General features: G+C 68.7%; 46 protein-coding genes and 1 tRNA gene (1 of these 47 cut by a window edge). 24 read left to right on the top strand and 23 right to left on the bottom strand.

The genetic code is table 11. From position 1 onward, the window contains the following. Together ACFVIV_RS23650 and ACFVIV_RS23645 are read right to left on the bottom strand one after the other, a co-directional pair. The coding region (locus ACFVIV_RS23650; protein WP_379199694.1) for an enoyl-CoA hydratase-related protein at positions 1-359 on the bottom strand (359 nt) is incomplete at its 3' end. 597 nt (positions 360-956) lie between these two features. After that, positions 957-2705, bottom strand: coding sequence for an NTP transferase domain-containing protein (locus tag ACFVIV_RS23645; protein ID WP_379199692.1), 1749 nt, complete (start codon positions 2703-2705; stop codon positions 957-959). Positions 2706-3019: 314 nt separating this feature from the next. Between ACFVIV_RS23645 and ACFVIV_RS23640 the strand changes: the two genes are divergently transcribed. After that, positions 3020-3841 carry a helix-turn-helix transcriptional regulator gene (locus ACFVIV_RS23640; RefSeq protein WP_379199691.1) on the top strand — a complete coding sequence of 274 codons (822 nt, stop codon included), beginning with the start codon at positions 3020-3022 and terminating at the stop codon, positions 3839-3841. Positions 3842-3885: 44 nt separating this feature from the next. On the opposite strand, the gene ACFVIV_RS23635 is transcribed toward ACFVIV_RS23640, so the two are convergent. Further along, a complete protein-coding gene (locus ACFVIV_RS23635; protein ID WP_379199689.1) occupies positions 3886-4767 on the bottom strand; it encodes an alpha/beta fold hydrolase in 882 nt (293 codons plus the stop codon). A gap of 220 nt (positions 4768-4987) precedes the next feature. On the opposite strand from ACFVIV_RS23635, the gene ACFVIV_RS23630 reads away from it, so the two are divergent. Then, a complete protein-coding gene (locus ACFVIV_RS23630; protein WP_379199687.1) occupies positions 4988-5431 on the top strand; it encodes a hypothetical protein in 444 nt (147 codons plus the stop codon). A gap of 33 nt (positions 5432-5464) precedes the next feature. Next, the gene (locus ACFVIV_RS23625; protein ID WP_379199685.1) at positions 5465-5749 is read left to right on the top strand and encodes a WhiB family transcriptional regulator; all 285 of its coding nucleotides are present in this window, start codon (positions 5465-5467) and stop codon (positions 5747-5749) included. On the opposite strand, the gene ACFVIV_RS23620 is transcribed toward ACFVIV_RS23625, so the two are convergent. Next, positions 5746-6486 (bottom strand): VOC family protein, encoded by a 741-nt coding sequence (locus ACFVIV_RS23620; protein ID WP_379199683.1) that lies wholly within the window; start codon positions 6484-6486, stop codon positions 5746-5748. The two genes, ACFVIV_RS23625 and ACFVIV_RS23620, sit on opposite strands and share 4 nt — an antisense overlap. A gap of 196 nt (positions 6487-6682) precedes the next feature. Between ACFVIV_RS23620 and ACFVIV_RS23615 the strand changes: the two genes are divergently transcribed. Together ACFVIV_RS23615 and ACFVIV_RS23610 are read left to right on the top strand one after the other, a co-directional pair. Further along, positions 6683-7153: a DUF1269 domain-containing protein gene (locus ACFVIV_RS23615; RefSeq protein WP_379199713.1), complete on the top strand. Its 471-nt coding sequence runs from the start codon at positions 6683-6685 to the stop codon at positions 7151-7153. Continuing rightward, complete coding sequence (locus tag ACFVIV_RS23610) at positions 7154-8755, top strand: MFS transporter (protein ID WP_379199681.1); 1602 nt, start codon at positions 7154-7156, stop codon at positions 8753-8755. It abuts the gene before it with no gap. On the opposite strand, the gene ACFVIV_RS23605 is transcribed toward ACFVIV_RS23610, so the two are convergent. Further along, a complete protein-coding gene (locus ACFVIV_RS23605; protein ID WP_379199679.1) occupies positions 8664-9263 on the bottom strand; it encodes a potassium channel family protein in 600 nt (199 codons plus the stop codon). The two genes, ACFVIV_RS23610 and ACFVIV_RS23605, sit on opposite strands and share 92 nt — an antisense overlap. 116 nt (positions 9264-9379) lie before the next feature. Between ACFVIV_RS23605 and ACFVIV_RS23600 the strand changes: the two genes are divergently transcribed. Further along, positions 9380-11248 (top strand): glycoside hydrolase family 15 protein, encoded by a 1869-nt coding sequence (locus ACFVIV_RS23600; RefSeq protein ID WP_379199677.1) that lies wholly within the window; start codon positions 9380-9382, stop codon positions 11246-11248. 35 nt (positions 11249-11283) lie between these two features. On the opposite strand, the gene ACFVIV_RS23595 is transcribed toward ACFVIV_RS23600, so the two are convergent. After that, the gene (locus tag ACFVIV_RS23595) at positions 11284-13851 is read right to left on the bottom strand and encodes a LuxR C-terminal-related transcriptional regulator (protein ID WP_379199675.1); all 2568 of its coding nucleotides are present in this window, start codon (positions 13849-13851) and stop codon (positions 11284-11286) included. Between the two features lie 135 nt (positions 13852-13986). Here ACFVIV_RS23595 and ACFVIV_RS23590 point away from each other — a divergent pair, with 135 nt between their 5' ends. Beyond that, on the top strand, positions 13987-14391 hold the full coding sequence (locus ACFVIV_RS23590) for a hypothetical protein (protein WP_379199674.1): 405 nt from the start codon (positions 13987-13989) through the stop codon (positions 14389-14391). 225 nt (positions 14392-14616) lie between these two features. Beyond that, complete coding sequence (locus tag ACFVIV_RS23585) at positions 14617-15390, top strand: BTAD domain-containing putative transcriptional regulator (RefSeq protein WP_379199672.1); 774 nt, start codon at positions 14617-14619, stop codon at positions 15388-15390. A 26-nt stretch (positions 15391-15416) separates the two neighbouring features. Here ACFVIV_RS23585 and ACFVIV_RS23580 read toward each other — a convergent pair whose 3' ends face one another. Then, positions 15417-15710, bottom strand: coding sequence for an MGMT family protein (locus tag ACFVIV_RS23580; RefSeq protein WP_379199670.1), 294 nt, complete (start codon positions 15708-15710; stop codon positions 15417-15419). 11 nt (positions 15711-15721) lie between these two features. After that, on the bottom strand, positions 15722-16507 hold the full coding sequence (locus tag ACFVIV_RS23575) for an alpha/beta hydrolase (RefSeq protein WP_379199712.1): 786 nt from the start codon (positions 16505-16507) through the stop codon (positions 15722-15724). A gap of 107 nt (positions 16508-16614) precedes the next feature. Between ACFVIV_RS23575 and ACFVIV_RS23570 the strand changes: the two genes are divergently transcribed. From ACFVIV_RS23570 to ACFVIV_RS23550, 5 genes are all read left to right on the top strand, one after another. Continuing rightward, on the top strand, positions 16615-20208 hold the full coding sequence (locus ACFVIV_RS23570; RefSeq protein ID WP_379199710.1) for an ATP-dependent helicase: 3594 nt from the start codon (positions 16615-16617) through the stop codon (positions 20206-20208). Beyond that, a complete protein-coding gene (locus ACFVIV_RS23565; protein WP_379199668.1) occupies positions 20205-24005 on the top strand; it encodes a UvrD-helicase domain-containing protein in 3801 nt (1266 codons plus the stop codon). The genes ACFVIV_RS23570 and ACFVIV_RS23565 overlap by 4 nt, the downstream gene beginning before the upstream one ends. A 126-nt stretch (positions 24006-24131) precedes the next feature. After that, positions 24132-25163, top strand: coding sequence for a potassium channel family protein (locus ACFVIV_RS23560; protein WP_379199708.1), 1032 nt, complete (start codon positions 24132-24134; stop codon positions 25161-25163). 31 nt (positions 25164-25194) lie between these two features. Then, positions 25195-26100 (top strand): NAD(+) diphosphatase, encoded by a 906-nt coding sequence (gene nudC, locus ACFVIV_RS23555; protein ID WP_379199666.1) that lies wholly within the window; start codon positions 25195-25197, stop codon positions 26098-26100. Between the two features lie 87 nt (positions 26101-26187). Continuing rightward, positions 26188-26628 (top strand): DUF4189 domain-containing protein, encoded by a 441-nt coding sequence (locus ACFVIV_RS23550; RefSeq protein ID WP_379199665.1) that lies wholly within the window; start codon positions 26188-26190, stop codon positions 26626-26628. An 80-nt stretch (positions 26629-26708) separates the two neighbouring features. Here ACFVIV_RS23550 and ACFVIV_RS23545 read toward each other — a convergent pair whose 3' ends face one another. Further along, positions 26709-26960 carry a mycoredoxin gene (locus tag ACFVIV_RS23545; RefSeq protein WP_379199663.1) on the bottom strand — a complete coding sequence of 84 codons (252 nt, stop codon included), beginning with the start codon at positions 26958-26960 and terminating at the stop codon, positions 26709-26711. A gap of 16 nt (positions 26961-26976) precedes the next feature. Further along, positions 26977-28200: a low temperature requirement protein A gene (locus tag ACFVIV_RS23540; RefSeq protein WP_379199661.1), complete on the bottom strand. Its 1224-nt coding sequence runs from the start codon at positions 28198-28200 to the stop codon at positions 26977-26979. 87 nt (positions 28201-28287) lie between these two features. Here ACFVIV_RS23540 and ACFVIV_RS23535 point away from each other — a divergent pair, with 87 nt between their 5' ends. The 3 genes from ACFVIV_RS23535 (at position 28288) to ACFVIV_RS23525 (ending at position 31395) form a co-directional block, all read left to right on the top strand. Next, a complete protein-coding gene (locus ACFVIV_RS23535) occupies positions 28288-30441 on the top strand; it encodes an ATP-dependent DNA helicase UvrD2 (protein WP_379199706.1) in 2154 nt (717 codons plus the stop codon). A 140-nt stretch (positions 30442-30581) separates the two neighbouring features. Continuing rightward, complete coding sequence (locus ACFVIV_RS23530; protein WP_379199660.1) at positions 30582-30944, top strand: hypothetical protein; 363 nt, start codon at positions 30582-30584, stop codon at positions 30942-30944. A gap of 217 nt (positions 30945-31161) precedes the next feature. Then, a complete protein-coding gene (locus tag ACFVIV_RS23525) occupies positions 31162-31395 on the top strand; it encodes a WhiB family transcriptional regulator (RefSeq protein WP_379199704.1) in 234 nt (77 codons plus the stop codon). A 167-nt stretch (positions 31396-31562) separates the two neighbouring features. On the opposite strand, the gene ACFVIV_RS23520 is transcribed toward ACFVIV_RS23525, so the two are convergent. The 3 genes from ACFVIV_RS23520 to ACFVIV_RS23510 form a co-directional block, all read right to left on the bottom strand. Beyond that, complete coding sequence (locus ACFVIV_RS23520; RefSeq protein WP_379199658.1) at positions 31563-32912, bottom strand: ABC1 kinase family protein; 1350 nt, start codon at positions 32910-32912, stop codon at positions 31563-31565. A 100-nt stretch (positions 32913-33012) separates the two neighbouring features. Beyond that, positions 33013-33810 (bottom strand): TOMM precursor leader peptide-binding protein, encoded by a 798-nt coding sequence (locus ACFVIV_RS23515; RefSeq protein ID WP_379199656.1) that lies wholly within the window; start codon positions 33808-33810, stop codon positions 33013-33015. Positions 33811-33943: 133 nt separating this feature from the next. Next, complete coding sequence (locus ACFVIV_RS23510; RefSeq protein WP_379199655.1) at positions 33944-35338, bottom strand: zinc-dependent metalloprotease; 1395 nt, start codon at positions 35336-35338, stop codon at positions 33944-33946. 85 nt (positions 35339-35423) lie between these two features. Between ACFVIV_RS23510 and ACFVIV_RS23505 the strand changes: the two genes are divergently transcribed. After that, positions 35424-36449: a PDZ domain-containing protein gene (locus ACFVIV_RS23505; RefSeq protein ID WP_379199653.1), complete on the top strand. Its 1026-nt coding sequence runs from the start codon at positions 35424-35426 to the stop codon at positions 36447-36449. Between the two features lie 144 nt (positions 36450-36593). Here the strand turns inward: ACFVIV_RS23505 and ACFVIV_RS23500 are convergent, their stop codons facing one another. Beyond that, a complete protein-coding gene (locus ACFVIV_RS23500) occupies positions 36594-37202 on the bottom strand; it encodes a PPA1309 family protein (RefSeq protein WP_379199651.1) in 609 nt (202 codons plus the stop codon). Between the two features lie 169 nt (positions 37203-37371). On the opposite strand from ACFVIV_RS23500, the gene ACFVIV_RS23495 reads away from it, so the two are divergent. Then, positions 37372-40365 (top strand): UPF0182 family protein, encoded by a 2994-nt coding sequence (locus tag ACFVIV_RS23495; RefSeq protein WP_379199649.1) that lies wholly within the window; start codon positions 37372-37374, stop codon positions 40363-40365. Between the two features lie 185 nt (positions 40366-40550). Here ACFVIV_RS23495 and ACFVIV_RS23490 read toward each other — a convergent pair whose 3' ends face one another. Next, positions 40551-41084 carry a transglycosylase family protein gene (locus tag ACFVIV_RS23490; protein WP_379199647.1) on the bottom strand — a complete coding sequence of 178 codons (534 nt, stop codon included), beginning with the start codon at positions 41082-41084 and terminating at the stop codon, positions 40551-40553. A gap of 520 nt (positions 41085-41604) precedes the next feature. Here ACFVIV_RS23490 and ACFVIV_RS23485 point away from each other — a divergent pair. Then, positions 41605-41678: transfer RNA gene (locus tag ACFVIV_RS23485), tRNA-Met, on the top strand. A gap of 72 nt (positions 41679-41750) precedes the next feature. Here ACFVIV_RS23485 and ACFVIV_RS23480 read toward each other — a convergent pair. From ACFVIV_RS23480 to ACFVIV_RS23470, 3 genes are read right to left on the bottom strand one after another with little or no spacing between them, the layout of a single operon-like run. Beyond that, positions 41751-43445: a glycerol-3-phosphate dehydrogenase/oxidase gene (locus ACFVIV_RS23480; RefSeq protein WP_379199645.1), complete on the bottom strand. Its 1695-nt coding sequence runs from the start codon at positions 43443-43445 to the stop codon at positions 41751-41753. 39 nt (positions 43446-43484) lie between these two features. Further along, positions 43485-44999, bottom strand: coding sequence for a glycerol kinase GlpK (gene glpK, locus ACFVIV_RS23475; RefSeq protein WP_379199643.1), 1515 nt, complete (start codon positions 44997-44999; stop codon positions 43485-43487). A 49-nt stretch (positions 45000-45048) separates the two neighbouring features. Further along, positions 45049-45843 (bottom strand): MIP/aquaporin family protein, encoded by a 795-nt coding sequence (locus tag ACFVIV_RS23470; RefSeq protein WP_379199641.1) that lies wholly within the window; start codon positions 45841-45843, stop codon positions 45049-45051. A 275-nt stretch (positions 45844-46118) separates the two neighbouring features. Between ACFVIV_RS23470 and ACFVIV_RS23465 the strand changes: the two genes are divergently transcribed. Both ACFVIV_RS23465 and glpK (ACFVIV_RS23460) read left to right on the top strand, forming a co-directional pair. Further along, on the top strand, positions 46119-46883 hold the full coding sequence (locus ACFVIV_RS23465; protein ID WP_379199639.1) for an IclR family transcriptional regulator: 765 nt from the start codon (positions 46119-46121) through the stop codon (positions 46881-46883). A 52-nt stretch (positions 46884-46935) separates the two neighbouring features. After that, complete coding sequence (glpK, locus tag ACFVIV_RS23460; RefSeq protein WP_379199637.1) at positions 46936-48477, top strand: glycerol kinase GlpK; 1542 nt, start codon at positions 46936-46938, stop codon at positions 48475-48477. On the opposite strand, the gene ACFVIV_RS23455 is transcribed toward glpK (ACFVIV_RS23460), so the two are convergent. Both ACFVIV_RS23455 and ACFVIV_RS23450 read right to left on the bottom strand, forming a co-directional pair. After that, the gene (locus tag ACFVIV_RS23455) at positions 48434-48805 is read right to left on the bottom strand and encodes a DUF742 domain-containing protein (protein WP_379199635.1); all 372 of its coding nucleotides are present in this window, start codon (positions 48803-48805) and stop codon (positions 48434-48436) included. The two genes, glpK (ACFVIV_RS23460) and ACFVIV_RS23455, sit on opposite strands and share 44 nt — an antisense overlap. Next, complete coding sequence (locus ACFVIV_RS23450; protein WP_379199633.1) at positions 48802-50817, bottom strand: nitrate- and nitrite sensing domain-containing protein; 2016 nt, start codon at positions 50815-50817, stop codon at positions 48802-48804. Before ACFVIV_RS23450 ends, ACFVIV_RS23455 begins: the two co-directional genes overlap by 4 nt. Before the next feature lie 185 nt (positions 50818-51002). Between ACFVIV_RS23450 and ACFVIV_RS23445 the strand changes: the two genes are divergently transcribed. Then, complete coding sequence (locus tag ACFVIV_RS23445) at positions 51003-52226, top strand: cytochrome P450 (RefSeq protein ID WP_379199702.1); 1224 nt, start codon at positions 51003-51005, stop codon at positions 52224-52226. Further along, positions 52223-53257, top strand: a complete 1035-nt coding sequence (locus ACFVIV_RS23440) for a TIGR03617 family F420-dependent LLM class oxidoreductase (protein WP_379199631.1) — start codon at positions 52223-52225, stop codon at positions 53255-53257. Before ACFVIV_RS23445 ends, ACFVIV_RS23440 begins: the two co-directional genes overlap by 4 nt. 16 nt (positions 53258-53273) lie before the next feature. On the opposite strand, the gene ACFVIV_RS23435 is transcribed toward ACFVIV_RS23440, so the two are convergent. Both ACFVIV_RS23435 and ACFVIV_RS23430 read right to left on the bottom strand, forming a co-directional pair. Then, on the bottom strand, positions 53274-53864 hold the full coding sequence (locus ACFVIV_RS23435) for a TetR/AcrR family transcriptional regulator (protein ID WP_379199629.1): 591 nt from the start codon (positions 53862-53864) through the stop codon (positions 53274-53276). A gap of 88 nt (positions 53865-53952) precedes the next feature. Then, positions 53953-54807: an enoyl-CoA hydratase/isomerase family protein gene (locus tag ACFVIV_RS23430; RefSeq protein WP_379199627.1), complete on the bottom strand. Its 855-nt coding sequence runs from the start codon at positions 54805-54807 to the stop codon at positions 53953-53955. Positions 54808-55058: 251 nt separating this feature from the next. On the opposite strand from ACFVIV_RS23430, the gene ACFVIV_RS23425 reads away from it, so the two are divergent. Continuing rightward, positions 55059-56351, top strand: a complete 1293-nt coding sequence (locus ACFVIV_RS23425; RefSeq protein ID WP_379199625.1) for a sialidase family protein — start codon at positions 55059-55061, stop codon at positions 56349-56351. 31 nt (positions 56352-56382) lie between these two features. Here ACFVIV_RS23425 and ACFVIV_RS23420 read toward each other — a convergent pair whose 3' ends face one another. After that, a protein-coding gene (locus tag ACFVIV_RS23420; RefSeq protein ID WP_379199623.1) for a hypothetical protein crosses the window boundary here: on the bottom strand, positions 56383-56573 show its 3' portion. The gene runs 199 nt beyond the window's last position; 191 of the gene's 390 nt are visible here — the last part of the coding sequence; its start codon lies off the right edge, out of view — the gene reads right to left on this strand; it ends in the stop codon at positions 56383-56385.

The following is a 56573-nucleotide window of genomic DNA, read 5'->3' as shown; positions in this document are numbered from 1 at the left end:
AGGATGTGCAGGCGGCCGGCGCGGGCGGGGTCGACGGTGTCGGCGGTGTCGCCGGAGGCGTATTGGTAGCCGGAGCGGCCGCGGATGCGTTGGTCACCGCCGGAGCAGAAGGCCCAGCCGCCGTCTTTGGGGGAGGGGCCGTTGCCGGTGAGCAGGACGGCGCCGACGTCGCTGCTCATGCGGGCGTGGTCGAGGGTGCGGTAGAGCTCGTCGACGGTATGGGGGCGGAAGGCGTTGCGTACTTCGGGGCGGTCGAAGGCGATGCGGACGGTGCCCTGGGTGAGGTGGCGGTGGTAGGTGATATCGGTCAGGTCTTCGAAGCCGGGCACGGCTTTCCACAAATCCGGATTGAAAGTCACCGTGCCCACCCTAGTGAGATCGCGCGCTAGTCGTAATCGGGATGTATCCAATGTGGATGTGCCGCAGCGAGATGCGCGTCGATGGCCGTCTCGACGCGCTCGCGCCAATCCGGATTTTCGAGCGTGGTGTTCTCATCGCGAAACCACCCGCAATCGGGGGTCGGGCACCGGAAGCGATAGGTGCCGAAATCGTCGATTCGGCCCCCGAGGCTGACGCGTTCCCGCCGGGTATCTCCGATGTCGCCTTGTCCGGCGAATGCTGAAAGTTCGTCTGCCACGGGAACACTCGATCACAGATAGGCGCTCGCATGACAATTACAAACCGCACGGTACATGATCTTGTGATCGGCGCCACTGCCGTCCGGCGCTGTTCTCCCTTGTGTTTCAGGGGATTTCATTTTTTCCCACCGCGTCAGGAGTTGCGCGATGACCGGGTGCTACCCGTAAGATTCAGCCGGGCCGAACCGTAACCCCCCCACGGCGGCGGCCCGAATATACGGCGGTGAGTTCCGGCCTTGCTGGCCGGCGACCGCCGGTGGTGTCGATGTCGCCGGGCCAACTCCCCCCTTCGCCCGGCGGCATCGCTCTTTTCCCGAATCACCCACGCAGCGGTATGAATTCCACCATTTCGCCGTCGACGGCCGCCGGCGGCACGATGGCCAGGCCATCGCGATCGAGCAGTCCCGCGAGATGCGCCGTGCGCAGATTCGGATCGCCGATCCAGCCGCCGCCGGGCTGCGCCCGGGCGGGCACGATGCGCGGTGCGGGCCCGGAGATTTCGGCGGCATTGCGCAGCGGGCCGGTGAGCGGGCGGGCCGGTGCGCCGCCGGTGAGGCCCTCCAGCAGGGCGTGGACCAGCGCCAGCAGCGTGGCGACGGCCGCGTAGGGATTGCCGGGCAGTCCGAGAACCACCGGGCCGGTTGACAGTTGGGCCGCCACCGTGGAGCCGCCCGGACGCAGCAGCAGGCGGCCGATGAGCAGCCGGGCGTCGGCGCGGTCGAGCGCGCCGCGCAGTTGATCGGCCGCGCCGCCGCCGGTGGCCCCGACGATGACCAGCAGATCGCAGTCGGTGGCCGCGGTGAAGACCTCGTCGAAGGCATTGTCGGTATCGCGCAGGTGCACGCGGTCGACGGTGGTCACGCCGTATCCGGCGAGCAGGCCGGGCAGGATGGGGCCGAGCGAGTCGCGGGTCTGGCCGGTGTGCAGCGGGCCCTCGCTGCGAATCTCGTCGCCGGTCATGACGATTCGCGCCCGCACCGGACCCCGGACCGCGGCCGTGCCCACCTCGGCGCCGGCGGCGACGGAGATGAGGGCGGCGGTCACCGGGGTGCCGGCGGGCGCCAGTTCGCGACCGGGCTGCCAATCCTCGCCGCGGCGGCGGACATCGTCGCGAATCGGGGTGTCCGGCAGCCGATGCAGCAGGCCGTCCGCGCTGACCTCGACGAACTCGTCGCGGACGACGGTGCTGGTGCCGTCGGGTACGTGGGCGCCGGTGGCGATGCGCACCGCCTCCCCGGCCAGCAGGCCCACCGGGCGCTGCCCGCCCGCGAAGCCGATATCGCGGCGCAGCTGCCAGGGGCCGTCGCCGCTGACGGCATAGCCGTCCATGGCGGAGACGTCGAAGCGTGGCAGCGCCTCGGCGGCCACCAGCGGTTCGGCCAGGGCCGCACCCCGCGCCGCGGCGAGCCGGAGCCGGTGCACCGGCAGCCGGGAGATGCTGCGGCGCAGCACTTCCCGGGCCTCATCGAGCGGCAGCGGCGCGGCGGCCCGGCCGGCGGCCGCACGGGCGTGCCGGACATCGTCGGGGGTGTCGCAATCGTCTACCCCGCCCAGCGGGACCATGACCGTGTCGACCGGCACCAGCGCCTTCATCGGCCGGTTCACCAGGGAGTCCAGGCTGTTGAGCGCCGCGCTGAGCGCACTGCGCCGCCAGACGCCGACCAGATATTGCGGCCGGCCGGAGGCATCCGCGGCGAACACCGCATCGCTACCGGATTCCTTTGCGTGCAGCAGCAATTCGCCGACGGTGTGAGCAGTGAGAAATGGCATATCCGCCGCCAGCACCACGATCAGCCCCGCCGGGAATTCACAGCCGGACAGGGCGTGCAAGCCGGCGGCGATGGCCGCCACCGGACCGGCGCCGGCCGGTATCTCCTGTGCCTGAAGAATTTCCGGCGGCAACTCCGGCCGGTGCGGTCCGACCACCACCGTGCGGGCGCAGTCCGCGACCGCGGTCAGCGCCGCATCCAGCATCGATTGCCCGCCGACCACGATGGCGGGCTTGTCCACGCCGCCCATCCGGCTGGCGCGGCCACCGGCGAGCACGATCGCGTCGACAGTTGTCACGAGGCGGAAACAGCGGCGGGACACATCATGGTTGAAGATCGTAGTGGTGGATGCCGGGCAACCCTTCACGTGGGCGCATCGGACCCGAATCCATGGCTTGCTAAGCAATTGCTCGCCTATGCGTCGTTATGACATGTGTCGCGACACATAGTAGAAATGATCATGTTTTGGACTTACCTGCAATGACATATGGCAGTATCCGGTGCCAGAGACAGGCGTTCCAGCGCGTTCCACTGTCCGGTACCGGGTAGTACTGGATCGATGAAGGTTGGTTAGCTGAATGTTTGTGGAGAGGGAACGGCGTGGTGCTGAGCGTGCAGCCTAATCGAGACTCCGATGAGCTCCAGCCGCCCACATTCGGCCTGCTGCTGCGTCGGCTGCGGGATGCCCGGGGAGTATCGCGCGAAAGGCTGGCGTTCAATGCCGGAGTCAGCGCCAGCTACATCAGCCATTTGGAGAAGGGCGATCGCGGCCATCCGACCCGGGAAGTGGTGGATGCGCTGGTTCGATATCTGGACCGAATAGATCCGCTCTCCGCGGTGGAACGGCGGCACCTGTTGGATCTGGCCGGGCTCGGTGTGAGCGAATTCCCCACTGTCGAGCAACTGCGCGCGGAAATCACCGATGACATGCGGCACGCACTGGATCTGCACGAACCCAATCTGGCCGCCTATGTCGATACCCGCTGGAATGTGCTGGCCTGTAATGCCAGCTACCGCAAGGCATTCCCGGGCGTGGAGGAGGATGTCAATCTGCTGCGCTGGCTGCTGGGCAACCCGCTCTCCCGCGCGGTCATGCCGGAGTGGGAGGAAGAGGTCCGGCTGACCGTGCACTGGCTGCGCGGGCTGATCGCCGGTTCCGGCGACACCACCTGGTCGCTGGAATTCCTGGCGGAACTCGGGCAGTTCGAACTGTTCCGCGAATTGTGGGACGAGGGCGTCGCGCTCTACGGCCGGCCCACTCCCACCATGCATCTGCGCGACACCATCAGCGGCCGGTGCAGCGCCATCGCCGTGCAGATGTTCAGCGTGTTCTGCGCGGCCTACCCCACCCAGATCCAGATCTTCCTCGGCATCCCCACCTGGTGCGCCGAGACACACGGTCCGGGGGCGTCGCGGCCGTCCCCGGACGAATAGGCCGCGCCCGGCCGGGCACGGCCCGCTCACCGCACGGCCGGATGCTACTGCGCGGCCTGGATGCCGCGCGCCGCACGGCCTTTCGTCCACGGGGCCGACAGTGCCTGGGTCGGCGCGTCGCCCGGTCGTGCCGCGGCCCGGCGCACCAGCTGGATCAGCAGCGGCGCGACCACGTCCGGATGCGTCCACGCCGCACCGTGTCCCGCGCCCGGAATGGTGACCACGCCGTCCGCGCCGGCCAGGCCCGCGGCCAGGGCGTCGGATTTCTGCGCGGTGCTGGAACCGTCGTAGCTGCCGCGCGCCACCAGTGCGGGCGCGGTGATCTCACCCAGCCGGTCCGCGACCGAACGGCGTTCCATCAGGCATTGCGCCGCCGCCCGGATGGACCGGCGGTCCGAGGAATACCAGCGGCTGGTCCACGCGCGCCACAGCCGCGGATCGGTGCCGCCGATCAGGTGCGGGGCCAATTCGGCGACCAGCGGGGCCATCGGTTCCGGGCCGCACCAGCGCTCGAAGAATTCGCGATACCAAGCCAATTCCCCCGGCGTGCATTCGCCGGCCTCGGTATCCAGCAGGGCCAGGCCCTGTACTCGTTCGGGGGCCAGCAACGCCATTCGCAGTGCGGTGTATCCGCCCTGGCTCATTCCGCCGATGACGGCTTTCTCGGCGCCGATCTCGTTCAGTACGGCCAGGCCGTCCTGCGCCATATCCCAATAGCTGAACTGTTCCCCATCCGGTGACTGCGTGCGTCCGTGACCGCGCGCATCGACTGTTACGAGATTGATACCGGCCGCTGCCAGAGGTTCGCGCATGGGTTCGAACACGGATTCGTCCAGGAGAAATCCGTGGGCGAGCAACAGGGTCGGACCGGGCGTGTTACCGGCAACGAAATGAACTGTGGCTGAGCCAGATCGCACATAAGGCATGGTCAGACCGTAAAGGGTGGAACTGGCCGCTTCCTAATATTTGCCGCATCGGTGCCGGACACCCTTCCGTGCTGTTCCCGACGGGTACCAACACTGGCCAGTGTCAGTACTGCTAGGGGTTTGCTCCAGATTGCCTGAGAGCTGGACAACTTCAGGGGTCGGCATTTGTAATCAGGTCGTGGCGCTTTCGCGACAAGCGCAATTCCACAGGGAGGAAACAATGTTCGACGTCACCGCTGCGACCCGATCCAACGACTTCCGAGTCGATCAAGGAGCTGTACTGCGCGATTCGCTGGAAGGGCTCTTACTGCACGACGGCGTCGGCCTGGATGCCCGTATGCGGCATGCCATTGCGGCGGTCGTCCATCTCGCCGTCGATGCGCCGCTCGGCCCGCCGGAAGATGCCGAGGAATTTCTCGGCCGGCTCGACGCCTCGTGGCTTTTCGCCGCCTGGAACGACAGCGATACCGAATTGTCACTGCTCAACACACTGGCGTGCGGCGAGGTTCCCGCACTGTCGTGGTGCGAGCTCATGTTCACCACGGCATTGGCGCCGTGGTCCTCCACTCCCGCCGCGGTGCACGCGCGCCGCGTTTTCGTCTCCGGCGATCAGGCCCGGCTGGCCGCCGTCGGCAGTGATTGCTCGATGCTCGGCCGCGCGTGATCCCTATTGCGACGTAGTGAAGAGGTGGACGACGTGAAACTGCTATTCACCAATTTCGACGCGATGTTCGAAACCTTGGCCCGCCGGGAGAGTTTCGAGCCCGAGGCCTGGCATCAGCGGGCCCTGTGCACGCAAACCGATCCGGAGGCGTTCTTCCCCGACAAGGGCGGCTCCACCCGCGAGGCGAAGCGAATCTGCGGGTCCTGCGAGGTCAAGAAGGAATGCCTGGACTACGCGCTCGTCCACGATCAGCGCTTCGGCATCTGGGGCGGGCTCTCGCCCCGGGAACGGCGGCGCTACGACCGCGGCGCGGCCTAGTCCGCAGCCGGCCGCAACAGGCAGAACTCGTTGGTCTCCGGATCGGCGAGCACCACGATCGGACCATTGGCCGGCACGGCGCCCGGATCGATCGGCAACGCACCCGCCGCACACAGGCGGGCGGCTTCGTCCACGGGATCATCGGAAGGGAAGGCGATGAGATCGAGATGCAGCCGGCTGCGCTCGCCGAGCGCCTCGGGCGTCCGCAGGAATTCCAGCCACGGCCCCTGCCCCGTCGCCGACCGAATACCGGCGTAGTGCGGATCGTCATGGGTGATCGGCCACCCCGCCGCCGTCGACCAGAATTCGGCCAGCCGTAGCGGATTCTCGGTATCCACCACGATGGCGGCCACCGCACCGGTATCGACATAGTGCTCACGCGGCTCGAGGACACAGAATTCATTGCCCTCGGGATCGGCGAGCACCACCCAGGGCACGACGCCCTGACCGATATCCAGCCGCCGCGCGCCCAGCGACAGGGCGCGGTCGATCTGTAGTCGCTGATGGTCGATCGACCGGCTGGCCAGGTCCAGATGAATGCGGTTCTTCGCGGACTTGGCTCGCCGGGCCGGCAGGAAGGTGAGCGCCACGTCCAGCCCGTCCGGATCGGGCGCGGCCACGTCCACCTCACCCGGGCGGTCCACCGTCACGTCCCAGCCGAGCAACTCGGCCCAGAAGCGGGCCACGTTCCTCGGCTCGATCGCATCGAAGACTACGCACGCCAGCCGGGTGGACATCCATCCACGGTAGCCGCCGCCCGGGTGCCCGCGGGTCAGGTTTCACGAACCCGAATCCCCGTGTTGCCGAGCACTAGCTGTGGTCCTTTCATCCGAAACGTGTGAGCCCGCCCGCGCCGGCCGGTCCTACGGTCGTCGCTGGTATCGATCCATTCGACCGGCACGCTAGGAGAATCCGATGGCAGGGACCTTGACCGTGTGGAAATTCCCGACGACCACCGGCGCCGAGTCCGCACTCGCGACGCTGGAGGAACTGCAACGCGAAGAATTGATCACCGTGCGCGACGGAGCCGTCGTCACCTGGCCCGAGGGCGCCAAGAAACCCAAGACCCGGCAAATGCGCACCGGCACCGGCAGAGGCGCACTCGGCGGCGCTTTCTGGGGCCTGCTGTTCGGCCTGCTCTTCTTTATCCCGCTGCTCGGCGTGGCCATCGGCGCCGGCCTCGGCGCGCTGACCGGCGCCATGGCCAATATCGGCATCGATGACGGCTTCATCGATCGAGTCAAGGAAAAGATCACCCCGGGCACCTCGGCGCTGTTCGTCCTGACCTCGGACGCGGTGGCCGACCGTGTCAAAGAACGCTTTCCGGGAGAAGAGGCGGAGTTGATCGCCACCAATCTCTCCTATGAGCAAGAGGAAATTCTGCGCGAGGTCTTCGCCGAGTAAATGTCGTCCGCGCGTTCGGGAGTGGTGCTCACCGCGCTCGCCGCCGGCCAATTCCTCATGACGCTGGACAGTTCGGTCATGAACGTGTCGATGGCGCACGTGGCGGCCGATCTCGGCACCACCATCACCGGAATCCAAACGGCCATAACGCTGTACACGCTCGTCATGGCCTCGACCATGATCACCGGCGGTAAGCTCGGCGGTCTGCTCGGGCACCGCCGGGCGCTGGCCGGCGGCCTGATCGTCTACGGCGCCGGCTCGTTCACCACCGCGCTGGCTCCGAATCTCGGTGTGCTGCTGCTCGGCTGGTCGGTGCTCGAGGGACTCGGCGCGGCGCTCATCATGCCCGCCATCGTGGCGCTGGTGGCGGGCAACTTCCCGGCCGGAAAGCGCACCGCCGCATACGGTTCGATCGCCGCGGCCGGCGCCGCGGCGGTCGCGGCGGGACCGCTCATCGGCGGGGCGGTGACCACCTTCGCGTCCTGGCGCTACGTCTTCCTCGGCGAGGTCGTGCTGGTGGTGATCATCCTGCTGGTGGTCCGGCGGATCGCGCCGGTCGCGGCGGAACCGGGCCGGCTCGACCCGCTCGGCTCGCTGCTGTCGATGCTCGGACTCGGCCTGATCGTGTTCGCGGTGCTGCGATCCGGGGAATGGGGCTGGGTGCGGGCCGCACCGGCCGGGCCGCACTGGCTCGGCCTGTCGCCGGTGATCTGGCTGCTGCTGGCCGGATTGGCGACGCTCTACGGTTTCCTGCGCTGGGAGACCCGCCGCACCGCGAGCGGCCGCGACCCGCTGCTCGATGTGGCGCTGCTGCGCAACCGGCAGCTCACCGGCGGGCTCGGCATGTTCTTCGCGCAGTTCCTGGTGCAGGCCGGGGTCTTCTTCGCGGTGCCGCTGTATCTGTCGGTGGTGCTCGAACTCAGCGCGCTGGAAACGGGTTTGCGGGTGCTGCCGCTGTCGGCGGCGCTGGTGCTCGCGGCACTGGGCATTCCCAAGGCGTGGCCGGATGCCAGCCCTCGCCGCACGGTGCGCGCCGGACTGGTGCTGATGAGCGCCGGAATCATAGTGCTGGTGGCCGGTCTGGATCCCGGTGCGGATGCGCGGGTGGTGACCATCCCGATGCTGCTGCTCGGCCTCGGGCTCGGCGCGCTGTCCGCACAGCTCGGCGCGACGACGGTGTCGGCGGTGCCCGACACCCGCAGCGACGAGGTGGGCGGTTTGCAGAACACCGCGACCGGCCTGGGCGCGTCGCTGGGCACCGCCCTGATCGGCTCGGTGCTGATCGGCACCCTGACCACCTCCGTGCTGGCCGATATCCAAAACAATCCGGATATCCCCGACTCGGTGCGCCAACAGGCCACAACACAACTGGCGCAAGGTGTTCCGTTCATCTCGAATACCCAGTTGAGCCAGTCCCTGGCCGCCGCCGGAGTATCCGACGCCACGGCGTCGACCCTGGTCGAGATCAATACCGACGCCCGCTTCGACGCCTTGCGCACGGCGCTCTCGGTCACCGCGGTGCTGTCGGTGGCGACCCTGTTCGGAACGGGTCGCCTCCCGCGCCGGATTCGTGCTGCCGCAGCCGATTCCGGCGCAGCGTGACCGAGGTGGTGAACAGCCGCAGGGCCGTGCCGATCAACACCAGATTGCCGATCATCTGAACCAGCACCACGGCGCGGGCGGGCTGGGTGACGGCGGTGATATCGCCGAATCCCACCGTGGCGAAGACCGTCACGCAGAAATACAGGGCGTCGAGCCGGGTCAGCGATTCGCTGAAGTTGCCCGGATCATGGTTCGCCAGTGCGTGATACACCGTCGCGAAACCCACCAGGTACGAGCCGAACACCGCGGCGAAACCCTCGACCGCCTGCGCGATCGGATACTCCGCGCGCAATACCCGGCGGACCTGCCAGGCGCACACCGCGCCCACCGTCAGCGCGCCCGCGATCAGCAACAGCACGGTGCGCGGCCGGTCCAATCGGGTGAACGGCAACAGGAAATAGGCCAGCAGCAGCACCGTGGTGGTGCCCACCGGGCGCAGGATCGAGCGCCGCAGCGCCCGCCGCCGGGCCGATGCCGGCCCGTCTTGCGAAGCGCCCCTGCGGATCACGCCCCCGACGCTACCCGCGTCGCCACCCGGGCGATTCATCCCGCACGGGTGACGGCCGGGGCGGCCTGCGGTGTCACGGTGTTCTCACATCCGGCCCGAGGACAAGGAGTTTGCTCGTGGACCACTACCCGCCCATTGCCGATCACGGCCTCATCGGAGACTTGCAGACGGCCGCACTGGTGGCCACCGACGGCACCGTCGACTGGATGTGCCTGCCCCGCTTCGACGGACCCAGTGTGTTCGGTGCGCTGCTGGACCGCGACCGGGGCGGGCACTGCCGGATCCGGCCCGCGGAGAGCTATCGGAGTACGCAGATGTACTTTCCCGACACCGCCATTCTCATTACGCGATTCATGACCGAGAACGGGACCGGCGAGATCGTGGACTTCATGCCGCCCATCACCGCTCGCACCCCGAGCGACAATCACACGCTGGTGCGGATGCTGCGCTGCGTGCGCGGGCAGATCAGCTTCGAACTCGATCTGGTGCCACGCTTCGACTACGGCCGCCGGGCGCACACCACGCACATTCTCGAGGACGGCGCGGTCTTCGACGGCGGCGAGTTCGGACTCACCGTGCACGCGGTGCGCGAGCCCGACGACGCCCGCCTGGCGCATATCCAGGCGATGGGCGGCGGGCATCTGCGCGGCTCGATCACCTTGACATCCGGGCAGATTCGCGGCCTGGTGCTGGAGTCGGGCGCGGCAACGGCGCCGCGCCCGATCCGGGTGGCCGAGATCGAGGAGATGTTCGCCGAGACGGTGCGGTTCTGGCATACCTGGCTGGCGCAGTCCACCTACCGGGGGCGCTGGCGCGAGATGGTGCACCGATCGGCCATCACCCTCAAGCTCATGACCTACGCCCCGACCGGCGGCATCGTGGCCGCGCCCACCACCGGACTGCCCGAACAGCTCGGCGGCACGCGCAACTGGGACTATCGCTTCACCTGGATCCGGGATGCGTCGTTCTCGGTGTATTCCCTGCTTGCCCTTGGCTTCACGGAGGAGGCGGCGGACTTCGCCGGCTGGCTGCGCGACCGCTACCGCTCGCACGGCGGGCCGCTGAAGATCATGTACCGGGTGGACGGCTCCTGGGATCTGAACGAGGAGATCCTCCCGCACTGGGAGGGGTACCGGGGCTCGAGTCCGGTGCGGATCGGCAACGACGCCTCCGGGCAGCTCCAGCTCGACATCTACGGCGAAATGCTCGACAGCATCTATCAGGCGGACAAGCGCGGGCTGCGCATCGGCCACCAGGGCTGGCACGATGTGGTCGAACTGCTCGACTGGCTGGCCGGCAACTGGGACCGGCCCGAGGAGGGCATCTGGGAAACCCGCGGCGGCCGTGCCGATTTCACCTACGGCCGGCTGATGAGCTGGGTGGCTTTCGACCGCGCCGTGCGACTGGCCACCGAGCACAGCCTGCCCGGGCCGGTGGAACAGTGGCAGCGGCATCGCGACCGGATCTACGACCAGCTGTGGGAACGCGGCTGGAATCCGCACCGGCGGGCCTTCGTCCAGCAGTACGACTCCGATGTGCTGGATTCGTCGCTGCTGCGGATGGCGCAGGTGGGTTTCGTCGCGCCGCGCGATCCGCAGTGGCTGTCCACCCTGGACGGCATCGCCGACGAACTGGTGACCGACAGCCTGGTCTACCGCTACGACCCGCTCGCCTCGCCCGACGGGCTGCGCGGCACCGAGGGCACCTTCTCGCTGTGCACGTTCAGTTATGTGAACGCCCTGGCTCGCGCCGGGAAACTGGCGCAGGCCAGGCTGGTGTTCGAGAAGATGCTGACCTACGCCAACCACGTGGGGCTGTACGCCGAGGAGATCGACCTCACCGGCGAACAGCTCGGCAACTTCCCGCAGGCGTTCACGCACCTGTCGCTCATCGACGCCGCCATCGCGCTCGATCACGCCATGGACTCCGGGCAGCCGGCCGATGCGGGGCTGCTGGCCGGAGCGGGCTCGCCGTTGCGTGATTGATCACCGTACCCGGTGCGGTCCACATGGCCGCTCGCTCACAGCAATCCGAGGCGGCGCGCCCGTTCCAGCGCCGCCGTGCGGGAATTCACGCCGAGCTTGGCGTAGATGCCGCGCAGATGGGTTTTCACGGTATTGACCGAGACGCCCAGATCGTCCGCGATCTGGGCTGCGGTCCGCCCGGACGGAAGTCTTTGCAGCACAGTCGTTTCGGTGGCGGTCAACGGCTGCGCGTCCACCGTCGCACGCCGGGCGCGCGGATGATGCCGGATGCGCTCGACGAAATCCTCGTGCCGGCCGAAACTTCCGGCCTGACCGTCCAGCAGCCCGACCGCGCCCGGCACATCCAGGAACGGCCGGACCAGCAGATGCGGTTCGGCGTGCGCGAGCGCGCGCTCCAGCGCGAGCCGCTCCCGGTGCGGGTTGTGCGCGGTGTTCCGGGCCGCGTAGAGCAACCAGATGGTCACCCGGTCGACCGTGCCGAGGCCGGAATCCCGGGCGAGCAGGGGATCCAGCAGGGTGTCCAGCATCGACGCCTTGCCGGTGCCGAGAGCCAGTGCCGCCCTGGACAGTTCGACCTCCGGCGCGGCCCCGGCCAGCGTATGGGCCCGCTCGATCAGCAGGTGCGCGGTGCGCGGTTCCCGCACCGCCAGCAGCGCCCACACCACATGGGGTAGCAGGGCGGCGACGGTCACCGGGAACGGGCCGCCCCGCTCCAGCGCCGCGAGCATGCTGTGCCGCAGCGCTTCCGCGGCCGCATAGCGGTCGGCCGCGGTGTCGAAGGCGAGCAGCCGGCCGATGACATACGAAGGCCACCCGGCCGTGGGCCGGATCGAGCCATCGCTCTGCTCCTCGGTGCCGAGCAGCGCCGCGGCGGCCTCCTCCCGCCACGGCTCGCCGCGCAGATACGCGCCGAAGACCGCCAGGGCCGCGGCCTGCGCGGCATCGGCGGAATCCGGCAGTTCGTGATCGGCCGCGATGCCGAGCGCCTTGGTGGCCCGCTCGTGCATGGCCGTGACATCCCCGGCGAATCCGGCGGCCACCGCCAGCCGGGTCACCGAACGCACCGTGAGCAGCGGCTGATTCGCCGTCGCGGCCAGCGCCAGCCCGCGCCGCAACTGCCGTTCACCGCCCTCGCGATCACCGCGCAGGAGCAGTGCGGTGGCGCGCTGCGTGGCCAGATAGCAGTCGATATCGGACTGTCCGACCGGTTCCGCCGGTGCGGGCACGGGCGGCTCGGTGATCGCATTGGAGAGCACCGACGCGTCCACCAGGGCGGCGCGGGTGAGCGGCGGGAGCCAGGACGCGGGCACGATGTGCTCGCGATCCACGCCGGGGCGGCCGTGCGCCGGGGCGAGGTAGGCGAGGGCCCCGGCGGCGTCACCGCGGGTGAGCGCGTCGATCGCGCGCAACAGCCGGATATAGGGATCATCGGCCAATACCGAACCGGCACTGTCGATTCGGTCGAACAGTGCCGCGCCCTCGCCGTCCAGCACAATGGCCATGCCGCGCTGCCGCAGGAATTCGGCCAGCCGGTCGCGGGTGCCGTCGCCGAGCAGATGCGGCAGCGCCGCCAGCGGCAGGTGCGCGCCGTCGAACCACGCGGCGGCGCGCAGATTCAGATCGTCGACCAATTCCGCACCCGCGTAGCGGATTTCGTCGCGAAAATGGGATCGCAGCAGCGGATGGTAGCTGAGCCAGAGCCGATTGCCGCGCAGGGTGCGGGTGATCGGGAAGTTGATGCGTTCGAGCTCGCGCAGCAGATGCCGCGCCGCGGGACCGGCCAGCGCCTCGGCCAGCGGTGCGGTGAACGACTCCGGAATGCAGGTGTAGAGCAGGAATTGGCGCAGCGGCGGGGTCAGGGTGTCGAGCAGTTCACCGGTCAGGAAGTCGGACACCACCGACGGCTCGGCCAACGCCGCCAATGCCGCGGCCCGCTCGCCGCGATGGGCCGCCAGATGAATGGCGGTAATGCGGACCGCACCCGCCCAGCCCCGGGTCAAGCGCATGACCTCCGCCAATTCGGCGTCGTCCAAGTCGCATTCGTGCTGTGCGCACAGCGCGCGGACCTGTGCGGCGGTCAGCGCCAACTGCTCGGAACCGAGCCGGATGACCCGCCCGTCGAGCTCCAGCGCGTGCCAGCGCACCGGCGGATCGAAACGGGCGCACACGATCACGGTGACCGACGCCGGGAGATGCCCTAGCAGGTATTCCAGCCCGGCCAGCGCGAACGGGTCGGTGATGCGGTGCGCGTCGTCGAGGACCAGCAGCCGGTGAACTGTCGTGTTCTCCAGCGCGGCAACCACATTCGTCGCCAGGGTATCCGGCGCGGTGAACCCGCCGGTGTGCGCCGGGGCGGCGGCGGGCAGGCTCAGGCGGTTGCACACCGCGGCCCACAGGCGCTCGGCGCGATCGAGTTCGGCCGTGACGGTGACCCAGCCGACCACGGTCGCCGGGCCGGCGGACCGGCGCCGGATCCAGTCGGCGATGGCGACGGTCTTACCGCTCCCGGCGGCCGCGCACAGCAGCAGCACCCGCCCGCCGCCGCGCCGGGCGGCATCGAGGCGGTCGTACAGTTCGGGCCGAACGATCGGTGGAAATGACAATTCCGGAATTACCAATTTCGAGTTCTCCTGCTCGCACACCGGCAGCGGAGTAATCCGCCATGGGTGAGGCGCGCGGCCGCGGTCCGGAGCACAGTCGAACGGCTCCACCATCACCGAACAGATCAGGAGTTCACTATGACCGAACATCCCGTGCGACATGGTATTGCGGCCGGCACTTCGATCGGCGCGGCGATCCTGCTGATCACCGTGGGAGCGCTGTCGGTGCTGTCGGGTATTTCCGCGGTGGCCGAGGACACGTTGTACGTCGTCGGCTTCGAATACATCTATCAGCTGGATACCACCACCTGGGGTTGGGTTCATATCGGGCTCGGCGCCGTGCTCATGCTCGCCGGCGGCGGCCTGATGGCCGGGACGACCTGGGGCCGGTTCGCCGCGATCGGCGTCGCGGCATTGTCGATCATCGCGAATTTCCTTTTCCTGCCGTACTACCCGTGGTGGTCGGTGCTCATCATCGCGCTCGATATCGTCGTGATCTGGGCCGTCACCACCTGGAAGGGCGATTCGGCGAGAACGGCGTGAATCGGTGACCTCCTAGTCATCGGACTGCTCCAGCAGCATCCGCGCCGGGACTTCTCGGCGACTTTCCCGCCGCTATCGGCCGCCGCGCCCACGACACGCAATGCGCATGTTCACTCGAATATCCGGCAAATAGCTAATATTCAGCGATTGAACAGGGTGGGTGGCCCCCTATTTAGTTGCGAGAGAGCGCATGAGCGAGCCGATGTGGTGATGAGGAAGCGACAGGTGCGAGTCCTGGGGCCATTACAGGTCGTGATCGACGGGGTCCCCGTCGATATCCGGGGCCGGATCAAGCGAACCCTGCTGGGCCGCTTGGTGATCGCCCAGGGACAGGTGGTTTCCACCGGGCGGCTGATCGAGGACATCTGGGAGGGCGAGCCGCCGCCCAGCGCGGTCTCGGTGCTCCAGGTCCAGATCCACAATCTGCGAAGGGTTTTCGAACCGCAGCGTCCGCGCCGGGCGCCCGCCGCCATCCTGGTGTCCGAACCGCACGGCTATGCGCTGCGGCTCGCCCCGGAGGAGGTGGACGCCTGGCGCTTCGAAGCCCTGCTGGGCGCCTACGAGAAGCGCGTCCGGGACCTCGCCGCCGAATTCGATGCCGCGCAGCGGTGCGCACTGCTCGACGAGGCCCTCGACTGCTGGCACGGTCCGGCCCTGGAGTCCTTCCCGGACGCCCGCTGGGCGGAGGCGGAAGTGGCCCGGCTCACCGACTTACGCCTGCTGGCGGCCGAATTGCGGGCGCAGGCGGCGCTGGAGCTGGATCGGCCCACCGAGGTGGTCACCGGGCTGCGGCCGCTGGTGGAGCGGTATCCCGAGCGCGAGGAGAGCACGCGCCTGCTGGCGACCGCGCAATATCGGCTGGGGCAGCAGACCGATGCCCTGGCGACACTGCGGCGGGCGCGTGACTATCTGATCCGGGAGATGGGCGTCAATCCCGGACGGCGGCTCCAGGAACTCGAGACGGCGATTCTTACCCAGTCCGAGGCACTCGAGCAGTGACCCCGCGGCGCTCGAGCCGTGACCGCTCAGAAGTGAAAGCGCGCCCCGCGCAGGTCCACCCGGCCGTCGGTGATGGGGCACCCCTCCTCGGCCAGCTTGCGCAGTTGCCGATCCGCCAGATGCGGTGCGGGCGTGCCGTTCGCGCGCAGCACCCGATGCCAGGGCAGGTCCGCGGCATCGGTGCGCATGATCCAGCCGACCGTGCGGGGCGTGGACAGGCCCGCCGCGGCCGCGATATCGCCGTAGGTGGCGACGCGGCCGGGCGGAATGGATGCCACCAGTTCGCGGACGCGTTCGATATCGGCTTCGGAGGTGGCCACGGTCGCGGATCCTAGAGGGCGGCGCGCACGAGGGCGGCGGCTTCGGCGGGGCGGGCCTGGGCGACCATGTGATCGCAGTCGAATTCGTGCACGGTCAGATTGTCGCCGAGATGGGCGGTGAGGGCGGCGCGGAAGGCGGGGGTGACGAAGGGCGGCTGCACCTTCATGGCCTGCGCCAGGGTCACCGGGAGATGCGCGGGCGGGAGGACGAACTCGCGGGCGAGCTGACCCCAGTAGGCGATGATCGCCGGGAAGGTCAGGCGCCAGGCCATGCGGCCCGCGGGGGTCGGGACCAGGTGCTCGGCCAGTTCGGCCGCGAGGATCTCGGCGTCCACATCGGCCCACGCCGTCTCCAGCTTGTCGAAGCGGGCCTGATCGACATCGGCGTAATCGGGATTGTCGACCGTCGCCTGGGCGATGCGCAGCAGCAGCTCCGGATCCAGCGCGATGGCCGGGTCCAGCAGCACCAGCCCACGCACCAGCTCCGGATGCCGGTGGGCCAGGTGCAGCGCGGCGGCCGCGCCGAAGGAATGCCCTAGCGCCACCACCGGTTCGCTGGTCTCGGCGCGCAGCAGTGTCACGAGATCATCGACGATGGTTTCGAAATCCCACGGCGGCACGCCGGTCGACCTCCCGTGTCCCCGCAGATCCGGTGCAATGATCCGGACATCGGGCAGATGCCGCTCGGCCAGTGCGCGCCAGCGCCCGCCGTGCCCCGTCAGCCCGTGCAGGGCCAGCACCACCGGACCGGTCGAGGGACCGAAATGATGAATATGAAGATCGGACACCCCGTCCATTCTGCTCACCCGCACCGACAATGGCGCGCGCGGCGCTGTGATCGGCGGCACGGTGAACTCACGGCAAACAAAGACTGTCGGGGCGATCTGTTGAAATAGCTCCCGTGATGCGATCGGATAGCTCGGTGCAGTTGGTGCGCCGGGTCGAGGCAGTCTCCCGCCCTCGGGAGTGGGATGCCGCCATCGCACCGCTGCTCACCGACTTCGAGATCGATCCCGGCTGGCGGCCGTGGCAGGTGCTCGGCGGGCCGGGGACGGGCAAGACGGCGCTGCTGATCGATATCGCGGCGAGCCGGATACTGGCGGGGGAGGATCCGGAATCGGTCCTCGTGCTCACCTACTCCAAGCGCGCGGCCAGTACGGTCCGCAATGCCATCACCGCGCGAATCGCGGAGGCCGATCCGGAATTGGGCGGGGTGCCCGGGGCCACGCGCGGTCCGCTGGTGCGCACCCTGCATTCCTACGCATTCGGCCTGCTGCGCACCCTCGCCGCCACCCACGGCAATCCGCCGCCGCGCTTGCTGACCGGATCCGAGCAGGACATCGTGGTCCGCGAAATGCTGCGCGGCGAACTCGCCGACGGCGCGCCCCATTGGCCCGAACGCCTGCATCCGGCTTTGGGCGCGGCCGGATTCGCTGAACAATTGCGGGATCTCATGCTGCGGGCCACCGAGCGCGGGCTCGGGCCGGAGGACCTCATCGAACTGGGCCGTGAACACGGTCATTCGGAGTGGGTGGCCGCCGGGCGCTTCTTCGAACGCTACGAGCAGATCATGCTGCTGCGCTGGTCGGTGGGCATGGACGTGCCCGAGGCCAGCGCCCCCGCCCTCGACGCCGCCGAGCTGATCGGCGCCGCCATCGACGCCCTGATCATGGACGCCGACCTGCTCGCCGCCGAACGCACCCGCCTGCACAGCGTCCTGGTCGACGACGCCCAGCACCTGGATCCCCATGCGGCCCAACTCATCCGAGCCATCGGCAGCGGCCTGGCGACCACCGTCATCGCGGGTGACCCCGACCAATCGATCTTCACCTTCCGCGGCGCCGACTCCCGCTTCGCCACCGACCCGGACGCCCCGGCCGATCGTCGAATCATCCTGCGTCACAACCACAGATCCGCCCCGGTCATCCAGGAGGTCGCCGACCGCATCACGAGCCGCCTGCCCGGTGCGAGCGCGCACCGCATCCCGCCCGCCGATCCGCAACCGCGCAATGGCTCCACGCGTTTTCTGGACGAGATCAGGCCCGACGGCGCGGGCGGAAACTTGCGCGGCGCAACTGACCCGCCACCTGATCCGAACGATCTGCCGATCGAGAACCCTTGGGAAAGCGCGCAATCCGAGGGCGAGGTGCGCGTGCAGGTACTCACCACGCCGGCCAAGGAAGCCGCGCTGATCGCCGACCACCTGCGCCGGGCCCACCTCACGCACGGCGTCCCCTGGTCGCGCATGGCGGTGATCCTCCGCTCCGTCCCGTTGTCGCTGGCTCCACTGCGTCGCGCCCTGCTCGCCGCGGGCGTTCCCCTGCGCCAGCCGCCCGCCGACGTCCCGCTGGCCCGCCGCCGCGGCGCGTCCTGGATGCTGCTGGCCCTGCGCGCCGTGACCGCGGGCGACCCCACGCGCCTCCGCAACCCGCGACCCATCCCGTTCACCGCCGATGACGCGCTCGATCTGCTCGCCGGACCGCTCGGCGGCGCCGACCAGATCAGCCTCCGCCGCCTGCGCCGCGGCATCCGCCGCACCGTGATCGAACTCGGCTACCCCGACCGCGCCTCGGACGCGGAGGACGGTGAACACGCCGATGTGATTGCCGAAGGGCACGATACGGCTGCAAACGGCGGCGGCACATCGATGACGGATGCCGGTCCGGAGGCCACCACAGCTGAGCGGGTGCGCGAGTCGGCGCTGGATGCGGAGGCGGCGGATCGGTTCGCGGATCTGGATCGGTCGTCGGCGGAGATCTTGCGGGATCTGCTTGTGGGGGAGGGGAATCGGGCGATTCTCGGGCGGCTGACCGATGTCGAGGCCGCGCCGTTGCAGCGGGTGCTGAAGGCGCTGGGGCGGGCGCGGAAGGCGCGGCGCGCGGGCGGCGGGCTTGAGGATGTGCTGTGGGGACTGTGGACCGGGTCGAATCTGGAGCGGCGGTGGGTCGGGCAGTCCGAGCGCGGGGGCGCGGTCGGCATGCAGGCCGATCGGGATCTGGATGCGGTGGTGGGTTTGTTCGAGGCGGCCGCGGCGTATGTGGACCGGCTGCCGCACGCCACCGTCGAGGGTTTCGTGGAATACCTGGAGCAGCAGGAGATTCCGCAGGACAATGCGCCGCAAACCGAGCCGGGGGAGGCGGTGACCATATGCAGCGCGCACGCGGCCGCCGGGCGGGAATGGGACACCGTGGCGGTGGCGGCGGTGCAGGAGGGGATCTGGCCGAATCTGCGGCCGCGCGGCACCCTGCTGGCCGTCGAGGATCTGGTGGATCTCGTCGCGGGCGTGCGGGGCGCGGGGGAGAAGGTGAGCCGGGCCGCGCCGCTGCTGGCCGAGGAGCGGCGGCTGCTGCTGGTGGCGTGCAGCCGGGCGCGGCGGTCGCTGCTGGTGACGGCCGTCGAATCCGTCACCGGTGACCAGGATCTGGTGCCCTCGCGGTTCCTGGCCGAACTCGACGCGGACGCCGCGGACGGGCAGCCGGGACGGATTCCGCCCGCGGTGGATCCCGGCCGGGCGCTGGCCATGCACGCCCTGATCGCCGAATTGCGCAGTGCGGCCTGCGATCCCGATTCGACGGCCGAGCGGCGGGCGCGGGCGGCGCACGAGCTGGCACGCCTGGCCGAGGCCGGGGTCCGCGGCGCGCACCCCGACGACTGGTACGGCACCGCCGAACTGTCCTCCACCGACCCGCTGTTCGACAGCGAGGACGGCACGATCAACCTCTCGCCGTCCACGGTGGAGCAGCTGAATACCTGCCCCCTGCGCTGGGCCCTGGAACGGCACGGCGGCGGCGACGGCGAGAACCCGCACGCGCTCAAGGGAAATCTGGTCCACACGCTGGTGCAGGCCCTCGCCGGCCAGGTCAGCGAGGATCAGGTCAAACACGCGCTCGCCAAGGCGTGGAAGAAAGTCGATCCCAGCGCCCAGCACGGCGAGAACTGGCATTCCCGGGCGGAACTGCGCCGCACCGAGTCCATGGTCGACACCTTCCTGGCGTGGCTGCGCAATACCCGCGACGAGCTCACCGCCCTCGGCGTCGAGGTGCCGATCGACTGCGTCCTGCCCGCGCGGAAACCGGGCGAGCTGCCGGTGCGGATCAGCGGCCGCATGGACCGGCTGGAGCGAGACGCCTTGGGCCGCTTCGTCATCGTCGATGTGAAGACCGGCAAGACCCCCATCTCCAAACAGGCGGCCGAGGACCACGCCCAGCTGGCCACCTATCAGGTCGCGGCCGCGGCGGGAGCCCTCGGCGACGGCGAACCGGGCGGTGCGCGCCTGATCTACGTGGCCAAGCCCTCCACCAAAGAGGGCGCCACCCAGCGCCTGCAGCAGGCCCTCGACGACCAGGGCGTCGACGATTGGCGCGGCGTCATCCACGACGCGGCCGCGGCCTCCAAGGGCCCCAGCTACCTGGCCATGCGCAATGACGGCTGCCGCCACTGCAAGGTGGCGGGCAGCTGCCCCGTGCAGGACACCGGGCGGCAGGTGACCGACGAGTGACTGCCGCATCGCCTGACGATTCCGCGGGGGGTGGTGGCCGGACGGCGGGCGGCCGCGTCACCCCGCGCCAACTCGCCGACGCACTGGGCCTGCCGCCGCCGACCGACGAACAGGCCGCGGTCATCGCCGCCCCCGCCGGTCCGACCCTGGTCGTGGCCGGAGCGGGCGCGGGCAAAACCGAGACCATGGCCGCCCGCGTGGTCTGGATGGTCGCCAACGGCCTGGTCGAACCCGATCAGGTGCTGGGCCTCACCTTCACCCGAAAAGCCGCCCAGCAGTTGACCACCCGCATCCGCACCCGCCTGGCGCGCCTCGCGGGCGCCCCCCTGCTGCGCGATATCGACCCCACCGGCCGCCTGCGCGGCCTGCTCACCGCCTCCGAACCCGAGATCAGCACCTACCACTCCTACGCGGGCCGCCTCCTGTCCGAATACGGCCTGCTGCTACCGGTGGAGCCCACCGCCACCCTGCTCACCGAAACCCAGCTCTGGCAGCTCGCCTACCGCGTCGTCTCCACCTGGGACGGCGACCTCGACACCGACCGCACCCCCGTCTCGGTCACCGAAGCCGTCCTCGCCCTCTCCGGCCAGCTCGCCGAACACCTCGTGGAACCCCGCCAACTGGCCACCGCCCACCTGGAACTGGAGCGCCTCATCACCACGCTCCCCGCCGGCCCCCGCCAGCGCGGCGGCCCCAAGAAGGCCCTCTTCGACATCATCGACACCCAGCACGAACGAGTGGCCCTGCTCCCCTTGGTGAACCGCCTCGCCGAAGAACTCCGCCGCCGCGGCGCCCTCGACTTCGGCGCCCAAATGTCCCTCGCCGCCCGCCTCGCCGCCCGCCACCCCGAGGTCAGCACGGCCGAACGCGCCCGCTTCCGCCTCGTCCTCCTCGACGAATACCAGGACACCGGCCACTCCCAGCGCATCCTGCTCTCCGCCCTCTTCGGCGCGGCCCGCCCCGTAACCCCCTCACCCCCGCCGTCTTCCTCGGCCGCGTCTTCCTCCACGGCGTCTTCGTCGGCCCCACCCTCGTCATTCCGGCATGCTTTTGGCCGGAATCCACAGCCGCCAGAGGTGGATCCCGGCCAAAAGCACGCCGGGATGACAGGTGCCGCTCGCGCCGGGACGGTAGGTGCTGCTGACGCCGGGACGGTAGGTGCTGCTCACACCGGGACAGCAGGTGCTGCTCACGCCGAGACCGCAGGTGGTGACGCAGGTGGAGAGCGACCGCTGGCGGTGACGGCGGTGGGTGATCCGATGCAGTCGATCTACGGGTGGCGCGGTGCGTCGGCGGCGAATCTGCCGCGTTTCGCGACCGACTTCCCGGTCGCGCCAGGGGTTCCCGCGCCGATCCTGCCGCTGCTGACCAGTTGGCGGAATCCGCCCGAGGCGCTCGATCTGGCGAATCTGGTGGCCGATCCGCTGCGGCATCGGGCTGCCGAGGGTGGCGGGGTGACGGTGGACGCGTTGCGGCCCAGGCCGGACGCCACCGCGGGGGTGGTGGCCTTGGCCTTGGCGGAAACTGTTGCGGTCGAGCGGGATTGGATTGCCGAGCGGATCGCGGCCGAATGGGAGGCGAAGGCGGACGCGGGGGAGTCGCCGCCGACGTCGGCGGTGCTGGTGCGGCGGAACGCGGATGCGGCGCCGCTGGCGGAAGCCTTGCGGGAGCACGGGTTGCCGGTGGAGATCGTCGGGCTGGGCGGGTTGCTGCATACGCCGGAGGTCGCCGATATCGTCGCTACGCTGCGGCTGATCGCGGATCCGTCGGCGGGCAGCGCGGCGGTGCGGATTTTGACGGGAGCGCGCTGGCGCATCGGGGTCGCGGATATCGCGGCCTTGTCGAAACGGGCTCGGGAGCTGTCGATTTCGCGGCCGGCGGGGAAGAATCCGGAGATCGCCGATGCGGCGGGATTGGACGAAGCGCTGCGGGAGGTCGCGCCAGAGCCGTCGGAGCGGGCGGGGCTGGGCGATGCCATTGCGGATCCGGGTGCGGCGGAACAGTATTCGCCGCAGGGCTATGCGCGGATCGTCGAACTCGGCAGGGAGCTGGCGGCGCTGCGGGAACGCGCCGGGCAGTCGCTGCCGGAACTGGTCGCGGATGTGGAGCGCACCATCGGGGTCGGGGTGGAGACGCAGACGCGACGCGCCATGGCCGCCGCGGGGCGCGAACACCTGGACGCCTTCGCCGACGTGGTGGCCGGGTACGCCGCTGATCACCGTTCGTCCCTGGCCGGCCTGCTCGATTTCCTCGCCGCCGCGGAGGAAGTCGAGGGCGGTCTGGAACCGGGTGAGGTGGAGGTCGCGCACGACCGCGTCCAGGTGCTGACCGTGCACGCCGCCAAGGGCCTGGAATGGGAAGTGGTGGCGGTCCCGCACGTCGTGGACGGCACCTTCCCCTCGGGCACCGGCACGACCACCTGGATGGGCGCGCTCGCCGAACTGCCCACTCAGCTGCGCGGCGACCGGCAGCAGGACGACGCCGGTGACGGGGTCCCGGTGCTCGACCTGTCGGAGGTGTACGACCGCGCGGACCTCGAACACGTCCTCGACGAACACAAGAAGGCCCTGGCCCGGCGCCGGCTCGAGGAAGAGCGGCGGCTGTTCTATGTCGCGCTCACCCGCACCGAGCGGGTGCTGTACGTGTCGGCGCACCACTGGGCGGAGACCGGGTCGAAACCCAAGGGCCCCTCGGACTTTCTGCTCGAGCTGAAGCAGGCGACGGAGGTGCCCGGCTCGGAGCTGTCGCGCGCGGTGCGCATCGATCGCTGGGACGAGCCGCCGCCGCTGGACGAGGTGAACCCGTTCACCGACAATCCGCCGACGGCCTACTGGCCGCGCGATCCGCTCGGCCCGCGGCGCGAGACCGTGGAGGAGGGCGCGGCCCTGGTCAAGGCGGCGCTGACGGCCCTGCGCGCCGCCGATCGGCCGCAGCAGGCCGCCTTCGACTTCGGACCCGAATTCGACGATCCGGCAGCGGAATCCGACGCCGACGACGCGGATCCGGAGGGCTGGTCCACCGACGTCGACGCCTTGATCGCCGAGCACCTCGCCGCCGAGCAGGCCGTCCGCGAGGTCGAACTGCCCGGCCAGCTCGCCGCCACCTCGCTGGTGGACCTGCGCTCCGATCCGGCGAAACTCGCTGCGCGCCTGCGCCGCCCGCTGCCGTATCCGCCCAGCCCGTTCACCCGCCGCGGCACCGCCTTCCACGCCTGGGTGCAGCGCTGGTTCGGCGCCGGCCGCCTGCTCGGCTTCGAGGAACTGCCGGGCGCGGCCGACACCAGCGACACCGACGCCGAGCTCATGCGCCTGCAGGAGGCGTTCCTGTCCTCCCCGTGGGCCGACCGCAATCCGGTGGAGGTCGAGGTCTCCTTCGAAACCACCCTCGCGGGCACCGTGATTCGCGGCCGCATGGACGCCGTCTTCGCCGAACCCGGCGGCCGCTGGATCATCGTGGACTGGAAGACCGGCGGCGAACCCAAACCGGCCGAAGAGGAATCGGTGGCCGTCCAGCTGGCCGTGTACCGGCTGGCCTGGGCCCGCCTGGCGGCCGCCCGCACCGGCCGCCCCGAGGCCGAACTGCTGGCCCGCACCGGCGCGGCCTTCCACTATGTCCGTACCGGCCGCACCATCGCCCCGGACCATCTCCCCGGTCCCGACGAACTGGCCCAGCTCATTACGAGCGCCGCACCGCAGAGCCCGCCCCCGCCCGAACCCGAGCCGGACGATATCGAGCCGCCACCGGATTTCGAACCCCCGCCCGATCCGGATTTCCTGCCCCCCGATCCCATCGGCTGAGCGCGACGCGCCCCCGTCCAACTCCCTTTGTCGCGCCCGGCCCGGTACGCTGCGGTCCTGTGCCGCAGGTAGACATCCCCGAAATGGCTGGTGATTCGCGTGTTCGGTGATTCCTCGCGCGGTCTGATGAGGCTCACCGAGCGTCCGGATTTCGCGCTCGTGGGCATTCTGCGGATTCCCGCGCACGAGGCCAGCCCGGGGCGGTTGCTGGCGCGGCGGGTGTTCCTGGCGGTGCTGCTACTGGCGATCGCCACCTTCGTGGTGTACTTCGGCCGCGACGGGTATCGCGACAATTCCGGTAATGAGCTGTCGATCCTGGACGCGGCCTACTACGCCACGGTCTCGCTGTCCACCACCGGGTACGGCGACATCACGCCGGTGTCCCCGGACGCCAGGCTGGTCAATATCGTCGTCATCACCCCGCTGCGGGTGCTCTTCCTCATCGTCCTGGTCGGCACCACCATCTCGGTGCTGACCGAACGGTCCCGGCAAGCTTTCAAGATTCAGCGATGGAGGCGCAGCGTGCGCAATCACACCGTGGTCATCGGCTACGGCACCAAGGGCCGCACCGCCGTCGACGCCATGCTCGGCGATGGCGTGAAACCGGCCGACATCGTGGTGGTGGACACCGATCCGCAGGTGCTGGAGGCCGCGGCCAATGCCGGCCTGGTGACCGTGCACGGCTCGGCCACCCGCTCCGATGTGCTGCGGCTGGCGGGCGTGCAGCACGCGTCCTCCATCGTGGTGGCCGCCAATCGCGACGACACCGCGGTGCTGGTGACCCTCACCGCCCGCGAAATCAACCCCAAGGCAAAGATTTCCGCCGCCGTGCGCGAGGCCGAGAACACCCACCTGCTGCGCCAGTCCGGCGCCGATTCGGTGGTGGTGTCCTCCGAGACCGCCGGCCGTCTGCTCGGCATCGCCACCACCACCCCCAGCGTGGTGGAGATGGTGGAGGACCTGCTCACCCCCGAGGCCGGCTTCGCCATCGCCGAACGCGAGGTGGAACCGGAGGAAGTCGGCGGTTCCCCCCGCCACCTGCGCGATATCGTGCTCGGCGTGGTCCGCGACGGCACCCTCGTGCGCGTCGGCGAGGAACAGGTCGACGCCCTCGAGTCCGGCGACAAGCTGCTCTACATCCGCCGCGTCCACCTCTGACCCGTCACCCGGCCCGGCTAGTCTCGAACCCGTGTCAGGTTTTCAGCTGAATGCGGTTCCGGTCCTTTCGCGCACGACTCTCGATCGGGCGGAGCATCTTCGCAGCGATGAGCAGGCCCTGAAAGAGGGCTGGGGGCAGGCCAAGCTGGTGCGGATGAACAAGCGCGGCCAGGTGCGCATCGAGAACGGCACGGTCGTGCTGGACCTCGCCACCACCCTCGCCGCCGAACCGTCGCCGGCGGCGGTCTTCCTCGGCGTGGACGGCGATATCCACCTGTGGGCGGTGCGCGACAACGACATCGAGGGCGAGCTGGCCGATCTGCGGGCCGTCGGCGCGACCCTGGAGCTCGACGATTTCGGCACCGGCCTGCTGTCCACCGCCATCGCCCTGCTGAACTGGCACGACAAGGCCGGCTTCAGCGCCGCCGACGGCACCCCCACCGCGCTCAGCTCCGGCGGCTGGTCGCGCACCAGTGAATCCGGGCACGAGGAATTCCCGCGCATCGATCCGGCCGTCATCTGCCTCATCCACGACGGCGGCGACCGCGTGCTGCTGGCCCGCCAGCACACCTGGCCGGAGGGTCTGTTCTCGCTGCTGGCCGGTTTCGTGGAGGCGGGCGAATCCCTGGAACGCTGTGTGGAGCGCGAGATTCGGGAGGAGGTCGGCGTCGACGTCCGCGAGATCCGCTATCTCGGCAGCCAGCCCTGGCCGTTCCCGCGCTCGCTCATGCTCGGCTTCGCCGCGGTCGCGGATCCCGAGCAGCCGTTGACCTTTCACGACGGCGAGATCGCCGAGGCGCACTGGTTCAGCAGGACCGAGGTGCGCGCGGCCCTCGCGGCCGGCGCGTGGGGCGTCAAATCGGATGCCCGTCTGTTGCTGCCGGGTTCGATTTCCATTGCGCGCACCATCGTCGAATCCTGGGCTGCCACAGAGTGATCAATAATTTGGACAATTCGCGATCTCTCGAGCAAGATCATGCATGGCTTCGTTTTCGGAAGCCTTTTCTTGATCGGGAGAAACTGAATGTCTGTATGGCGCAAGGCCGCCGTGGTCGTCGCTTCGGTAGCGGCCCTCACGTCCCTGGGTTCGGCGGCGGCGAATGCCGAGCGCGGGCCCGACGGCCGGCTCTACGGTGCGATCGCCGTGAGCACCCTGAACAATGACGACAGCTGGGGCGCGGCCTGGAACTACCCGAATCAGGGTGAGGCCAATGGCGGCGCGCTCGACGAATGCGGCCGCAGCTGCAAGGTCCTGGTGGAATTCAACGAAGGCTGCGGTTCGGTCGCGCAGAGCGAGGACGGCGCGCGCTTCTACGGCGGCTACGGCAGCACCCCCGCCGCCGCCGAGCAGATGGCGCTGACCAGCCTGGCCGGCATCAAGCCGCAGCTGCCGTTCCCGTTCACCGGGTCCAGCCAGCCCGAGCGCGGCACCATCCTGGTGACCAAGTGCACCGACGGATACTGATCCGCTAACGCGAAAACACACAAAGAAGCCGCATCCCGATGGGTGCGGCTTCTTTCTTTCGACGCCCGCGCATTCCGGCCTCAGCGGATGGCGGCGAGCGCTTCCTTCACCTGAACCAGGCTCGGATTGGTGGCGGTGGAACCGTCGCGGTACTTCACCGTCGGCACCACATGATTGCCGTTGTTGACGCTGCCCACGAATTCGGCGGCATCCGGATTCTCTTCGATATCGATCACCTCATAAGTGATCCCGGCCTCATCCAGCTGCTTCTTCAGTCGCCGGCAATAGCCGCACCAGGTGGTCGAGTACATGGTCAGGTCCGTTGCAGTCACGGAGGGTGCAACGAGATCACCCGGGATGATGTTCCCGCCGCAGCATGCGGTCGGCTCGGCTCTCCCACAGCAGCGGCCAGAGAATCAGGCCCGCCAGCGCGCACACCACGCCGAGCGCGCCGATGTGCGGGGCGAAGATGACGAGACCCACCGCGACCAGGGCGCAGGGCACCGGCCAGATGAGACTCCACTTCCAGCCGGGCCGGGTGCGCAGGCCGACGACGGCGTTGATGATGAAGTACGCGGCCGCACCACCGCACAGGGTCCAGCCGATGCCCGTGGTCAGATGCCCGGCGGCATGGTCGATGCTCAGTCCCAGTCCGCCCGCGATGGTGGCGATCGCACCGGTGAGGAAGCAGTGCATGGCCATGATGTGCCGGCGCGGCATCACCGACTCGGGCACCGAGCCGCCCAGCAGCCGGGCCACCACCCCGCCGTAGAGCAGGGTCAGCGCCCACAGTCCGGCGAGGATCACGAACGACGCGAAACCCAGCGTCAGCACCCGCGCATTCCACGGCACCCCGCCGACCGCGTTGATCACCGCGATCACGCCCTCACCGAGCACGATGATCACGTACAGTCCCAGCCGTTCGCCCAGGTGCGCGGGATCGGCATGCACCGCTTCGAGTTTCGGTACCCGCGATTCGTCGAACGCGCGGGTGCGACGCATTCGCCGCAAGCGCCGGTCGAACTGACTCTGCGCCTCGGCGAGCAGCTTCTCGCCGCTCACGGCGAACATGACCCACAGATCGATGGCCAGGCCCACGGCCCAGCACACGTACTTCCACGGTGCGGGCACCCACAGCGACACCAGCCAGGGCAGGATGCCCGCGCCGAGTTCGATTGTCGGCCAGTCCACCACGATCTTGCCGCGTCCCCAGATCCGGCCGGACGCGATGCGCACGATCACATAGACCGCGGCGAAGGCCGTGGCGTGTCGTTCCGGGAGCCCGGCCACGGCCGCGGCCATGACGCCCAGTCCCAGCATGGCGGCCAGCATGAGCGTGACCCGGGTGTGGTCGCGGGCGATATTTCCGTACAGCATGACCACCGCCCACACCATCCAGAAGGCGAGGTAGAGCAGTCCGTACAGGGCGAAGTCGCCGAGCGTCGGGCCGTGGTGCAGCAGATGGGTCAGCTGCGCGATGCCCGCGACGGCGACGAGGTCGAAGAACAGCTCCATCCAGGAGGCGTGCCGCTCATGGGTTTCGGCAGTTTCCGGCGGCGTATCGGTGGTCACGGAGGAACAGTATTAGTCCGGAACGGTCGGTTCTATCAGGCACACGACCGATATCACGTGCGAACTCTGTCGGATCCTGCTGCCATGATGGAGCGCGTGACTGCCGCCGCGACCCAGCAGGACGAACTCCGGCTCGACGAACTCGATGCCGAGCAAGCGGCGGCCGTGCGGGCGCCGCGTGGGCCGGTGTGTGTGCTGGCCGGGGCGGGGACGGGGAAGACGCGCACTATTACCCATCGGATCGCGCATCTGGTGTCGGCCGGGCATGTGAAGGCCGATCAGGTGTTGTCGGTGACGTTCACGGCGCGGGCGGCGGGGGAGTTGCGCGGTCGGCTGCGGGCGCTGGGGCTGGGCGGGGAGGCCGGGCAGGTGCAGGCGCGCACCTTTCACGCGGCGGCGTTGCGGCAGCTCAAATACTTCTGGCCGCAGGTCGTGGGCGATGTGCCGTGGCGGCTGATCGACAGCAAATTCCCCATCGTGGCGCAGGCCGCCGGGCGGGCGGGGCTGTCCACCGACACCGAGACGCTGCGCGATCTGTCGAGTGAGATCGAGTGGGCGAAGGGCTCGCTCATCGCGCCGGAGGATTACGCGGCCACGGTGGCCCGGATCCAGCGCGACGCGCCCTACGAGGCGTCGAAGGTCGCGGCGGTCTACTCCGCCTACGAAAAGCTGAAGACCTCCGCGGACGGGCTGCTGCTGGACTTCGACGATCTGCTGTTGCACACCGCCGCCGCGCTCGAGGACTATCCCTCGGTCGCCGAGGAGTTCCGCGGCCGCTACCGGTGTTTCGTGGTCGACGAATATCAGGACGTCACGCCCTTGCAGCAGCGCGTGCTCGACGCCTGGCTCGGTGAGCGCGACGATCTGACCGTGGTCGGCGACGCCAACCAGACCATCTACTCCTTCACCGGAGCCAGTCCCACCTTCCTGCTGGACTTCTCGCGCCGGTTCCCGGAGGCCACGGTGGTGCGGCTGGAGCGCGACTACCGCTCCACCCCGCAGGTGGTGTCGCTGGCCAATCGGGTGATCGGCGCGGCGCGCGGGCGGATCGCGGGCACGCGATTGCAGTTGATCGGCCAGCGCGCCGACGGCCCGGAACCGGTCTTCGCCGAATACGACGACGAACCCGCCGAGGCGACCGCGGTCGCCAAGGCCATTGCCAAACTGCTGGGCAAGGGCGTGCCCGCCGCGGAGATCGCGGTGCTCTACCGCATCAATGCCCAGTCCGAAGCCTATGAGCAGGCGCTGACCGAGGCCGGCATCCCGTTTCAGGTGCGCGGCGGCGAAGGCTTCTTCGCGCGCACCGAGGTGCGCCAGGCCGTGCAGGCCCTACGCCAGGCCGCGGCCCGCGACGATCTGCCCGACGTCCGCGGCGCCGACCTGGTGACCTTGGTGCGCGCGGTGCTGGCCAAGCTCGGCCTCACCAATGAGGAGCCCGCGGGCGTGCAGGCCCGGGAACGCTGGTCCTCGCTGGTCGCGCTGGTCCAGCTGACCGAGGAACTCACCGGCCACGACGCCGATCTCGAACTCACCGGACTGCTGCGCGAGCTCGCCGCCCGCGCGGAGGCCCGGCACCCACCCACCGTGCAGGGCGTCACCCTGGCCTCGCTGCACGCGGCCAAGGGCCTGGAGTGGGATGCGGTCTTCCTGGTCGGCCTGGCCGACGGCACACTGCCCATCCAGCATGTGCTCGGTCCGGACGGCTCGGTCGCCGACGAGGCGTCCCTCGAGGAGGAGCGCCGCCTCCTCTATGTCGGCGTCACCCGCGCCCGCGAGCACCTGCACCTGTCCTGGGCGCTGGCCCGCTCCGAGGGCGGCCGCAAGGTGCGGCGGCGGTCGCGCTTCCTCATCGGCCTGGTGCCCGATGATTCGCCGGCCTCGCGCATCGCCCAGCACACCACCGATCGGCGCGGCCCCAAACGGGTGCATCCGACCTGCCGGGTATGCGGCCGCCCGCTGCTGAACACCCAGGCCACCATGCTCGGCCGCTGCTCGCGCTGCCCGGCCGACGTGGATCCGGAGCTGCTGACCGCCCTGCAGGAGTGGCGCCGGGAGAAGGCCGACGAGCTGAAGCTCCCGCACTTCGTGGTGTTCAGCGATACGACGCTCACCGCCATCGCGGAACAGCGTCCCGCCGATGACCGGGCGCTGGTGGCCATTCCGGGCATCGGCGCCAAGAAGCTGCAGACCTATGGTGCGGACGTGCTCGCCATCGTTCGTTCTCGCATACGGAACCAATAGTGCGCAAGACCGCAAAACTGCTGGTCAAAAATAGGTTGTGCGCATCCGTATGACTCCCTAGGGTGGTTGGCATGCACCCGGGGAGGATTCCCGGCGCGCATTTGACCTAACGGCAACGAGTACAGGAGGGAGGCAGACCCGTGTTGAACATTACGAGCACCGCATCGACGCACGCCATTCAGAGCGCTGTGGCGATGCCGCGTGTGCTGTCCGACGTGTCCGCCTCCCGGGGCAACTCCTTTGCGCAGCAGGGGATTCGTCTGTCCAGCGGTGGCGATCTTGGTCTTCAGGTCTTTGCAAGCAAAGCGCAAGCGCCGATGAGCAACATCGTCATCAAGCAGGACAAGCCCATGGAGGCCTGGCACCCGGCAGCCGCCTATGGCGCTACCGGCCGCTTCGCGGTTGAAACCGGAACGAACCCGGTGGATCTGCTGGCAGCCCGCCTCCGTCACACCCACCTTGCGACCGTGAACAGGAGTCGACACCGAAGTCGACTCAGGTAGGGGACCACTCCCCGGACCAACTGGCCACGGATCGCCCGACAGCGAAACCGTGGCCATAGTTTTATCGGCCTCCGGCCACCGGCACCGGTTTCGCAGCACAGAGAACGAACCGTTGCACGAGCAAAAGGAGACCGACGTGTCCACCACGGTTACCCGTGACCGCGTGACATGCCGCACCACCGTGGCCCCCACTACCCGCGTCCGCCGGGGAGTCACCATGACCCTGCCCTGCCGGGTCGGCAACCCGGACCTGTGGTTCGCCGAGAGCCCGGCTCAGCTGGAAGAGGCCAAGGCGCTGTGCGCCAGCTGCCCGATCCGGCAGGGCTGCCTGTCCGCCGCCATCGATCGCGGTGAGCCGTGGGGTGTTTGGGGCGGTGAGATCTTCGACCAGGGTGTCGTGATCGCCCGCAAGCGTCCCCGTGGCCGCCCGCGCAAGGTCGCAGTGGCATGAGAACCCCCGTAACGGGGGGATACGATTGGAAGTACGAACCAGAACAACCCGCTTGCCTGACGGCAAGCGGGTTGTTTTACGTATAGGGGCGGAAACGAACAACCCGCCGAACGGGACGGCGGGTTGTTTTGCGTTATGGGGCAGGCTGATCAGTGAAGCAAACACCGTCAGCTGGCGGTGCGATATTCCTTGTAGCCCGGCACCCAGTCCTGCATGAGCTTCATGAACGGCAGCTCGGCGTCGAGCTGGGCGCAGATGCCGATGGAGCCGCCGAGGACCCGGAAGATCATCACGTGCTCGGCCGGAAGTTGCAGGGCCCGAGCGGTTTTCATCATGTCCTGATTGGTGATGTCGGTGGCCTTGCCGGCCACGCGCTGCATCCACCGGCGGGTGAAGTGGAAGGTCTCGGTGCGGATGGGGTCGGTGAAAGGCCGGAGGTAGTCCTCGATCTCCTTGTGGCTCACCGCCTTACCGGGAATCACCCAGCCGTTGTCGTACATGAGCTTGGTCAGCTCGTCGTAGCGCTCCTCGACGCCGAGGGCCACCATCTGGCCGAGAATGGGCGGGAAACCATTCGGCAGCGGGGCGCAGGCGCCGTAGTCGATGACGGCGAGGCGGCCGTCCTCGAGATACATGAAGTTGCCCGGATGCGGGTCGGCGTGCAACAGCCCGGCAATGGCCGGTGAGCTGAAATGGAATTCGCCCATCAGCGCGGCCACGGTATTGCGTAGCTCGTAGGTGCCCTCCGGATCCTCCATGCCGCGCTGGATGATCTTCGAGACCGGGGTGGCATCGTCCAGCCATTCGGTGACGATCACCTTGGGCGCGCTGGCAACGACTTTCGGCACCAGGAAGCGCGGATGCCCGTCGAAGGCCTTGGCGAACTGGCGCTGATGCCCGCCCTCGATGCGGTAGTCGAGCTCCTCCTCGGTGCGCTCGCTGATCTCGGCCAGGATCGGCTTGACGTCCGCGCCGGGAATCAGGGCGCCGATCATGCTCGCCATGCGATTGAGCGTCTTGAGATCCGCGCGCAGCGCCTCGTCCGCGCCCGGATACTGCACCTTCACCGCGACAATGCGGCCATCGGACCATTCCGCCTTGTGCACCTGGCCGATGCTGGCCGAGGCGGTGGGCTCGTCGTCGAAATGCTGGAACCGTTGCCGCCAGCCGGTTCCCAGCTGCTGGTCGAGCTGGCGGTGCACGGCGGCGGCCGGCATGGGCGGGGCCGCGGCCTGCAATTTGGTGAGCGCCTCGCGGTAGTGTTCGCCGAACTCCTCGGGGACCGCCGCTTCCATGACCGACAGGGCCTGGCCGAACTTCATCGCGCCGCCCTTGAGCTCACCGAGGACCGCGAACAGTTGTTCCGCGGCCTTCTGATTGAGCTCCGCGTTGATTTCCTGTTTGTCGCCCCCGGCAAGTTTGCGGCCGAACCCGACGGCCGCCCGCCCTGCGATGCCGAGTGGAATCTTGGCCAACTTGGCATTGCGGGAGGAGCGCTTGCTCACAATCTCTGACACGTTCCCATCATGCCGATGTCCCAGACGGTCCGGTAGGGGATTCGGGTGTTCTACCGGGTCAGGAAGGTTAGTGGTATCGGTCACAATGGCCGCCTTCCGGCTATCTTCCGGCGCAATCGCAGCGTGGGTGCGGAAACCAGGGGCGGCGATCGAGATGGTGTGAATCCAAATTCAGCTCCAGGGTCGCGTTCAGGGTCGCCGGCGGGCGGGTCGGATTGCCGTGGGCGATCCGCTCGATCTCGGTGAGCGCCAAGGCCGCAACGGCCGCGACGCCGGCGGGGGAGCAGTGGCCGACGCGGTCCAGCAGTTGCGCGCTCAGGCGCGGCCAGGCCGGATCGCGGTCGCAGCGGTGCAGATCGGCGCAGCGCAGGCAGCTGGTCGCGCCGGGCAGCACGAGCGGGCCGATGAGACCGTGGCCGTCGCGCAGGCGAACGGGAAGATGCGGAACCCGACCGCGCACGAGTTCGGCCACCAGCACCGGATCCGGCACCAGGGTGTCGGCGAGGAGGGTGAGGTCGGCCCGGGAACGGGTGGGGCGCAGGCCGATACGGCGCAGTCCGGCATCCAGGGCGTCCGAGAGCGGGCCGCGGCCGTGGATGCGGACGGCGTGCAGCCGAGTGCCCGGTTCGCCGGCCACCAGCAGACCGGTGGCGGCCAGTTCGGTGAGGAGTTCGGCCGCGATCTCGGTGTCGAAACCCAGTTCCCGGGCGTGCCAGAGGATCTGCGGTCGGGTCCGGGAGCCGTCGAGCAGGCGCAGGAAGGCGGGGACGGGGCCGGGAGCGTGCACGATGAGCGCGTGCCCGGGGCTCCAGCCGAGCTGGACCGTGCCATCGGGGCGCAGTAGCACCGGGATTCGCGGATCGAGCCGCGGGCCGCGCGTGGGCGCGAGCGTGGTCATCCTCGCAGTGTGCACGGGCCCGGATACGCGACAACCCGCGAAAACGCTTGACGATCAGCGCTTTCGCGGGTTGTCCACAAGTTCCAGGCGGAGGGCTTGCCCGCGGTGTCAGGCGGAGGGCTTGCCCGCGGTGTCAGGCGGAGGGCTTGCCCTCGTCGTCGCCGGGCTCCTCGGCCTGCTTCTTCTCCAGCCGCTCGCGCTCCTCGGTCTCGGCGAGCTGGGCCAGCGGATCGTCGAAGGAGCTCGCGCCGCCGCCGATCACCGAATCGATGAACCCGGCGGGCGAATCCAGATCGGAGGAGTCGGGTAGCAGGTCCGGATGCGCCCACACCCCGTCGCGCTGCTCCGCCCCGGCGTCGGTGGTGAGCCGCCGCCACAGCGCCGCGGCCTCGCGCACCTTGCGCGGGCGCAGTTCCAGACCGACCAGGGTGGCGAAGGTCTGCTCGGCCGGCCCGCCGGTGGCGCGGCGGCGGCGCAGCGTCTCGGCCAGCGCGCCCGCACCGGGCAGCCGGTCGCCGACCGCGTCGGCCACCACGGTCTCCACCCAGCCCTCGATGAGGGCCAGCAGGGTCTCCAGGCGTTCCAGCGCGGCCTTCTGCTCCGGGGTCGTCTGCGGTTCGAAAGTGCCCTGGGAGAGCAGCTCTTCCAGCTTGGACGGGTCCGCCAGCGACATCGGGTCCAGGCCCTGGGCGGCCTGTTCGATGGCGGAGAAGTCCATCTTGATGCCGCGCGCGTAGTCCTCCACCGCGCCCAGCACCTGCGGCCGCAGCCACGGCACATGCGCGAACAGCCGCTGATGCGCGGCCTCGCGCGCGGCCAGGAAGACCATGATCTCGCTCTCGGGCTGCTCCAGGCCCTCGCTGAACTCGGAGATGGCCGTGGGCAGTAGCGCGGCGGTGCCGGCCGGTCCCAGCGGGAGACCGATATCGGTGGAGGTCAGCACCTCCTTGGCGAGCTGGCCCAGCGCCTGGCCCAGCTGCGAACCGAAGGCGAGCCCGCCCATCTGGCTGAGCATGCCCATCATCGGGGCCGCGAACTCCTTGGCCTCCTCGGGGAGGGTGGCGGTCCACATGCCCGAAACCTGTTGCGCCACCGGATCGCAGAGCCGCTTCCAGGTGGGCAGCGTCTCCTCGATCCAGTCATTGGCGGTCCAGGCCACCGTCTTGGTCGCGCCGGCGGGGAAGGTGGTGGCGGCGTCCAGCCAGAGTTCGGCCAGGTGCGCGGCATCGGCGACGGCGCGCTGCGCGCCCTGGCTCACCGGTGTGACGCTGGCGCCCAGCTGCTGGCGGGCCAGCCGCTTGGCGATGTCGTAGTTGACCGGGCCGGAGGTCGCGCCCGGCTGGCTCATGCTGGTGAACATGGCACCCAGCTGGGTCAGCATCTGACCCAGCTGCGAGGGATCGAATCCGCCGCCGCCCGGACCGCCGAGTCCGAACGGGTTGTTCGCACCGGAACCGCTGGACTGATCGCCGGGCTTGCGCTCCGGATCGTCGTCGCGATTCGAGAATCCGAACGGAAAGTCACTCATGCCATCTACGGTACTGGAGCCGCGAACGCGTCGAACCGGCGAGCGGAGCGCGGCAATCACCCACATCACCAGTACCCTTGCTGCCGTGACTCGCCGCATATTCACCCTGCTCGCCGCGCTGATCCCGATTCTGGTGCTCGGCCTCGTGGGCAGTGTCGTCACCGTTCCGTTCGTGGCGCTCGGACCTGGGCCGACCTTCAATACGCTGGGCGAAGTCAATGGAAAACAGGTGGTCGAGGTGCGGGATGTGCCGGTCGATCCGACCACCGGCAATCTGAATATGACGACGGTCTCCGTTCGCGATCAGCTGAATATTTTCGAGGCATTGGGCCTGTGGCTGGACGGCGAGAACGGTCTTGTTCCACGCGCCGAGGTCTATCCGCCCGGCGTATCGCGTGACGAGATCGACAAATCCAATAAGCAGGAGTTCAAGGATTCCGAAGACAATGCGGAATTGGCGGCGCTGCATTATCTGAAGATGCCGACCGTGGTGCGCCTGCGCGCGGTCACCGAGGACGGCCCCGCCAAGGACGTGCTGCGCCAGGGCGACGAACTGCTCACAGTCGACGGCAAACCCGTCACCACCACCAAGGACGTGGTGACAGCGGTCTCCTCCGCCAAGCCCGGCGCGACGATCCCGGTGACCTTCCGCCGTGACGGCGCGGAGCAGACCGCGGAGATCACCCTCGGCGCCCGCCCCGACGACGCCGAAAAGGGCTACCTCGGCATCACCCCCGGCGAATTCGCGGTAGGCCCCATCCAGGTCGACTTCAACCTCGCCGAAATCGGCGGCCCCTCCGCCGGTCTCATGTTCACCCTCGCCCTCATCGACAAGCTCACCCCCGGCGAGCTCAGCGGCGGCAAGTTCGTGGCCGGCACCGGGACCATCGACCCCGAGGGCAAGGTCGGCCCGATCGGCGGCATCCAATACAAGATGATCGCCGCCCGCGCGGCAGGCGCCCAGACGTTCCTTGTCCCGGCCGCCAACTGCAACGAGGCCGCCGCCCGCACCCCCGACGGCCTGCGCCTGATCAAGGTCGAAAACCTCACCGGTGCAGTGGAAGCGCTCGACAACCTGAACGCTGGGAAGGACACGCCGAGCTGCGGCTGAGCACCACCCGCGTCGCCTCAACCGGCCGTCGCCTCAACCCGTCATCCCGGCGCGCTTTTGGCCGGGATCTCGCTCCCGTCGGGTGGATTCCGGCCAAAAACACGCCGGAATGACGAGGAGTCGGACGAAGAGTCTTTCGACCCGCTAGAACTCGTCCGGGTCGTTCTCCAACGTGTGGCGGAGCGCTTCAACGAGATTCGGCGCGAGATTCGGCGCGGTGCGCAGTTCGAGGTCGCCCCACGGATCTTCCTCGTCCTCGGACGGGCGGACCTGCAACAGCGACAGTGACGTGCCGTCGCGCAGCACGCCGACGAACAGCCGGGCATCGCGGCGGCCCGGGTGGGTGACGGCGGCGCGGCGGGCGGCGCGGTCGGCCGCATCGCGATCGGCGAGCAAGGGCGCGATGGCGTCGTCGAGCGTCTGCTCCGCGGCGGGCGGCAGCACTACGATCTGCTGCACCAGCACGCACCCCTCCACCGATAGCGGCCAACTGGTGGTCGCCAGGAATTCGTCGAGCGCCCTGGCATCGGCCTCCCCGGCGATATCCTCCGGGAACGGTTCCTGCGCAATCGGCGTCAGCGCGTCCGCCGCATCCACCTGATTCAGCAGCGACGGCTCCGCCGCCACCAGATCGGCCGTCGGGACCAGCGCGAACATCTGCGGCGGGCGATCCCAGCCCTCACCGTCGACATACTCCGCGACTTCGCGAATACAGCGATACAGGGCGGACGCGGCCCACTGCTCAGGGTTCACCGCCCAATCCTCGCACCGCCGCCGCGAGCAACCGATCGCGGGTGTTGGGCCCGACTCCGGGCGTTTTACGTAGAGTGGGGCGCGAACGGTCCATTGGGACCAACTCATCATCGGACTGCGGCGCGCCGGCACCCCCGGCTGCGCCGCCGGACCCTGGGAGAGTGGCATCGTGGGCATGCGCCCTGCGACAGGCTTACCTTCGCTGTCCCGCCGCAGCCGTGTGCTGTTGGTGACGGCCCTGGTGCTTGCGGCTCTATTACTCGTCGGGCCGCGTCTCACCGACGCCTATACGAACTGGTTGTGGTTCGGGGAAGTGGGCTTCCGCGGCGTCTATCACACGGTGCTGCTGACGCGGATCCTGTTGTTCCTCGTGGTCACGCTGGTGGTGGCGGCCATCATCTGGCTGGCGTTGCTGCTGGCGTACCGGTCGCGGCCGGTCTTCGTGCCGGTGTCCGGGCCGGGCGATCCCATCGCGCGCTACCGCACCACCGCCATGAGCCATCTGCGCCTGTTCGGGCTCGGCATCCCGCTGCTGATCGGCGTGCTGTCCGGGCTGGTGGCGCAGTCGAGCTGGGTCACGGTGCAGCTGTTCCTGCACGGCGGCTCGTTCGGGGTGAAGGATCCGCAGTTCAATCTGGACGTCGGCTTCTACGCCTTCGATCTGCCGTTCTACCGCATGGTGCTGAACTGGCTGTTCGTCGCCGTGGTGATCGCGTTCTTCGCGAATCTGGTGACGCACTACGTCTTCGGCGGGGTGCGGCTGTCCGGCCGTGAGGGCACGCTGAGCACGGCGGCGCGGGTGCAGCTGGCGGTGCTGGCGGGAATGTTCGTGCTGCTCAAGGCGATCGCGTACTGGTTCGATCGGTATGCGCTGCTGTCGAGCACGCGCAAGGAGCCGACCTTCACCGGTGGTTCCTACACCGATATCAACGCGGTGCTGCCGGCCAAGCTGATCCTGCTGTCCATCGCGGTCATCTGCGCGCTGGCCTTCTTCGCCGGAGTCGTGCTGCGCGACTTGCGGATTCCCGCCATGGCGGCGGCGCTGCTGGTGCTGTCCTCGGTGCTGGTGGGCGCGGTGTGGCCGCTGCTGGTGGAGCAGTTCTCGGTGCGGCCCAATGCGGCCGACAAGGAGAGCGCCTACATCGAGCGCAATATCGAGGCCACCCGGGCGGCGTACGGAATCACCTCGGACAAGGTGGAGTACGTCGACTACAAGGGCGTGGCGCAGAAGGATCCGGTCAGCCTGCCCGCGGACCGCTCGACCATCGAGAACATCCGCCTGCTCGACCCGAACCTGCTGCAGCCCACCTTTATTCAGCGCAACCTGCAGCTGCGCAACTTCTACGGGTTCCCGGATCCGCTGGATATCGACCGCTACACCATCAATGGCGAGACCGCCGACTACATCGTGGCCGCCCGCGAACTGCAGCCGCAGAACCTGGCCGACAACCAGAAGGACTGGATCAACCAGCACACCGTCTACACCCACGGCAACGGGTTCGTCGCCTCCCCGGCGAACAAGGTGAACGTGGCCCCGCCGACGGATCCGTCCAAGGCGGCGCAGACCGATTCCGGTGGCGGCGGCTACGGCTATCCGGTCTTCGACGTGCCGGGGCCGAACGGCACCACGCTGAAGACGGTCAGCGATCTGGGCACCCCGGAGGCCGAGCAGGCCATCAAGGTCACCCAGCCCCGTATCTACTACGGCGAACTGATCTCCAAGTCGGACGCCGACTACGCCATTGTCGGCGGCAACAACCAGGCGCCGCGCGAATACGACACCGACACCTCGCAGTACACCTACACCGGTGCGGGCGGCGTGCCGATCGGCAACTGGTTCAACCGGTTCGCGTTCGCGGCCAAGTACGCCGAGCGGAACATCCTGTTCTCCGGCGCCATCGGGCCCGACTCGAAGATCATCTTCAATCGCAATCCGCGCGAACGCGTCGAGCACGTGGCGCCGTGGCTGACCCCCGACGGCGATACCTATCCCGCCGTGGTGGACGGGCGCATCGTGTGGATCGTGGACGCCTACACCACCCTCGACAACTTCCCGTACGCCCAGCGCACCTCGCTGGACGGCGTGATCGAGGACAGCATCGATCAGACCACCGGCCGGCTGCTGCCGCGCAAGGAGGTCTCCTACATCCGCAACTCGGTGAAGGCCACCGTCGACGCCTACGACGGCACGGTCAAGCTGTACGAGGTGGACAAGAACGATCCGGTGCTGCAGGCCTGGATGGGCGTGTTCCCGGGCGCGGTCACGCCGGAGAGCGAGATCAGCGCGGATCTGCGGGCGCACTTCCGTTACCCGGAGGACCTGTTCAAGGTGCAGCGCGAGATGCTGGCGAAGTATCACGTGGACGATCCGCGAGAGTTCTTCACCAACAACGCCTTCTGGTCGGTCTCCAACGATCCGACCCAGGAGGGCGCGGCCGCGGGCGCGCATCAGCCGCCGTACTACGTGCTGCTGGGCGATCCCAAGACCGGCAAGCCGTCGTTCAATCTGACCAGCGTCATGGTCGGCTACAAGCGGAACTTCCTGTCGGCCTACATCCAGGCCGCCTCGGATCCGGAGAACTACGGCAAGCTCACGGTCTACAAGCTGCCGGTGGATTCGCAGACACCGGGCCCCGGCCAGACACAGACATCGATGACCACCTCCGATGAAGTGTCGCGCGACCGGAACCTGCTGACCGGCGGCAATGTCAACAAGATCAGGTACGGCAACCTGCTGACCCTCCCGGTCGGCGACGGCGGCATCCTCTATATCGAGCCCTGGTACCTGGAACGCAATACCGGCGGCACCAACGCCCCGTCCTACCCGCAGCTGGTGAAGGTCCTCGCCAGCTACCGCGACAAGGTCGGCTACGGCTCCACCGTCGAGGAAGCCCTCAACAAGGTCCTCCCCGGCAGCGGCAGCGCGGCAACCACCCAGCCCAACCAACAGGGCACCACCCCGCCGAACCAGGGCACCACCCCACCTGACCAGGGCGGCGCGGTCACCCCGCCCACGGTCGGCAAGGACGCCGCGGTCAAACAGATCGACGACGCCCTCCGCGCGGTCACCGACGCCCAGAAGTCCGGTGACCTGGGCGCATTGGGCAAGGCGCTCGAACAGCTCCAAACAGCTGTCGACGCCTACGAGAAGGCGGGCGGCTAGCAACCGCTGTCGGTTGAGAGGCCATGGGGCCCAGGGCAGAAAGCCCTGGGCCCCACCCCTTTCCGGGGGTTTGGGGGCGTAGCCCCCAAGCCCCTTCCATCCCTTGGATACCAAAAGGCGCTGCCGTCTCCATTGACGGCAGCGCCTTTTGCTTCTCCCGGTATGAGGAAGGAGTCTGTGGTGGGTCAGCGACCCCAGGACTCGATGAGCGCGGCGTTCTGCTCCAGCACCTGCTGGTACTGCGCCTGCACGCCGAACTGCTCGGCGTAATCGCCGGCCACCTGCTTGGCCTGGTCGATGAGCGCCTGCCGGTCGTTGGGGGCCGGGGCGGGCGCGACCGGAACGACTTCCGGCTCGGGCGCCGGGGCGGGCTCGGAGACGCCCGCGCGCAGATACTGGCCGCAGACCGGCCAGGCGCCGACGCCCTGCGTGGCGAGCACGTTCTCGGCCACGCGGATCTGCTCGGCCTTGCTCGCATTGTGCGCGTACCCGCTGCCGCCGTTGGCCACCCAGGTGCTGTGCGAGAACTGCAGGCCACCGTAGTAGCCATTGCCGGTATTGATGCCCCAGTTGCCGCCGCTTTCGCACTGGGCGACGCCGTCCCAGTCGTGGGTGGCGGCGGAAGCGGTCGCTGTGAAGCCGAACGGGACGGCAACAAGGGCGCCGGTGACGGCCGCGAGACCGAGGACGCGGGTGTTGATCTTCCGGTTCTGTTTCATGTGGTGTCCCTCCCTGCGCCCACCGGCCCCGGCGCGTTTGCCGCGCCGTGTCCCTGTCCCCAGGACTCGGGGTACCCGACCGCGGGACAGGGTTTCCGATGCGCGGCGGTTCGGGTCGGAGCCCATCACAGGTTTGATCCGGGCCGCTCCTGACGATAACGAGCAAATCTCGGCAGATCACGTCTTGATAACTTCGGAATTGCATGAAGCGAATAACCGGAAAAACACCGTTGATGCAGGTTGGCTATGCTGCATTTCGAAATTCCGAATGGTCTGTTATACGCTCGTGATGTGACTCAACTCACTATGATTTTGTGAGGTGAGTCACGTTTTCGAGCCCCGTGAACGGTCAACGCGCGCACGAGGGCCTCGATCCGGGCCTTGCACCCCGCATGCGTTCCGATGCCTTCCGGATCTGCCGCCGCACCGCTTGGAAAGATCGGATTAACATCCCCGAACATGCGCCTGACCTGCCGATTTGGAGCTTCTACGCAGCCGTGTGTAATGTTGTATTCACCGACGCGGGGTGGAGCAGCTCGGTAGCTCGCTGGGCTCATAACCCAGAGGTCGCAGGTTCAAATCCTGTCCCCGCTACTAGCGAAACGGCCCGGAACCATCAGGTTCCGGGCCGTTTTCGTATTTGCCGGTCGCGCGCCTGTCCGTGGTTCAGGCCGGTGACGGTTCCCCGGCGGCCAGCCGGGCGGCATTGGCCGCGTGGTCGTCGGCGGCCTGCTGGGCGGTGCGCTCGGCCTCGACTCGCTGGGTGTAGTGGCGGATCTCCGCCTGCTCGCGCTCGGCGTCCCAGCCGAGGTGCGGCGCCGCCAGCGCCGCGGCTTCCGCCGCCGCCGCGAGTCCGCGGTCGGGCTGATCGATGGAGATCCTGGTGCGCCGGGTCAGGATGTCCACCAGTCGCAGCGCTCCCTCGTGGGTGACCGCGTAGACCACCTCGGCCCGCAGATAGTCGGGTGCGCCGGAGAGTGGTTCGGCCAGGTCCGGGCGCTCGGCGACGAGGTCGAGCAATTCGCTGATCAGGGCGCCGTAGCGGCGCAGTAGATGCTCGACGGTGGCCGGGGCGAGTCCCGTGCGCTCCGCGAGATCTTGGCGCTCGCGCCACATTTCGTCATATCCCAGCGCACCCAGCAGCGGGATGTGCTCGGTCAATGATCGCGGTGCGGCGCGACCGAAGCCGCGGACCGCGGCGTCGACCACGTCGGCGGCCATCACCCGGTAGGTGGTGTATTTGCCGCCGGCAACGACGAAGAGTCCGGGTGCGGGCTCGGCGACCGCGTGTTCCCTGGACAGCTGGGCGGTTTCGGCGGATTCTCCGGCCAGCAGGGGACGCAGGCCCGCGTAGACGCCCACGATATCGGCCACGGTCAGCGGCTCGGCGAGCATGGCGTTGACGCGGGTGAGCAGATAGTCGACATCGGCCCGGCTCACCGCCGGGTGGGCGCGGTCGAGGTCCCAGTCGGTATCGGTGGTGCCGATGATCCAGTGCCGATCCCACGGAATGACGAACAGGACGCTCTTCTCGGTGCGCATGATCAGCCCGCTCCCGAGGTCGAGCCGGGCGCGCGGGACGAGCAGATGGACGCCCTTGGACATGCGGACCGTGAACGGTGCGGGCACACCGGCGATTCGGTGCGTCTCATCGGTCCACACCCCGGTCGCGCCGATCACCCGTCGGGCCGCCACGGTGAGCTCGGCGCCGGTCTCGGCATCGCGCACCACCGCCCCGGCGACCCGCTCGCCGGCCCGGACCAGCTCGGTCACCCGTGCCCCGGTGAGCACCGTCGCGCCGTACTGGGCGGCGGTGCGGGCCAGGGTCATGGTGTGGCGGGCGTCGTCGACCTGCGCCTCGTGGAACTGGATACCGCCGACCATGGCGCGCGGGTCCAGTCCGCGCGCCGCGCGCAGCACCCCGGCGCGGGACAGATGGCGATGCGGGGGCAACTGCCTGGTCCGGCCGATCAGGTCGTAGAGCAGCACCCCCGCCCCGGCGTAGCCGCGTTCCCAGACCCGGTGCCGCAGCGGGAAGAGCAGCGGCACCGGGCGCACCAGGTGCGGAGCGAGCTTGTTCAACAGCAGCCTGCGCTCCTTGAGGGCTTCGAAGACCAGCTTGAAGTCGAGCTGCTCCAAATAGCGCAGGCCACCGTGGATCAGTTTGCTGGACCTGCTGGACGTGCCCGCTCCCCAATCCCGCGCCTCCACGAGGGCGACCGAGAAGCCGCGCGAGGCGGCATCGAGCGCGGCGCCCGCCCCGACCACGCCGCCGCCGATGACCAGCACGTCGAACTCCTCGCTGGCCAGCTTGCGCAGCGCGGCCGCGCGATAGTCCGGGCCGAGACGTGGGGCGGGCATTGCTGTTCTCCTTGGTGAGCGGGCGGGTTCGCCGGACTGTCAGGCCTCGTCCTCGACCCAGTCGAAGGTCTTGGTGACGGCCTTCTTCCAGTTGCGGTATTCGGCTTCCCGGCGGGTCTCGTCCAGGGCCGGCTGCCACCGCTTGTCCTCGGCCCAGTTCGTCCGGATGGCGTCCTCGCTCTCCCAGAATCCGACGGCGAGACCGGCGGCGTAGGCCGCGCCGAGCGCGGTGGTCTCCGCGACGACCGGGCGAATGACCTCGACCCCGAGGATGTCGGCTTGGAACTGCATGAGCAGTTCGTTGACGACCATTCCGCCGTCCACCTTGAGCGAGGTGAGCGCGACGCCGGAGTCGGCGTTCATGGCGTCGATGACCTCGCGGGTCTGGAAGGCGGTGGCCTCCAGGACGGCCCGCGCGAGATGGCCCTTGTTCACGAAGCGCGTGAGCCCGACGATCGCGCCGCGGGCGTCGGAGCGCCAGTAGGGCGCGAACAGTCCGGAGAAGGCGGGCACGAAGTACGCGCCGCCATTGTCCTCGACGGAACGGGCGTGCTCCTCGATCTCGGCCGCCGAACCGATCATGCCGAGGTTGTCGCGCAGCCACTGCACCAGCGAACCGGTCACCGCGATGGCGCCCTCCAACGCGTACACCGGCTTCGCGTCGCCGAGCTTGTAGCAGACCGTGGTCAGCAGGCCATTATTCGAGAGCACCTTGTCGGTTCCGGTATTGAGCAGCACGAAATTGCCGGTGCCGTAGGTGTTCTTGGCTTCACCGGGGGACAGGCAGGCCTGGCCGAAGGTGGCGGCCTGCTGATCGCCGAGAATGCCCGCGATGGGCACGCCGGCCAGTGCGCCGCGAGCGCGCACCGTGCCGTAAACCTCGGAGGACGAACGGATTTCGGGGAGCAGCGACAGCGGCACGCCCATCTCCGCCGCGATCTCCGCATCCCATTGCAGCGTCTCCAGATCCATCAGCAGCGTGCGCGAGGCATTGGTCGGATCGGTGGCGTGCACGCCGCCGTCCGTGCCGCCGGTCATATTCCACAGGATCCAGGTGTCCATATTGCCGAAGGCCAGTTCGCCCGCCTCCGCGCGCTCCCGGGCGCCTTCGACATTGTCCAGAATCCATGTGATCTTCGGTCCGGAGAAGTACGTCGCCAGCGGCAATCCGGTCTTGTCCCGGTACCGTTCCTGCCCGCCGCCGAGCTGGCCGAGCTCCTCGGCGATGCGGTCGGTGCGGGTGTCCTGCCACACGATGGCGTTGTAGACCGGTTCCCCGGTGGCGCGATCCCAGACCACGGTGGTCTCGCGCTGGTTGGTGATGCCGACCGCGGCGATATCGGCGGCGGTGAGATCGCCCTTGGCCAGTGCGCCCGCGACCACCGCGCGGGTGTTCTCCCAGATCTCGGCCGGATCGTGTTCCACCCAGCCCGCGCGCGGGAAGATCTGGGTGTGCTCGCGCTGGTCGACGGCGATGACCGTGCCCGCGTGGTCGAAGATCATGGCGCGGGTCGAGGTGGTGCCCTGGTCGATCGCTGCGACGTATCGTGACATGGGGATTGTTCTCCTTAGGCGAAACTGTTTGGTGCTGCGCGTGATTCGATCAGAAGACGAGCTGCGAGACGAGTCCGGCCAGCACGCCGCCGATCACGGGGCCGACGACCGGGACCCAGGAGTAGGCCCAGTCACTGGATGCGGGTTCGGCCGTCGGTTCGGCGGCCGCGCCCAGGCTCGCGGCGTGCGCGTGGACCGGCTCCGGGGCGGTGCGCCGCAGCGGCAGCAGCGCGTGCGCGATGCGCGGGCCGAGGTCGCGCGCCGGGTTGATGGCGTAACCCGTCGGGCCGCCGAGCGAGGCGCCGAGGCCGACCACCAGCAGCGCGACCGCGAGCGGGCCGAGGCCGGAGGGCGTCTTCCCGAACGAGAGCACGACCAGGACCAGGATGAAGGTGCCGATCGCCTCGGTGGCGAGATTCCAGCCGTAGCTGCGGATGGCCGGGCCGGTCGAGAAGACGGCCAGCTTCTTGCCGTCGTCCGTCTCGGCGTCGAAATGCGGTTTGTACGCCACGAATACCAGGCAGGCGCCGAGGAACGCGCCGAGGAGCTGCCCGGCCACGTAGACCACCGTCGATCCGAAGGAGATGGCGACGCCCGGGGCGTACTCGTCGGCCCCGCTGCTCAGAATCCCCAGTGTCACCGCGGGATTGAGGTGCGCGCCGGATTTGAAGGCGACGTAGACGCCCGCCATGACGGCGAATCCCCACCCGAAATTGATCAGCAGCCAGCCGCCGTCGGCGCCCTTGGACTTCGCCAGCAGGACATTGGCCACGACTCCGCCGCCGAGCAGTATCAGCACTCCCGTGCCGAGTACCTCGCTGACGAAAACCTCTGCGAGACCCACGATTTCTCCAATCTTCCGTGGGGCGGTCCCGGGCCACGTTGCCCGGATCCCGAAGTGCGCAGAACACTACGGTGATGTGGCACACACTCAATCGGTCCGGTTCGACAATGTCGAACGGTCGCGCTGGCGTGATCTCCACGTCATGCGCCCGTCCGGCACTATGACCTAGATCACATTGGGGAAGGCGCAGGTCACAATGGCGGCGCCGGTCGAGCGGCCACAGCGGTTCGGCGTTCGACATTGTCGGACCCGCTCGGTGAAATACGTTGTCCGCTATGCCGGGCCCGGTGCAATCGATCGAGCGTGCGGGCGCGATGCTGCAATTGCTCGCCCGCAGTTCAGGCGGTCTCGGCGTCGGCGATATCGCCAACTCGCTCGAACTCGCCAAGGGCACCGCGCACGGCATCCTGCGGACGCTGCAGGCCATCGGCTTCGTCGAACAGGACCGCGGCGGCGGCAAATACCGGCTCGGCACGGCACTGCGGCACCTGGGCAACGGTCACCTGGACGCCAATGAACTGCGTTCCCGGGCGATCAACTGGGCCGACGCCCTCGCCGCGCGCAGCGGTGAGGCCGTCCGGATCGGGGTGGCATCCCAGGACCGTGTGCTCGTGGTGCACCACGTATTCCGGCCGGACGACACCCCGCAGACCCTCGATGTGGGCGCGCTGCTGCCGCTGCACGCCACCGCTCTCGGCAAGATCCTGCTCGCCTACGACAGTGATCTGGCGGCCCGCATCCGCACCGGGAAGCTCGAGTCGCTCACCCGCCGGACCGTGATCCAACCGGCGCTGCTCGCCAAATCGCTGGCGGAGGTCAGGGACAACGCGTGGGCCGGCGAGTACGGCGAGCTCGAGCCCGGCGAGGCGAGCATCGCCGCCTCGATCCGCTCGCACGGCGGCCTGGTGGTCGGTGCGATCGGCATCTCCGGCGCCGCCGAACGGATCTTCCCGACCGGCCGGGGACCGGACCCGGCGCTGCTCGGGTACGTGCGTGACGCCGCCCGCGCGGTGTCGCGGGATCTGGTCGAGAACAAGTAAATCCCGGGGCGCGAGGGCCCCGATTCGCTCTACCCGCAGAAAGGCGCGCCCAATGACGCAGCGCTATGTGATGGCCATCGACCAGGGGACGACCTCGACCCGCTGCATAGTGTTCGACTCCGCCGGTCGGCTGGTCTCGGTGGCGCAGCGCGAACACCAACACTACTTTCCCAAACCCGGCTGGGCCGAACAGGATGCGATGGAGATCTGGCGCAATGTCGATCGCATCATTCCCCGCGCCCTGCGCGATGCGAGCATCGCCCGCGAGCAGATCGTCGCGCTCGGCATCACCAATCAGCGCGAGACCAGCGTCGTGTGGGACCGCCACACCGGGCATCCGGTGGGCAAGGCCATTGTGTGGCAGGACGTTCGCACCGCGGACCTGGTGCGCACGCTGAGCGATCGGCCCGATGCCCACCGCGTGCCCGAGCTGAGCGGGCTTCCCCTGGGCACCTACTTCTCCGCGCCCAAGCTACGCTGGCTGCTCGACTCCGTCCCCGGGCTGCGGGCCCGCGCCGAACGCGGCGATGTCCTGTTCGGCACCATGGAGACCTGGCTGATCTGGAATCTGACCGGCGGCGTCGACGGCGGTATCCACCTCACCGATGTGACCAATGCCAGCCGGACCCTGCTGATGAACCTCGAGACGCTCGAGTGGGACCGGGAGTTGTTGTCCTTCTTCGACATTCCCCGAGCCATGCTGCCGGAGATCCGCTCCTCCAGCGAGGTCTACGGGGTCACGCGCCGCGTGGTGCCCGGCATCACCATCGCCGCCGCGCTCGGCGATCAGCAGGCGGCGCTGTTCGGGCAGACCTGTTTCTCCCGCGGGGACACCAAATGCACCTATGGCACAGGCGGTTTCCTGCTCATGAACACCGGCCGAGCTCCGGTCCGGTCGACTCATGGATTACTCACCACCGTCGGTTACCGCATCGGCGACGCGCCGGCCATGTACGCGCTGGAAGGATCCATCGCCGTCACCGGCTCACTGGTGCAGTGGTTCCGCGACGGGCTCGGATTGATTTCCAGCGCACCGGAAATCGAGACCCTCGCCCGCACCGTCGACGACAATGGCGGCTGCTATATCGTGCCCGCGTTCTCCGGCCTGTTCGCGCCGCACTGGCGCAGTGAGGCGCGCGGCATCATCGTCGGGCTCACCTCCTATGTCACCAAGGGTCACCTGGCCCGGGCCGTGCTCGAGGCCACCGCGTGGCAGACCCGCGAGGTCGTCGACGCCATGAACGCCGACTCCGGGCTCCAGGCGACCGCGCTCAAGGTGGACGGCGGCATGACCACCGATCACCTGCTCATGCAGTTCGTCGCCGATGTGCTCGACGTTCCGGTCAAGCGCCCCATGGTGATCGAGACCGTTTCCCTGGGCGCCGCCTACGCCGCCGGGCTGGCCGTCGGCTACTGGGCCGACCTCGAGGTCCTGCGCCGCAACTGGCATCGCGCGGCCGAATGGCAGCCGCAGGCGGATCCCGAACACGTGAAGGCCGAGTACGGCAACTGGAAGCGCGCGGTGGAACTCACCTTCGGGTGGTCCCAGCCTACAGCGCCTGAATCCCTTTCAGGACCGCACGGAGCACGCTGAGGTCATCGGCGGCGCCCGGACCGGCGGCGGGAGCGCGGAAGTCGAGGACGCCGTCGCCGATGAGATCACCGACCAGGATCTTGGTCGCGGTAATGGGCAGGTGCAGCCGGGCGGCGATCTCGGCCACCGAGAGCGGCGATCGGGTCAACTCCACAATGGCCGCGTATTCGGGTTCGTGGCGGCGCAGCCTGCCGAAGCTCGACGTCACCACCCGGGTGACCATGTCCACATCGGTGCGGCGGGTCCCGGATCGGCCCCGCGTCACCGCGTAGAGCCGCACCACCGGCCCGGCATCCTCGTCGTACCACGACTCGTCCGAATCGTTCATGTGTACTCGGGCTGTGCCGGAATTCGGTTCTCCCGCAAGGGATCTGCCATTCCAGAATCAAGAGCGGCGGTGGTGAGCGCTCTCGGGATCAGCACCACGGCCTTCACGCCGCCGTAGTCGGATTCCGTGAGCCGCACCGTAATACCGTGGCGGGCCGCCAGTTTCGCGACCACGAACAAGCCGAGCCGGATATCTCCGGCCAGGGTCGCGACGCTGAAGTCCGGTGGCTGCGCCAGCAGCGCATTGCGGGCGGCCATATCCTCCTCGGTCATGCCCAGACCCTGATCGGAGATCTCGATGGCGATTCCCTTGCCGACCAGACCGCCGGTGACCTCGACGGGCGACTCCGGCGGGGAGAACGTGCTGGCATTGTCGGCCAGCTCTGCCAGGAGGTGGATGATATCGGTGACGGCGGTTCCGACGATCTGCGTCTCCGGCAGCCTGCGGACGTGAATCCTGGTGTAGTCCAGCGATTCCGCGGCCGCGCCGCGCACCACATCGACCAGCGGCACCGGATTGCGCCACTTGCGTCCGGGCTGTTCACCGCCGAGCACGATGAGGTTCTCGGAGTTGCGCCGGGCCCGGGTCGCCAGATGGTCGAGCTGGAACAGCAGTTTCAGCCGGTCCGAATCCGGTTCCTCCCGTTCGGCCTTGTCGAGCAGGGCCAGCTGGCGGTGCACCACGCCCTGGGATCGGTGGGCGATCTTGACGAATACCGCGTTCACGCCCGCCCGGGTCTTGGCCTCGGCCACCGCCGCGTCCACCGCCGCCCGGTGCGCGCGGTTGAAAGCGTCTGCGACGTGGCCGATCTCGTCGGAGCCGAAATCCAAGCGGTCGGCGTCCTCATCGAATTCCTCGCCCGCCGAGAGCCGGCGGATGGTGTCCGGCAATCGTTCATCGGCCAATTCCAGGGTGTCCCGGCGTAGTCGGCGCAGGCGCGCGATGAACCTGTTGGCCAGCACCAGCGCGCCGAGGAAGGCCAGCAGTGCGAGCGAGAGCACGCCCGCCCCGGCGGACAGCGAGTTCCGCTCGAGTCGATTGCCTTGCTCGGTCGCCTCGAAATGCGCGTCGACGCTTTGGGTTTCCCACAGGCCCAGCAAGTCGCCCCGGATCTTGCCCGCGACCTGCTGCCATTCGGCCAGCGTGAGCGGCAGCGGGTCGGCGGATTCGCCGGCGGATCGACCGCTGCCGCCGGCGACCGGGCCGCGTTTGATGAGGGCGTCCTCCTGGGCGCGCAACCGCTGCCATTCCGCGCTGCCGGTGATCGCCTTCCACTGATCGAGGTGCGCTCCCTGCAGCACCGACCCGACGTAGGCGACCTCGCCGCGACCGTCGCCGATGTATCCGGCCAGCTCCACCAGCAGTTCCGGCGACAGCTGCCCCGTGAGCATGACCAAGGAACCCAAACCGCTGGTCCGCGAGATGGATTCGGCGGCCCGCAGCGCATGGACCGACTTGTACAGTTCGACCGCGATATGGGACTCGGGCGCCACGTCCGCCGAGATCAGCCAGCCGTTGATAATGGCCGCGACCGCCATGCTGTAGGCGGTGAACGCGTCCGCGGCCGGAATCGTGCGGGCGTCCACGGCGGCCCGCAGGGCCGGCACCTTCTGGCCGACGCCGACCCGGAAGAACCCGTCCTTCAGGTCGGGCCGCAGCTCCGAGAGCGCATTGGCCTGGGCTACCACCGCCGCGTACCCCGCATCGGACTGCTTGCGCGCCGCGGGCAAGGCGAATCCGGCGGCGTCGTCTCCGGCCAGGAACAGCAGTGAGAGCCTGCGTTCCTCCTGGAACGCCTCGATCATCATGATCGACGGCCCGGAGGTGCCGCGCGCCAGTTCGGCGAACCGATTGGCCTCTCGCCCGCTCTGCACCAGATAGGTGGATCCGCCTATCCCGATCGCGAGCAACGCGATACTCGGAATGAGCACAATGACCAGCACTCTGGTCCGGACGCTGACGGTCCGCCGCCACCGTGCTGAGATCTTGCGGAGGAAACTGCTGCCGATCACCGAATTCTCGCCTACTCACAGGTCTGGCTAACCGCCAGCGGTTCTCGCAAAGCTAGTCACTGAAACGCCACCCCCGCAACACTTTCGCCGATTACGGCCGGGAGTTCGGATGTGCGGAAACGGACTCGAGAAACGTTACAGAATGCTATGTAATTTATGTGAATGCTGATGAGAATCCGGTTCTGTTGCCGGAGGGGTTCGACGTGACAGATCCGGGGCTGTGGGCGCAGCGGATACCGGACCGGGAACTGGGGGAGCTGCGGGCGGCCGCGCCGGTGTGGTGGAACCCGCAGCCGGCGACGGTCGGCGGGTTCGCGGATACGGGATTCTGGGTGGTCAGCAGGCATGCCGACGTGAAGGAGGTGTCCCGGCGCAACGATCTGTTCTCCAGTTACGAGAACACCGCTATTCCACGGTATTCCGATGACATGACGCGCGAACAGGTTGAGCTGCAGCGGTTGTCGATGATCAATATGGATGATCCGGAGCACGCGCGGATGCGGAGGGTGATCTCGAAGGGCTTCACCCCGCGGGCCGTGAACGGGCTGCGCGAGCGGTTGTCGGAGCGCGCCAGGGACATTGCCGAGGCCGCGGCGGCAGCCGGGTCGGGGGACTTCGTCACCCAGGTGGCGTGTGAGCTGCCGTTGCAGGCCATCGCCGAACTGCTCGGGGTGCCGCAGGACGATCGGCAGCGGTTGTTCCGGTGGTCGAACGAGGTGACGGGATACGACGATCCGGAATACGCGCACATCGATCCGGTCGCCGCCGCCACCGAGATTCTGGGATACGCGTGGAATATGGCCGAGCAGCGGCGGGCGCGCCCGGCGGGGGACATCGTGACCGAGTTGGTGAACGCCGATATCGACGGGGAGGCACTGACTTCGGAGGAATTCGGGTTCTTCGTCATGCTGCTGGCGGTGGCGGGCAATGAGACCACCCGCAATGCCATTACGCACGGGATGATCGCGTTCCTGGATCATCCCGAGCAGTGGGAGCTGTTCCAGCGCGAGCGGCCGCGGACCGCGGCGGACGAGATCATCCGGTGGGCCACGCCGGTCAGCTCGTTCCAGCGGACCGCCATGGCCGATACCGAACTCGGCGGGGTGACCATCCGCAAGGGGGATCGGGTGGTCATGGCGTACCGGTCGGCGAACTTCGACGCGGACGTCTTCACCGATCCGTTCACCTTCGATATCCGGCGCGACCCCAATCCGCATCTGTCCTTCGGCGGTACCGGCGCGCACTACTGCGTCGGCGCGAACCTGGCGCGGCTGGAAGTCGAATTGATCTTCGATGCCATTGCCGACCACCTGCCCGATATGGCCCGGCTGGGTGATCCGCGGCGGTTACGATCCGGATGGCTCAACGGCATCAAGGAGTTTCGGGTGGACTACCGGACCGGGCGATGAAGGTCGACCTGCAACTGGACGGCAGGCTGGAGGACGCCGCAGACCGGGCTCGCGCCCTGATCGCGCTCGGCGCGGACGGGCTGTTCACCTTCGAAGGGCCCAATGACGTCTTCCTCCCCCTGGCGCTGGCCTCCCAGGTGGTCACCGCTGACCTGATGACCAATATCGCCGTAGCGCTGCCCCGCAGCCCATTGCACCTGGCGCATCTCGCCCACGACCTGCACACGCTCAGCCGCGGGCGCTTCCGGCTCGGGCTGGGGTCACAGGTCAAGGCGCACATCGAAAGACGCTACGGCGCCGAGTGGTCCGATCCGGTCGGCCGAATGCGGGAGACCGTGCAGGCGATCCACGCCATCTTCGATGCTTGGGAAGGCCGGGCCCCATTGCGATTCCAGGGCCGCTACACCCAGCACACCTTGATGCCCGCGATGTTCGATCCGGGCCCGCACCCGTACGGCCGCCCCGAGATCTGCCTGGGCGCGCTCGGTCCGCGCATGACCCGCACCGCCGCCGAAGTCGCCGACGGGCTGCTGGTCATGCCGTTCAACAGCGCCCGGCACTTTCGCGAGCGCACCCTGCCCGCGGTCGCGGACGGGCTCGCGCACGCCGGGCGCGACCCCGCGCAGCTGCGAATCTATCCCCAGGTCATCGTCGGCGTCGGCCGAACATCGGAGGAACTGGAGGCCGCCGCCCGCGGAGTGCGGGGCCTGCTGGCGTTCTACGGCTCGACCGCGGCGTACCGGCCGGTCCTGGAAGTCGAAGACCGCGCGGACCTGCAACCCGAACTCGCCACCCTGGCCCGGCGCGGCGCCTACGCCGACATGACGGCGCTGATCGACGACAAGATGCTGGAAACGCTTGCGGCATACGGCACCCCGGAGCAATGCGCCGCCACGATTCTCGAACGATTCGGCGCGCACGCGGACCGGGTGTGCTGCTACTTCCCGGGATATCCGGCGCTCGACGAGCATATCGCCGACCTGATCCGCTTACTGCATGCGGTGCAACCGATTTCGCCGGAACGCCACTGACAGCGCAGCGGCGCTCTCACGCCCCGGGATGCATTGCCATGGCGTGGAGTGCGTCCGCCAGCTTCTCGGCGAAGCCGTCTCGCACATCGCCGCCGCGTGCCAGGGCGTGGAAAGTCGTGGCGCCGGAGAGTATTTCGAACATCACCTCCGGATCGGCCCCGGGTGGGATCTGCCCGTCGGCGACGGCATCGCCGAGCAGCACGGCGAAGGCGTCGCGGACCGGTGCGCCGATGGCGAGCAGCCGCTGACGGGCTTCCTCGGTCTGGGAGTCCGCCAGCAGTCCCGGCACTCCGGCGCGGGCGGCCGGGCTGGCGGCCCGCGCGAGGAAGATCTGCACCCAGGTGTACAGGTCCGCTCGCAGATCGCCGGTCGGTTCCGGCAGTTCGTGCCCGCCCGGGCCGTGCACCGCTTCCTCGAGCAGGGCTTCGCGGGTGGGCCAGCGGCGGTAGATGGCGGGGGTGTTGACCCCGGCGCGCCGGGCGATGGCGACCACCGTCGCCTGCCGATATCCGACCTCGGCCAGCAGTTTTCGCGCGGCCACCAGCACGGCGAGATCCTTGTCGCTGTCGCGGGGCCGTCCCGGCCGCGGGCGCTGCGCTGCGGTCATCGCTGCATCGTACGTCGCCCGGACGACCGCACTTCCGCGCGCGACCGCGCACATGCCGTTCGCCATGACCGCTCGTAGCCGTTTGCCATCACCACTCGTATTCGTTGTGGCGGCCCGCGGATTCGCCGCCCGCGGGGATCGGGAGCTCCTGCCATTCGGCGTTCAGGCGTGCCGACCATCGCGGCGGCCGACCCTCGAGAAAGGCGCGCACTCCTTCCGCGGCATCCGGACTGCCCATGACCCGCCGGTGCAGCTCGGTCTCGAGCTCCTCCACCGCATCCGGGCCGAGATTGTGGCGCGCGGTATCCCACAGCGCGCGCTTGCACAGCGCCGCGGACATCGGGGCGACATGGGTGGCGATATCGCGCGCCATCTCCAGCGCCGCCGGCAGCACCTCCGCGGCGGGCAGTGCGAGGCTTGCCAATCCGAGCTGGACCGCGCGCTCCGCGTCGAAAGTGCGCCCGGTCAGCATGATCTCGGCGGCCGCGCCCATCCCGGCCAAGCGCGGCAGCGTCCAATGCGACAGTGCATCGGGAACCACTCCGAGCCGCACCTGCCGGATGGCGTAGTCGGCCCCGATGGCCATGAGCCGAATATCCGCTTGCAGAGCCAAAGTCAGCCCGATGCCGATGGCATGCCCGTTGACGGCGGCGATCACCGGCTTGCGCAGATCGAAGGCCGGCGGATGCACGGGGGAGGCGCTGAATCCGGGACTGTCGGCGGCCCCGAAGGTTTCGTCCCGGCCGGACAGGTCGGCGCCCGCGCAGAATGCCGGCGGCGATCCGGTCAGCACGATCACCCGCACCGCGTCGTCGCTGTCCAAGGTGCGGTAGTGCTCGCCCAGCGCGATGCCCATCTCCGCCGTGAACGCATTGCGGCGCTCGGGCCGGTCGAGTGTGAGAACCGCGACTCCCCGGTCGACCTCGAGCCGTACTGCTGTCATCTTGATGCCTCCTCGGCAAGTGCGACGGCGCGGTTATATTACGTTATGCCGCATAACATAATGGTGCGAAAGCCTTGCCGGGACATGAGCGGGGCAGGCGCCGTCCGATCATCGGACCGGGTTCGGTGCGCCGCAGGGACACTCCGTCAACACCCCGAGACCGGCGACAGACACACCGGGCCTGGGCGAGCAAGCTGGTAAAGCTGCAGGTGGGAGTTGTGTGCTGTCTCATCACCTCTGGAAGGAACGGCATGCTCCGGTTCTGGAATCATCGTTCGGCAGTCGGGGTTTGCTGGTGGCGGACCGTACCGGTCCTACTCGCCTCGGCGCTGGCCGCGGCCGCCGTGCTGACGGCGGCGCCGCGCGCGGCGGCCGACGGGGCGTTTCTGGAACCGATCGTGGTCGGGCAGAAGTCGTTCGAACCCGGGATACATATCGCACCGGACGGGACGCTCTATATAGACGGACCGGCCGGGATCTTTTCTGGCGGTATTTCCTCTCCCAGCAGCGTCTTTCGTTCCCGGGATGACGGCGCGACCTGGGTGGCGACCCCGCCCGGTCTGCGCGGGTTCCTGCTCGGCGGCGGCGATTCGACTCTCGCCATCGCACCCAATGGTGAGCTCGCCTTCGCCGACCTCTGGGCGGGCAGCTCGACTGTGGCCAGATCGGCCGATCAGGGCGATTCCTGGCTCGCGCTCCCGATAGCCGGGCTGCCGATCCAGGACCGACCCTGGCTCGCGCACACCGGGCACTCGACCTACCTCGCCTACCACCAGATTCCGGGTGGGATCGGCGTATCGAAGTCCTTGGGCGACGGCCTGGCGTACCCGGTCACCACCATCGCCGCCACGCTCCTCGACCAGGAAGGTTGTCTCACCTGCTCGGCGGGCGGCGTCATCGCCGCGCCCGGGCCCACCCTGCTCAACGATCGAGTGGGCGTCATCTTCAATGCCCAGAACGGCGGAGTGAAGTTCACCCGCTCACTCGACGGCGGCCTGACCTGGTCGGTGCGCACCATCGTCCCGACCGGCACGTCCAACAGCACATTGGCCTTCCCCGTCGTCGCCGACGCCGACGGCGCCAACCTGGTCGCCGCCTGGATGGAGGTGACCGACACCCGCAGCACCGTCCGCATTGCCACCTCGACCGACTGGGGCGACACCTGGTCGGCCCCGAGAACCATTGTCGGCGCGGGCACCTCGGTCTTCCCGTGGGTGGCCGCAAAGGGCTCGAAGGTCTCCGTCTCCCTGTACTGGAATGCCGGTGCCACCACCGCCGACGGCACCGCCCCCGAAACGCCCTGGTACGAGTCCTATCTGGAGAGCACCGACTTCGCCGAGACCTTCTCCCCACTGATCACGGCCGACCCGACCCCGGTGAAGATCGGCCCGATCTGCACCGGCGGCTCGTCTTGTGGCGCAAACCGTGAACTCGGCGACTTCCAGATGGTCGCCCTCGACAACCTGGGCCGAGCAAACCTCACCTACAACCGCTCGATAGCCAACGGCTCGAACGTCGAAATCCGCTACGTCCGCCAACCCTGACCGCGCCGGCATTGATCTCGGGTTGCGGGTTTCACCAGACGTGAATGGTCCCCCAGCAGCCGTCGCCCGCGCTCCCCGACTGTTTGGGGGTCATGAGTTCGAAGGGGATCGGGCCGCGGGGCTGAGGCGAGATCGCGACACGGGCGCGCGGGCTGAAGTAGGCGCTCGGGAGGATCACGCGGATTTTCAGGGCGGGAATGCGGAACTCGGATTGATCGGTGA

Source organism: Nocardia sp. NPDC127526, assembly GCF_042672265.1.
Classification (GTDB): Bacteria; Actinomycetota; Actinomycetes; order Mycobacteriales; family Mycobacteriaceae; genus Nocardia.
Note: the sequence above shows the minus strand (reverse complement) of the source record. Positions and strands in the feature narration are given on the sequence as shown.

What these genes read in the sequence shown, in the direction of transcription:
- ACFVIV_RS23635 (WP_379199689.1), bottom strand. Translation starts at nt 4,767, where the DNA reads ATGCCTTATGTGCGATCTGGCTCAGCCACAGTTCATTTCGTTGCCGGT.
- ACFVIV_RS23630 (WP_379199687.1), top strand. Translation starts at nt 4,988, where the DNA reads ATGTTCGACGTCACCGCTGCGACCCGATCCAACGACTTCCGAGTCGAT.
- ACFVIV_RS23620 (WP_379199683.1), bottom strand. Translation starts at nt 6,486, where the DNA reads ATGTCCACCCGGCTGGCGTGCGTAGTCTTCGATGCGATCGAGCCGAGG.
- ACFVIV_RS23610 (WP_379199681.1), top strand. Translation starts at nt 7,154, where the DNA reads ATGTCGTCCGCGCGTTCGGGAGTGGTGCTCACCGCGCTCGCCGCCGGC.
- ACFVIV_RS23590 (WP_379199674.1), top strand. Translation starts at nt 13,987, where the DNA reads ATGACCGAACATCCCGTGCGACATGGTATTGCGGCCGGCACTTCGATC.
- ACFVIV_RS23575 (WP_379199712.1), bottom strand. Translation starts at nt 16,507, where the DNA reads ATGGACGGGGTGTCCGATCTTCATATTCATCATTTCGGTCCCTCGACC.
- ACFVIV_RS23570 (WP_379199710.1), top strand. Translation starts at nt 16,615, where the DNA reads ATGCGATCGGATAGCTCGGTGCAGTTGGTGCGCCGGGTCGAGGCAGTC.
- ACFVIV_RS23560 (WP_379199708.1), top strand. Translation starts at nt 24,132, where the DNA reads ATGAGGCTCACCGAGCGTCCGGATTTCGCGCTCGTGGGCATTCTGCGG.
- ACFVIV_RS23550 (WP_379199665.1), top strand. Translation starts at nt 26,188, where the DNA reads ATGTCTGTATGGCGCAAGGCCGCCGTGGTCGTCGCTTCGGTAGCGGCC.
- ACFVIV_RS23535 (WP_379199706.1), top strand. Translation starts at nt 28,288, where the DNA reads ATGGAGCGCGTGACTGCCGCCGCGACCCAGCAGGACGAACTCCGGCTC.
- ACFVIV_RS23525 (WP_379199704.1), top strand. Translation starts at nt 31,162, where the DNA reads ATGACCCTGCCCTGCCGGGTCGGCAACCCGGACCTGTGGTTCGCCGAG.
- ACFVIV_RS23515 (WP_379199656.1), bottom strand. Translation starts at nt 33,810, where the DNA reads ATGACCACGCTCGCGCCCACGCGCGGCCCGCGGCTCGATCCGCGAATC.
- ACFVIV_RS23510 (WP_379199655.1), bottom strand. Translation starts at nt 35,338, where the DNA reads ATGAGTGACTTTCCGTTCGGATTCTCGAATCGCGACGACGATCCGGAG.
- ACFVIV_RS23490 (WP_379199647.1), bottom strand. Translation starts at nt 41,084, where the DNA reads ATGAAACAGAACCGGAAGATCAACACCCGCGTCCTCGGTCTCGCGGCC.
- ACFVIV_RS23480 (WP_379199645.1), bottom strand. Translation starts at nt 43,445, where the DNA reads ATGCCCGCCCCACGTCTCGGCCCGGACTATCGCGCGGCCGCGCTGCGC.
- glpK (WP_379199643.1), bottom strand. Translation starts at nt 44,999, where the DNA reads ATGTCACGATACGTCGCAGCGATCGACCAGGGCACCACCTCGACCCGC.
- ACFVIV_RS23465 (WP_379199639.1), top strand. Translation starts at nt 46,119, where the DNA reads ATGCCGGGCCCGGTGCAATCGATCGAGCGTGCGGGCGCGATGCTGCAA.
- glpK (WP_379199637.1), top strand. Translation starts at nt 46,936, where the DNA reads ATGACGCAGCGCTATGTGATGGCCATCGACCAGGGGACGACCTCGACC.
- ACFVIV_RS23455 (WP_379199635.1), bottom strand. Translation starts at nt 48,805, where the DNA reads ATGAACGATTCGGACGAGTCGTGGTACGACGAGGATGCCGGGCCGGTG.
- ACFVIV_RS23440 (WP_379199631.1), top strand. Translation starts at nt 52,223, where the DNA reads ATGAAGGTCGACCTGCAACTGGACGGCAGGCTGGAGGACGCCGCAGAC.
- ACFVIV_RS23435 (WP_379199629.1), bottom strand. Translation starts at nt 53,864, where the DNA reads ATGACCGCAGCGCAGCGCCCGCGGCCGGGACGGCCCCGCGACAGCGAC.
- ACFVIV_RS23430 (WP_379199627.1), bottom strand. Translation starts at nt 54,807, where the DNA reads ATGACAGCAGTACGGCTCGAGGTCGACCGGGGAGTCGCGGTTCTCACA.
- ACFVIV_RS23425 (WP_379199625.1), top strand. Translation starts at nt 55,059, where the DNA reads ATGCTCCGGTTCTGGAATCATCGTTCGGCAGTCGGGGTTTGCTGGTGG.